The sequence below is a fragment of the Pseudomonas sp. 2FE genome (assembly GCF_005503735.1).
Taxonomy (GTDB): domain Bacteria; phylum Pseudomonadota; class Gammaproteobacteria; order Pseudomonadales; family Pseudomonadaceae; genus Aquipseudomonas.
Map to the genome: position 1 here is coordinate 285933 of NZ_SCMO01000003.1, position 55242 is coordinate 341174.

Below are 55242 nucleotides of genomic sequence, written 5' to 3' on the forward strand. Positions count from 1 at the left end.
CCAAGGACGTGGTGTCGCGCAACCCCGGCGCCGACATCATCTTCGACGTCAAATGCACCCGCCGCCTGGGCACGCTGATCAGCGGTTACGGCGGCCGCCCGGTGATGTGGAAAACCGGTCACTCGCTGATCAAGAAGAAGATGAAGGAAACCGGCGCCCTGCTGGCCGGCGAGATGAGCGGGCATATCTTCTTCAAGGAGCGCTGGTTCGGCTTCGACGACGGCATCTACAGCGCCGCCCGCCTGCTGGAAATCCTCAGCCAGGACAAGCGCGACGCCGAGCAGGTGTTCGCCGCCTTCCCCAGCGACCTCTCCACGCCGGAAATCAACATCACGGTCACCGAGGAGAGCAAGTTCAGCATCATCGACGCGCTGCAGCGTGATGGGCATTGGGGTGAAGGCAGCATCACCACCCTCGATGGCGTGCGCGTCGACTACCCCAAAGGCTGGGGCCTGGTCCGCGCCTCCAACACCACGCCGGTGCTGGTGCTGCGCTTCGAAGCCGATAGCACCGAGGAACTCCAGCGCATTCAGGAAGTGTTCCGCGCCCAGCTGTACTCCGTTGCCCCCGCCCTCAACCTACCCTTCTGATCGCCTGGCCGGTCTGCTGGACCGGCCATCCTGTTTTATTGGAGCCCCGCATGACCCTCGACCGTGATGCCGCCACCAACGTTGCCAAGGTGCTGTCCGAGGCACTGCCCTACATCCGTCGCTTTGTCGGCAAGACCCTGGTGATCAAGTACGGCGGCAACGCCATGGAAAGCGACGAGCTGAAAACCGGCTTCGCCCGCGACATCGTGCTGATGAAGGCGGTGGGCATCAACCCGGTGGTGGTGCATGGCGGCGGCCCGCAGATCGGCGACCTGCTCAAACGCTTGAGCATCGAGAGCCACTTTATCGACGGTATGCGGGTCACCGACAGCCAGACCATGGACGTGGTGGAGATGGTGCTCGGCGGCCAGGTCAACAAAGACATAGTCAACCTGATCAACCGCCACGGCGGCAGCGCCATCGGCCTGACCGGCAAGGACGCCGAGCTGATCCGTGCGAAGAAGCTCACCGTCAGCCGCCAGACCCCGGAGATGACCCAACCGGAAATCATCGATATCGGCCATGTCGGCGAAGTCGTCGGGGTGAATACCGACCTGCTGAACATGCTGGTCAAGGGCGACTTCATTCCGGTCATCGCGCCAATCGGCGTCGGCGCCAATGGCGAGTCCTACAACATCAACGCCGACCTGGTCGCCGGCAAAGTGGCGGAAGCGCTGAAGGCCGAGAAGCTGATGTTGCTGACCAATATCGCCGGGCTGCTGGACAAGCAGGGCCAGGTCCTCACCGGCCTGTCGACCACCCAGGTCGACGCACTGATCGCCGATGGCACCATCTACGGCGGTATGCTGCCGAAGATCCGCTGCGCCCTCGAGGCCGTGCAAGGCGGGGTGACCAGCGCGCATATCATCGACGGTCGCGTGCCGAATGCCGTGCTGCTGGAGATCTTCACCGACAGCGGCGTCGGCACCCTGATCTGCAATCGCAAGCACCACTGAGAGAACCCTGCTGCGCTCTGACCTCCGCCTCGAGCACCCACTGCGGGTGCGCTGGGCGGAGGTCGACCGGAGAGTGCCCGTTAGCGGCGAGTACCGATCAACTCGAGCAAGCGCGCCCGATCCGCCGCAAAGCTGGTCTCGGCCTGCTTGCGGCCCGCCTGATAACGCAGGATGTCCTTCTGCAGCCCTGCCTGTTCGGCTTTCAGGTTGTCGATCTGCGCGACCAAATGTTCGGGAGCTTGGCGCCCTGCCCGCTCCTGATCGGCCGCCTGGCTCTGCAAGTTCGCCTGCTGCGTACGCAGCGACTGCAAGTTGCCCTGCGCCGCGCTGATCACGCCATCCAACTCGGCAAGCTTGCGGGCCTGGGCTCGATCGACATCATCCACCGTGGAGTACAAGCGCAGTAACTGGGCATCGGAGCTAGCCCGCGCCTTATCCGCGAGCTGACGCTGCATTTCCTCGGCGCTCGGTGCCGGCGGAATCACCTTGACCACCCGGCCCTGATCGTTAAGCACCTCGTAGCCTTTACTGATGTACTCCGGCGGCACGCCCAGGCGATCCAGCACCGTGACGCCCTTGGCGTCTACGTAACGGTACAGCTCCGTCGCCCCAGCCAAAGCCGGCAACAGCAAGCCGAACAACAACGTAAAGCGAATTGCCCCCGACTTGACCATGCAGACAACACCCTATCGTGATTAGGACTTAGAACCTGTTCAAGCTCGTCGCGAGCGCAGGTCAGGGCCGCACCCGTTCCCTACGGGTAGCGACATTCCCCACATCCATGTGGGTCACAACGCGTAACGAGTCAAACAGGCGAGGAAGCAGAGTTTACAAGTGGTAAATGAGCATTCCGAGCCTGTTTTCAACGCAGCATGACCAAGCGCAGCAGATATTGAACAGGTTATTAGATTCCGTACTGCGCGCGGTAGGCCTGCACCGCCGGCAGATGCTGCTTCAGCTCGGCATCACCGGCCAGGTATTCCAGCACCTGCTCCAGTGAAACTATGCTCACCACCGGCATGCCGAAGTCACGCTCGACCTCCTGGATCGCCGACAGCTCGCCCTGACCGCGCTCCTGACGATTCAGCGCGATCAGCACACCGGCCGCTTGCGCGCCCTGCCCATGAATAATCTGCATCACTTCGCGGATCGCCGTACCGGCGGTGATCACATCGTCGATGATCAGCACCCGCCCGGCCAGCGGCGCGCCGACCAGCGTGCCGCCTTCGCCATGGTCTTTGGCTTCCTTGCGGTTGAAGCACCAGGGTAGGTCGCGCTGATGCTGCTCGGCCAAGGCCACCGCGGTGGTTGCGGCTAACGGAATGCCTTTGTAGGCGGGCCCAAACAGCACATCGAAGGCAATCCCGCTCTCCACCAGCGCCGCAGCATAGAAGCGCCCCAGCTGGGCCAAGGCCAAACCGCTGTTAAATAAGCCGGCATTGAAGAAGTACGGACTGGTACGCCCCGACTTGAGGGTGAACTCACCGAAGCGCAGCACGCCGCGCTCGATGGCAAAACGAATGAACTCGCGCTGGTACGCCTGCATAAAAAAGCCCCGAACGGCACGGATTTAGCTGTGGGTTTAGCTAATGAGGGTGAGCTCGGGTATCATACACGCACGTGTTTTTGGGGGCCATTTATGCGGATCATCAGTGTGAACGTGAATGGTATTCAGGCTGCAGTCGAGCGCGGTTTGCTCAGTTGGCTGCAGGCTCAGAATGCCGACGTCATCTGCCTGCAGGACACCCGTGCCTCCGCCTTTGAACTGGACGACCCAGCCCTCCAACTGGATGGCTATTTCCTCTATGCCTGCGATGCCGAAGTGCCCGACCAAGGTGGTGTGGCACTCTATTCGCGGTTACAACCCAAGGCGGTGATCAGCGGACTCGGTTTCGAGACAGCCGATCGCTACGGGCGCTACCTGCAGGCCGATTTCGACAAAGTGAGTATCGCCACCCTGCTGCTGCCTTCCGGGCAGAGCGGTGACGAGAACTTGAACCAAAAATTCAAGTTTATGGACGACTTCACCCACTATTTGGACAAGCAACGTCGCAAGCGCCGCGAGTACATCTACTGCGGCTCACTCTACGTTGCCCATCAGAAGCTGGATGTGAAGAACTGGCGCGACTGCCAGCAGGAGCCGGGCTTTCTCGCGCCGGAACGGGCGTGGATGGACGAAGTCGTCGGCACCATGGGCTACGTCGATGCGCTGCGCGAAGTGAGCCGCGAAGGCGAGCAATTCAGTTGGTGGCCGAACAGCGAGCAGGCCGAGATGCTCAACCTAGGCTACCGCTTCGACTACCAGTTGCTGACACCCGGCCTGCGCCGCTTTGTCCGCGGCGCCCGGCTACCACGCCAGCCGCGCTTCTCCCAGCATGCTGCGCTGATTGTCGACTATGACTGGACGCTGAGCGTCTAACCCGAAAGACGCCCAGGGTGTAGGGCGGCCTCGCCGCGAAGCGGCAGCCTGCCAGGGCAATGGCGTACTGCTGCGCGAGTACGCACTACGCCTGGTTCTTGCCTACAAAAAGCCGGCGCTGAGCCGGCTTTTTGTTGTCTGCGCGAACTTACTTCAGCAAGCGCCAGCAGAACGGGTAGCGGTAGGCCTGACCTTCGTTGGCCTTGATCCCGGCGATGATGGTCAGCACCAGCGCACCGATGCTGAGCAACCCCAGCAAGGCGAAACCGATCACCACCAACATCAGCAGAATGCACACCAACGCCGCCAGCGCCACGGTGATCTGGAAGTTCAGCGCCTCCTTGCCCTGGGCATCGACAAAAGGATCGAGATCCTTCTTGATCTGCCAGACGATCAGCGGCCCCAGTAGATTGCCGAAGGGAAACACCAAGCCGAGAAAAGCCGCGAAGTGGCAGAACATCGCCCACTGGCGCACCTCTTGGCTGGGTGTCGGCACCGGGGTCTGGATCTCGTTCATGCTGTTCCTCCTTGGATAGCTGGGCAATTAGTCGGCCAGCGCCGCACGCTGCAACTCGAACAACTCGCTCATGCCTTTCTGCGCCAGCGCCAGCATGGCATTCAGCTCGGCCGGCTGGAAAGGTGAGCCTTCCGCGGTGCCCTGCACCTCGATAAAACCACCATCACTGGTCATCACCACATTCAGATCGGTCTCGGCCGCGGAGTCTTCCAGGTAGTCCAGATCCAGCACCGGCTCACCCTGATACATACCGACGGAGACGGCCGCAATCATCTGCTTCAGCGGATCGCCAGCTTTCAAGCCACCGCGCTTCTTGATGACTTTCAGCGCATCGACCAACGCGACCATGGCGCCGGTGATCGACGCGGTACGCGTACCACCGTCTGCCTGGATCACGTCGCAGTCGACATACAGGGTGTTCTCACCCAGCTTGGACATATCCAGTGCGGCGCGCAGTGACCGGCCGATCAGGCGCTGGATCTCCAGGGTCCGCCCGCCTTGCTTACCACGGCTGGCTTCACGCTGATTACGCTCGCCGGTGGCGCGCGGCAACATGCCGTACTCGGCGGTCAACCAACCTTGGCCCTGCCCCTTGAGAAAGCGCGGGACTCCCGACTCGACGCTGACCGTGCAGATCACTTTGGTGTCACCGAACTCCACCAGCACCGAACCCTCGGCGTGCTTGGTGTAGTTACGGGTGATGCGGATCGAGCGCAACTGATCGGCGGCACGGCCACTGGGACGTTTCATTTGGAAATACCTATTCGGGACGGAAATCTGCTCGGCATTATAGGGCCGCACAGGCGGGGCGACACGCCAAATTGGGAGCTACCGACGCACTGCGCTACAATCCTGCGCCTTTCGTACCCTCTTATTCTCGCGAGGTCACCCCATGGTGCACAGCATGACCGCCTTCGCCCGTGTCGAACGGGCCAGTGCCAACGGCACGCTGAGCTGGGAACTGCGTTCGGTCAACCATCGCTACCTGGAACCGCAGCTGCGCCTGCCAGAGTCTTTCCGCGACCTCGAAGGCGCGGTGCGCGAAGCCCTGCGCCAGGGCCTGTCGCGCGGCAAAGTAGAATGCACCCTGCGCTTTGCCGAAGACACCGCCGGCAAAGCGCTGCAGGTGGATCGCGAGCGCGCGGCTCAGTTGGTCGCCGCCGCAGAAAGCGTGGCCAGCCTGATCAAACAACCGGCACCGCTCAATCCGCTGGAAGTCCTGGCCTGGCCCGGCGTGCTAGTCGCCGATGCCGCCGACCCGCAGGCCCTCAACAGTGCCGCCCTGGAGCTGTTCACCGAGGCCCTGAGCGAGCTGAAAAATGGCCGCGCGCGGGAAGGCGCCGAATTGGCCAAGCTGCTGAACGAGCGCCTGGACAACATCACCGAGGAAGTCAGCGCCCTGCGCGAGCTGATCCCGCAGATGCTCGTCGCACAACGGCAAAAAATCCTCGACCGCTGCGCCGAGATGCAGGCCGAGCTGGATCCGCAGCGCCTGGAGCAAGAGCTGGTGCTGCTGGCGCAAAAAAGTGATGTCGCCGAAGAGCTGGATCGCCTGAGCACCCACGTCACCGAGGTGCGGCGCGTGCTGAAAGCCGGCGGCGCGGCGGGCCGGCGCCTGGATTTCCTCATGCAGGAACTCAACCGCGAGGCCAACACCCTCGGCTCCAAGGCCTTCGATACACGCAGCACGCAGGCGGCGGTGAACCTCAAGGTGCTGATCGAGCAAATGCGCGAACAAGTACAGAACATCGAGTAAGGCGAACCCGACATGCACGCCACCCCCGGCACCCTCTATATCGTTTCCGCGCCCTCCGGCGCCGGCAAGACCAGCCTGGTCAAGGCCCTGATCGACGCCCAGACGCAGATTCGCGTCTCCGTGTCGCACACCACCCGCGACATGCGGCCGGGTGAAACGGATGGGCTCAACTATCACTTCGTCAGTCGCGACAGCTTTTTGCAAATGCTCGAGCGCAACGAGTTCCTCGAGCACGCGGAAGTCTTCGGCAACCTCTACGGCACCTCGCAGCGCTGGCTGGAGAAGACCCTCGCCGAAGGCTTCGACCTGATTCTGGAAATCGACTGGCAGGGCGCGCAGCAAGTCCGCAAGCTGATGCCGCAAGCCCGGTCGATCTTCATCCTGCCGCCCTCGCAAGAAGCGTTACGCCAGCGTCTGAACAACCGCGGCCAGGACAGCGATGCGATCATCGAGCAGCGCATGCGTGAAGCGGTCAGCGAAATGAGCCACTATGTCGAGTATGACTATCTGGTGATCAATGATGACTTCGCCACGGCGCTGGACGATCTGAAGGCGATTTTCCGCGCCAGTCGGTTGCAGCAACTGCAGCAACAGCAACGCTTCAGCGATCTGCTCAGCCAGTTGCTCGCCTAGCCGGAACGAGGCGCCGAAAAAATCTGCGCTTCCCTAAAGGCTGGTTATTTTTTAGACTATTCAGTCCGCTCGCCCATCTGGGCACAGTTTTTCGCTCTTATATACGTCGCTACGAGGAATACCATGGCTCGCGTTACCGTTGAAGATTGCCTGGACAACGTCGATAACCGCTTCGAGCTGGTCATGCTCGCCACCAAGCGCTCCCGCCAACTGGCTACCGGTGGCAAAGAGCCGAAGGTCGCCTGGGAAAACGACAAGCCGACCGTGGTCGCCCTGCGCGAAATCGCGGCCGGCCTGATCGATTACAACGTGATCGCCGAGGAAGAAATGGTCGAAGACGAACCGCTGTTCGGTTCTTTTGAGGACGAGGCCAACGAGGCCCTGTAAGCCTATGCCTGGTCGAAGTCACGCGGCGCGGGAACCCAGCCGGCAAGGAGCACAGCCTTGCCGAGCATAGACGCCCTCGCCGATCGGCTTTCGACCTACCTCGGCGCCGAGCAGGTCAATCTGGTCCGGCGCGCCTACTTCTACGCCGAACAAGCCCACGACGGCCAACGCCGCCGTAGCGGAGAAGCCTACGTCACCCATCCCCTGGCGGTGGCGAATATCCTCGCCGACATGCACATGGATCATCAGAGCCTGATGGCCGCGATGCTGCATGACGTGATCGAAGACACCGGCATCGCCAAGGAAGCGCTGACTGCGCAATTCGGCGAAACCGTCGCCGAACTGGTCGACGGGGTCAGCAAGCTGACCCAGATGAACTTCGAGACCAAGGCCGAGGCGCAAGCGGAAAATTTCCAGAAGATGGCCATGGCCATGGCCCGTGATATCCGCGTGATCCTGGTCAAGCTGGCCGACCGCCTGCACAACATGCGCACCCTGGAAGTGTTGGCCGGCGAAAAACGCCGACGCATCGCCAAGGAAACCCTGGAAATCTACGCGCCGATCGCCAACCGGCTGGGCATGCACAGCATGCGCGTGGAATTCGAGGAACTGGGTTTCAAGGCCATGCACCCGATGCGTTCCGAGCGCATTCGCCAGGCGGTCAAACGCGCCCGCGGCAACCGCAAGGAAATCGTCAACAAGATCGAAGAGTCGCTGACCCATTGCCTAGCCCGGGAAGGCATGGAAGGCGAGGTACTGGGCCGCGAGAAACATCTGTACGGCATCTACCAGAAGATGCGCGGCAAACGTCGGGCGTTCAACGAGATCATGGACGTTTACGCCTTCCGCATCATAGTCGACAAGGTCGATACCTGTTACCGCGTACTCGGCGCCGTGCACAATCTGTACAAGCCGCTGCCGGGGCGCTTCAAAGATTACATCGCGATTCCCAAGGCCAACGGCTACCAGTCGCTGCACACCACGCTGTTCGGCATGCACGGCGTGCCCATCGAGATCCAGATCCGCACCCGCGAGATGGAAGAGATGGCCAACAACGGCATCGCCGCCCATTGGCTGTATAAATCCAACGAAGAAGACCAGCCCAAGGGCACCCACGCCCGCGCTCGCCAGTGGGTCAAGGGCGTGCTGGAGATGCAGCAACGCGCCGGCAACTCCCTGGAGTTCATCGAGAGCGTGAAGATCGACCTGTTCCCCGACGAGGTCTATGTCTTCACGCCCAAGGGCCGGATCATGGAGATGCCGAAAGGCTCGACCGCGGTCGACTTCGCCTATGCCGTACATACCGACGTCGGTAATGCCTGCATCGCCTGCCGGATCAACCGGCGCCTGGCGCCCTTGTCCGAGCCGCTGCAAAGTGGCGCCACGGTGGAGATCGTCACCGCCCCGGGTGCGCGGCCGAACCCGGCCTGGCTGAACTTCGTGGTCAGCGGCAAGGCCCGTACGCACATCCGCCATGCGCTGAAACTGCAGCGCCGCTCGGAGTCGATCAGCCTCGGCGAGCGCCTGTTGAACAAGGTCCTGGCCGGTTTTAACAGCCATCTGGACAAACTTCCGGCCGAACGGGTGCAGGCGGTGCTCGGCGAATATCGCCTGGAGCTTATCGAAGACCTGCTGGAAGACATTGGCCTGGGCAACCGCATGGCCTATGTGGTCGCCCGCCGCTTACTGGCCAGCGAGGGCGAACAACTGCCGAGCGCCGAAGGCCCACTGGCGATTCGCGGCACCGAAGGCCTGGTGCTGAGCTACGCCAAATGCTGCACGCCGATCCCCGGCGACCCGATCGTCGGCCACCTGTCCGCGGGCAAAGGCATGGTGGTGCACCTGGACAACTGCAAGAACATCAGCGAAATTCGCCACAATCCGGAAAAGTGCATTCAACTGTCCTGGGCCAAGGATGTGGTCGGCGAGTTCAACGTCGAGCTGCGCATCGAACTGGAACACCAGCGCGGCCTGATCGCCCTGCTGGCCAGCAGCGTCAACGCCGCCGACGGCAATATCGAAAAAATCAGCATGGACGAGCGCGATGGCCGCATCAGCGTGGTTCAGTTGGTCGTTAGCGTGCACGACCGCATCCACTTGGCCCGCGTGATCAAGAAGCTGCGCGCCCTGAAAGGGGTGGTGCACATCTCCCGCGTGCGCGCCTAGGGCAGATTCAACGGCGCCTAACGCTTGGCGTTAGCCGCCCCCAGCTAGAACAAAACCCTCAAGGAGTTTTTCATGAGCAAGAGCGTCATCACTTCCGAGCAGGCACCTGCCGCTATCGGCACCTACTCCCAGGCGATCAAGGCCGGCAACACCGTCTACATGTCCGGGCAGATCCCGCTCGACCCGAAGACCATGGAGCTGGTGGACGGCTTCGAAGCGCAAACCGTGCAGGTGTTCGAGAACCTTAAAGCCGTGGCCGAAGCCGCGGGTGGCTCGTTCAAAGACATCGTCAAACTGAACATCTTCCTCACCGACCTGTCGCACTTCGCCAAGGTCAACGAGGTCATGGGCCGCTACTTCCAGCAGCCCTACCCGGCGCGTGCCGCCATCGGCGTAGCCGCGCTGCCGCGCGGCGCCCAGGTGGAAATGGACGCTATTCTCGTCATCGAGTAAGCCGCTGACGGGGCGCCCGCCGCCCCGTTCTCCCGCCCCAGGAAAGGAATCCATCATGCGCAACGCGCTCGCCCTGTTACTGCTGGCAACCTGGCTGAGCGGTTGCACCAGTCAAGCCAACCGCGACCCTAGCGGAATCTGGATCAACCAGGCCGCGATCGATGCCGCGGCGCAAGGGGGCAACCTGCGCGAAGCCCTGCTGGCCTACGGCCCCAATCTGGAATGGCGTATCGACGGCCCCCGCCAGTTGGCGACCTTCAGCAACGGCTTCGAGCTGGGTGAAGGCCAATTGGTCGCCGAGCCGGAGGCGCGCTGGCGGGTGGATTTCTACGGCGATTACCACGAGCAGTTGCGCCTGAAAGGCGATCAGCTGCTGCAGGAAGAAAGCGAGTCGGGCCCCGAACAACGCTTTGCCCGCCCGCCAGTCCAGGTGGCGGCGGATGCCCCGCCCGGCAGCAGCTTCGAACAAACCCTCTACGCGGCCTACCTCGGCGGCACCTGGACGATCGAACAAGGTCCCGGCACAGGCGGCTTGGTGCAGTTCCACCCGGACGGCAAAATCGAGGGCTTACCCGGTGCGCAACGTTACGCGCTATGTCTGGCCGGCGACTGCGCCGCCATGAGCGGCGAGCACGACAGCCTCTGGCTGCAACTCGGCGAACAGGGCAATAGCTGGATCTTCAAGCGCGACGGCGAGCAACTGGAAATCTTCGAAGCACTCAACCGCGCCCAGATTGACGAGATGCCGGACTATGCGCCGGGCAAATTACGCTGGTTGCTGGAGCGCGACTGAAGGGTCTCGCTATAGCCACTGAGTTTGGAACAGACCGCGCTCGCCTTGCCTGACCCTTAGCTCGCGAGAGCTTGAACAGGCTCTAAAGCTACTAGAAGCCTCCGCTAGGACAGCGATAGGGCGCCGAGCAGCAGGTAGCCGCCCAATATCAGCAACAACCCGCCGCAGAGCCGATCCAGCTGCCCCACCCGCCGCTGTAGCCAGCTCCGCCAGCGCGGTTGGCTGAGCAAGCGCACCAGGGCCAGATCCCAACCCAGCACCAGCGTGCCCATCCACAGCATGCACAGTGCCAGACCCCAACCCGGCATGGCCGCTTCACGCAGCACGCCGAACAACCCCGCATAAAAGATCGGCAGCTTGGGATTCAAGCTGCTGGCCAACAGGCCCTGAGCCAAGCCGACCCGCCAGCGACCGAGCAGCTCCAGCCCGGGCTCCGGCAACGCCAGCTGGCGATGCCCGCTGAACGCCTGCAGGCCAAGCCCGACGAAGTAGGCGCCACCGCAGCCCTGCAACAGCCGCCAAACCCAGCCCCCTTCGACCGGCAGCAGGCTCAGCGCCAACCACACCATCAGCATGCTGGACAGATTGGCCAGGGCGATGCCCGCCGCACAACCATCCGCTTGCCGCCGCCCCTGCAGCAAGGCCGTGCGCAGCAGCAGAAAGAAATCCGGCCCCGGTGACAACAAGGCCGCGAAATGAGTGCTGGCAACCAACAGAAATAGCGTAACCATGACCGCCTCCAATGAATCCGGCGGCCAGTCTGTCGCGCCATCGGCGCAGCGGTCTTGGAGAAAACTCAGGTGCGCGCGGCAGCGCGAAAACGTCCGGGCGTCACTCCGGTAAAGCGTTTGAAGGTCCCGCAGAAATGCGCCTGGTCGTAGAAACCCAACTGCAGCGCCAGCTCGGCCAGCTCGACCTCACCCAGCAGCAGGCGCTTAGCCTCGCGGACCCGGCGTTGCAGCAGATAGGTATGCGGCGGCACCCCATAGACGCGGCGGAAGGCCTCGATCAGATGCCGTGGGTGGCGCTCGCTCAGGGTCGCTAAGTGCTCCAGGCTGACCGCCTCGCGGTAATGCGCTTCCAGATAATCGCGCAGCCGCGCCGTGCTACCGCCATCGCGCGGCGCCGCAGGCAACGGGCGCAATCCTCCGTGGCGGACGAACACCAGCTCCAACAGCGCCAGCAACTGGCTCTCCAGAACCAATGCGTCCGACCGCTCGAACTCAACCGCCAGCCGCGCCAGGGCCGCTGCCACAGCACCGTCATCCGCCGGATTGAGTTGATGGAAGCCGCGCGGCAAACGCTTGCGGCCGAGCAACGTCGGCAGCCGCGCCTCTTCGACATAGAGCATGTGATAGATCAGCCGTGGCGACTCGGCGTGCCCAGTGTGCGGCTCTTGCGGATTCATCAGCGACAGCGTGCCGGCCGGCAATGCATGCCGGGCACCCTGGCACTGGTAACCGCCGACTCCCTGCAAAATCGCACCGATCGCAAACGCGTCATGGCTGTGACGGCCAAACGGCTGCCCGGAGAAGTCCGCCTGGAACAGCTCCACGCCCGATAACCACGGCTGCACCAGCAGGCGATTGGCATTCATGCTCAGGCTCTGTTGGCATATATGAGCGCGCCGCTTTGCATCAACGGAGTCTCGGCCCGTCCAGCACCGCGGCATAACCTTCGCGATAGCTCGGGTACTGCGGTGCCCAGCCCAATGCGCGGGCACGGGCATTGCTGCAACGCTTGCTGCCGGCACGCCGCACGGTCGCCTCGGCAGACCACTGGGTGACGCCCAGATACTCACGCAGCCAGGCCACCACTTCCGCCAACGCGGCCGGCGTATCGTCGACCCCCAGGTAACAGTCCTGCAATGCCACACCGCGGGTATCCGCCTGCAGCAGGAAGGCCAACAGCCCGGCGGCATCGTCGACATGGATGCGGTTGGCATACAGCGGCGGCTCGACCGCCACCCGGTAGCCTTGCCGCACCTGCGTCAACAGCCACTCGCGGCCCGGCCCGTAGAGGCCGGTCAGGCGCACCAGGCTCGCCGCAATCCCGCTGTGCAGCGCCAGCTGTTCGGCCTCGCGCATCACCCGCCCGGAAAAACTCATGGCTTGCGCCGGGGAGTTCTCATCGATCCATTCGCCCTGCTGCTGGCCATACACGCCGCTGCTGGAGACAAACAGCAAGCGCTTCGGCGTTTGCCCGTGCTGCGCCAGCCAGCCCAGCACATGCCGCAGGCCCTCGACATACGCCGCGCGATAACCCGCCTCATCGGCCTGGGTCGCCGCGGCGCTATAGACCAGGTAATCCAGAGCGCCGGTCGGCCAGGCCGCAGGCGCCTCGCGGCTCTGCAAATCACCCGCCACCGGCAGGACACCCGCCGGCAGCGCAGCAACGGTACGGCGCAGGCCATAGACGGTCCAGGCGCTCGCCAGCAGCCGCTCGGCGAGGCGGCCACCCACGTCGCCACAACCGGCAATCAACACAGAGGGCGTATCAGACATCACGGAACTCCACAGAAAAGCTCATAGCCTAGCGCTGCAAGAACCAAGGGCAAAGCCTTTGCCCGAGAAAGAAGAATGCGAAAGAGACAGTATTGCTTTTGTTAACAAGAATTACTTGCAATAATGCACAGCCGTTTTGTCCTCCACGCAAACACCTTCGTGGACAAGCCGTTTTCTTTCTCTCAGGTCCGGCCAGCATGAATCCTATCCCATCCAGCACGCAGCCAACCCGCCTTCCCAACCTGCCACGCGCCTGGCGTAGCCTCGCCGCACTGCTGTTCGGCCTGCTGCTGGCGCCCAGCCTGGCCTTGGCCGAAGAGCCCGGCGTCAACCCGGCAGCCCAGGTCAGCACGCCCGCTAGCGCGGCAACGGCAGCTGCCAACCTGGCGCCGCCGGAGCGCGGCCCGGAAGCCGCCGCCGCGCTGGAACAGCGCGAAGGGGCAGTCGCTCCACTGGCGGCCGAACAGGCCGTCGAGGCGGCGGAACAGAGCCGGGCGAGCGACCTGTCGCCCTGGGGCATGTACCAGAACGCCGATATCATCGTGAAGATCGTGATGATCGGCCTGGCCCTGGCTTCGGTGATCACCTGGACCATCTGGATTGCCAAGGGCTTCGAGCTGCTCGGCGCCAAACGTCGCCTGCGCACCGAACTGGCCGCGCTGAAACAGACCCGCTCGCTGAGAGAGGCCGGCGCACAGGCCGGCAAGGCCGGCAGCCTGTCGCACCTGCTGGTGCAGGATGCGCTCGAGGAGATGCGCCTGTCGGCCAACACTCGCGAGAAGGAAGGCATCAAGGAGCGCGTCAGCTTCCGTCTGGAGCGTTTGGTCGCCGCCTGCGGCCGGCAGATGAGCCAAGGCACCGGGGTACTCGCCACCATAGGTTCGACCGCACCCTTCGTCGGCCTGTTCGGCACCGTCTGGGGCATCATGAACAGCTTTATCGGCATCGCCAAATCGCAAACTACCAACCTCGCGGTGGTCGCTCCCGGCATCGCCGAAGCCCTGTTGGCCACCGCGCTGGGCCTGGTCGCGGCGATTCCGGCGGTGGTCATCTACAACGTCTTCGCCCGCTCCATCGCCGGCTATAAGGCCCAGGTCGCCGACGCCTCGGCGCAAGTCCTGCTGCTGGTCAGCCGCGATCTCGACCAGCTGCCGGCTGAGCGCAGCCAGCCACACATGGTGAAAGTGGGGTAAGGCTCTGTTGAAGTTTAATGACGGCCGCGCCGGAGCCTGCTGTTGCGCAGGGCAAGGCGCGAGGAGTGTGGTTTGGTTATTCCAAATGAACGACGAGTAACACCGCCCTGCGCAACAGCAGGCCCGGCCCCTCGGGTTGTGCCTGAAAGCGTGCCATGCTGCGTTGCAGGCCTTGGCAAGGGAATGCCATTCCCTGCGGCCTGCGCCTTGCCTGGCGCGCTTTCAGGCGACAACGCGGTTCGTCATTAAACTTCAACAGAGCCTTGTATATGGGACTTCATTTGAACGACGGCGGCGATGATCTCGTCGAAGCGCATGAGATCAACGTAACGCCCTTTATCGACGTCATGCTGGTGCTGTTGATCATCTTCATGGTCGCGGCGCCCCTGGCCACCGTCGACATCAAGGTCGACTTGCCCGCTGCCAGCGCCGAACCGCAGCCACGGCCGGACAAGCCGGTGTACCTGACGGTCAAGGAAGACCAGAGTCTGTTCCTCGGCGATCGGCCAATCGACCGTGAACAGCTCGGACCAGCGCTGGACCAGCAGACCGCGGCGAAGAAAGACACCACCATCTTCTTCCGCGCCGACAAGGGCGTGGCTTACGCCGATCTGATGGAGGTGATGAACGCCTTGCGCGCGGCCGGCTACCTGAAAGTCGGCCTGGTCGGGCTTGAGGCGGTCGGGCAGCAATGACCCAGACCCATCACAAACTGTCGAGTTGGACCATCAGCCTGCTGCTGGTCCTGGGCCTGCATCTTGGCCTGGGGGTCTGGGCGCTGTATTGGCATGCCGAAGCCGTGGCGGTCGAATTGCCGCCACCGGCGCTGCTGCTCGAGCTGGCGCCGCTGCCGGAAGTCGCCCCGCCGCCAGCGCCTGCACAAATCGTGCAGCCAGAGCCGGAACCGCAGCCGGAGGTGATCGAAGCGCCCAAACCCAAGCTGGTGGTTGAAAAACCCAAGCCAAAACCCAGGCCCAAGCCACCGAAGAAACCTATAGAACCACCCAAACCGCAGGAAAAGCCGGTTGCACAGGCCAAGCCGCAGGAACGTCCCGCGCCGCCCGCTGCCCCCGCTGCCCCCGCTGCGCCAGCAGCCGCGCAGCCGAGCAGCACGAGTGCGTCCTCTGCAGCCAAGGTGACCTGGCAGAGCAAACTGCTCAGCCACCTAGCCCGCTACAAGCGTTATCCCGATGACGCCCGCCGGCGTGGCTTCGAAGGCACCAGCAAGGTACGCTTCAGCGTCGATCGCGACGGCCAGGTGCTCGGTGTTGCGCTGGCGGGTAGTTCTGGCAGCGCCTCGCTGGATCGCGCCACCCTGGCGATGATCAAGCGGGCCCAGCCACTGCCAAAACCACCGGCGGAACTGCTGAGCGGCGGCAGCGTGGAAGTCGTGGCGCCCTTCGTCTACTCCCTGGATCGCCGCTAACAGGCCGGTGCCCGGCATTAGAGTGCCGGCCCGGTTGGTTCCATTGAGTGCAGCCGCTATGCTTGGGCGCACTTCAATGGAAAAACCCTATGACCCTCACCGAACTGCGCTACATCGTCACCCTGGCTCAAGAGCAGCATTTCGGGCGTGCGGCCGAGCGTTGCCATGTCAGCCAGCCGACCCTCTCGGTCGGGGTGAAAAAGCTCGAAGACGAGCTCGGCGTGCTGATCTTCGAGCGCAGCAAGAGCGCAGTCCGCCTGACCCCGGTCGGTGAAGGCATAGTCACCCAGGCGCAAAAGGTCCTGGAACAGGCGCAAGGCATCCGCGAACTGGCACAGGCCGGCAAGAACCAACTGGCCGCACCACTCAAGGTCGGCGCCATCTACACCGTCGGCCCTTACCTGTTTCCCCATCTGATCCCGCAGCTGCACCGCGTTGCGCCACAGATGCCGCTGTATATCGAAGAAAATTTCACCCACGTGCTGCGCGACAAACTGCGCAACGGCGAACTGGATGCGGTCATCATCGCGCTGCCCTTCCAGGAAGCCGACGTGCTGACCAAGGTGCTGTATGACGAGCCGTTCTACGTGCTGCTACCCAGCGGCCACGCCTGGGCGGCGAAGCCAAGCATCGACGCCGAACAGCTCAACGACAAGAGCCTGCTGCTGCTGGGCGAAGGTCATTGCTTCCGCGATCAGGTGCTGGAGGCCTGCCCGACCCTGCGCAAGGGCGGCGAAGACCACGGCAAGCACACCACGGTGGAATCCAGCTCGCTGGAGACCATTCGGCACATGGTCGCCTCCGGCATGGGCATCTCGATCCTGCCGTTCTCCGCAGTCGACAGCCATCACTACGCCCCCGGCGTATTCGAAGTGCGCCCGCTGACCCCGCCGGTGCCGTTCCGCACCGTAGCCATCGCCTGGCGCGCGAGCTTCCCCCGGCCGCGCGCGATCGAAGTGCTGGCCGACTCGATCCGCCTGTGCTCGGTCTCCCGGCCGCTGGCCCAAGACGCTTGAGGCGCCGCCGCTATGACTGAACTGGCCGCAGTTGCCGTCACCGCCCTGAAAGGCGTGGGCGTCGGCCTGGCGGAAAAGCTCGCCCGCGTCGGCCTGGAAAGCCTGCAGGACGTGCTGTTTCACCTGCCGCTGCGCTATCAGGATCGCACCCGCATCATCCCGATCGGTGCCCTGCGCCCCGGTCAGGATGCGGTGATCGAAGGCGTGGTGGCCGGCGCCGATGTGCTGATGGGCAAACGCCGCAGCCTGTTGGTGCGCCTGCAAGATGGCAGCGGCACCTTGAGCCTGCGCTTCTACCATTTCAGCCAGGCGCAGAAAGACGGCCTCAAGCGCGGCACCCAGCTGCGTTGCTACGGCGAGGCGCGACCGGGGGCCTCGGGACTGGAGATCTATCACCCGGAATACCGCGCGCTGAATGGCCATGAGCCGATCCCGGTGGAGCAGACGCTGACGCCGATCTACCCGACCACCGAGGGCCTGACCCAACAGCGCCTGCGTCAGCTCAGCGAGCAGGCCCTGGCGCGACTCGGCCCCCACAGCCTGCCGGACTGGCTACCCGCCGAACTGGCGCGCGACTACCGGCTCGGCCCGCTGGACGAGGCGCTGCGCTACCTGCACCGGCCACCGGCCGACGCCAATCTGCAGGAGCTGGCCGAGGGCCGGCACTGGGCCCAGCACCGCCTGGCCTTCGAAGAGTTATTGACCCACCAACTGTCGCTGCAGCGCCTGCGCGAAAGCCTGCGCGCCCAAGAGGCGCCGCAACTGCCGCTGGCCAAGCGCCTGCCACAGCAGTTCCTGCTCAATCTGGGCTTTCAGCCGACCGGCGCGCAACAGCGGGTCGGCGCCGAAATCGCCTACGACCTGAGGCAACCCGAACCCATGCTGCGCCTGGTACAGGGCGACGTCGGCGCCGGCAAGACGGTGGTCGCCGCCCTCGCCGCGCTGCAAGCGCTGGAGGCCGGCTATCAGGTCGCGCTGATGGCGCCGACCGAAATCCTCGCCGAGCAGCACTTCATCAACTTCCAGCGCTGGCTGACGCCGCTCGGTCTCGACGTGGCCTGGCTGGCTGGCAAGCTCAAGGGCAAGGCCCGCGCTAGCGCGCTGGAGCAGATCGCCAACGGCACGCCGATGGTGGTCGGCACCCACGCGCTGTTTCAGGATGAAGTGCAGTTCAAGCGCCTGGCCCTGGTGGTGATCGACGAGCAGCACCGCTTCGGCGTGCAGCAGCGCCTGGCCCTGCGCAAGAAGGGCGTCGAGGGGCGCCTGTGCCCGCACCAATTGATCATGACCGCCACGCCGATTCCGCGCACCCTGGCGATGAGCGCCTATGCCGACCTGGATACCTCGATCCTCGACGAGCTGCCGCCCGGTCGCACCCCGGTCAACACCGTGCTGGTGGCCGACAGCCGGCGCCTCGAAGTGATAGCGCGGGTGCGTTCGGCCTGCCACGCGGGGCGCCAGGCCTATTGGGTCTGCACCCTGATCGAGGAATCCGAGGAGCTGACCTGCCAGGCCGCCGAGACCAGCTTCGAGGATCTCTCCGCGGCCCTCGGCGGTCTGCATGTCGGGCTGATTCACGGACGCATGAAGCCGGCGGAAAAGGCCGCGGTGATGGCCCAGTTCAAACAGGGCCAGCTGCAACTGTTGGTGGCGACCACGGTGATCGAAGTCGGCGTCGACGTGCCGAATGCCAGCCTGATGATCATCGAGAACCCCGAGCGCCTCGGTCTGGCCCAGCTGCATCAGCTGCGCGGGCGGGTTGGCCGTGGCAGCGCCGCCAGCCACTGCGTGCTGCTCTACCATCCACCGTTGTCGCAGCTCGGCCGTGAACGCCTGGGCATCATGCGCGAGACCTGCGATGGCTTCTTGATCGCCGAGAAAGACCTGGAGCTGCGCGGCCCCGGCGAAATGCTCGGTACCCGGCAGACCGGCTTGCTGCAGTTCAAGGTCGCCGACCTGATGCGCGATGCGGATCTGCTGCCGGCCGTCCGTGATGCCGCACAAGCCTTACTGGCGCGCTGGCCGCAGCATGTCAGCCCGCTGCTGGAACGCTGGTTACGGCACGGCCAACAATACGGTCAAGTGTGACGGCGCACAGGCGCCGCTCGGCGGCCCCATCGGTCAGCACGCCCACTGGTTAGATACGGGCGAAAGTCCTTGCTCCGGACCCCGCTTATGACCGCAGCCGCCTTCGCCACCGACACCTCGCCGCAAAAGCCTTTTCCACCTCGGCCTGCTGCGCTTTCGGCTAGCCGCGCTGGATCAGCGGGGCGCTCTGCTCGCGGAGCAGGCGGATGCCGACCAGCGGCAACGCGGCAGAGCGGGAATCAGGCGGCTTTTTTCTCTGCGGACTTTTTCTTCGGCACCAGGTATTTGGTCAGCCCCTGGAACCAGATCACCAGCGCCGGGTTGCCCTGGATCTGGATGTCTTTGTTCTGAATGCCCTGCATAAAGGCCAGCTGCTTGTTCTTTGCGCTCATGGTCGCGAAGCCATAGGCCGCATCTTTAAAGCCCAGGGCGAAATCCGGCTGGGCCACGCTGCCACGCTGGCTGACCACCCGCTGATTCTTGACGACGAAATGCCGGGCGATCTTGCCGTCCAGGGTATGCAACTGGAACACCAGATCGCGGCCCTGCAGTTGCTGCTGAAACGCGGGATTGTCACGACTGGCCTTGGCCATCAGGCGGCCCAGCATCCAGAGGAGAAAACGGAATTTCATGCGCACGGCCTCGGGGGAAATGAAACGGCGGCGCATTGTAGCGGTTTGTCGCAAGGACTACAGCCAGCCTTTCGCTGGGGGAGCCGGGGCTGCCGAGCGCGCCCGGAGCCATTAGCTCCGGGCGTCCAAGGCTCAGTTCACGGCGTCTTTCAGGGACTTGCCCGGTTTGAAGGCGACGGTGTTGCTGGCTTTGATCTTCACCGGCTCGCCGGTTTGTGGGTTTTTCCCCGTGCGCGCGCCACGGTGGCGCTGCACAAAAGTGCCGAAGCCGACCAGGGTCACGCTGTCCTTACGGTTCAGCGCGCCGGTGATTTCTTCGAGCACGGCATTGAGTACACGATTGGCCTGATCTTTAGTGAGATCGGCATGTTCCGCGATGGCGGCGGCAAGTTCCGGTTTACGCATAGAAAGCCCCTTTGACGGTTTGTTGTTGTTGTGTCCGTGCCGCCCTTCCAGAGCAGCGCCCAAGGCGTCGCAACAGCTCTGCGCTGCGGCAGACTCGAGGGAGGATGGCACGCCGTTGGGGCCTGCGCCAGTCGTGTCCGACAATTTTCCGGAGCAACCTCACGGCTGACCCGACAGAACGGAGGGCATTCACGCCAAGAGAGCCGGAAGTTCCTTATTCAACGCCAGCTTTTCCTGCACCGCAGTGCCGGTCAGCGCATAACCCAGCAAACGTCCCGTCGCATCGCGGCACAGCGCTTTGATATCGGCACCGCTGCCCTCGACCGTCCATTCCCCACTCGAACCCCGCGGCGGCGAGACCACCAGCGGGCAGGCCGGCGTTTTCACCAGCACCGGCATGGGTCCATAGCTGACCGCGGTCGGCTTGCCCGCCAGGGTCTGGGCCAGGGCCCGCGCACAGCTCATCAACGGCAGCACATAGAGCAGGTTGAGGCCATCGACCTCGGCACAATCGCCGAGCGCGAAAATATTCGCGTGGGAAGTCTGCAGCTGGCGATTCACCACCACGCCGCGATTGACCGCCAGCCCGGCCGCCGCCGCCAGGTCGATACGCGGGCGCAGGCCGACGGCCGAGACCACCACATCGCACTGCAGCCGCGTGCCATCGGACAGGTGGGCATCGAGCCCCGCCGCCGTACGCTGCAGACTGGCCAGCACCGGGCCGAGGTGAAAGCGCGCACCGAGCCCTTCCAGGCCGGCCTGCACCGCGGCTGCCGCAGCCGGGTGCAGCAACCCCGGCATCACCTGCTCACAGGGCGCCACCAGCTCAACCGCATAGCCTCCGAGGCTGAGGTCGTTGGCAAACTCGCAACCGATCAGACCGGCACCGAGCAGCAACACCCGGCGTTTACCCGCCGCCGCCGCCCGGAAACGCGCATAGTCCTCCAAATCGTTGATCGGGAAAATCGCGTCCTGGGCATCGCCGGCCACCGGCACGCGGATGGTTTCCGCGCCCCAGGCCAGCACCAGATCGCGGTAAGCCACGGCCTCTTCGCCAATCCACAGGCGTTTATGCCCGGGGTCGATGCCGGTGATCCGGGTATGGGTGCGGATCTCGGCCTTGAGCTGATCGGCCATGGCGCCCGGCTCGGCCAGGGTCAGACCGTCGGCGTCCTTGTGCCTGCCGAAGCCGGTGGACAGCATCGGCTTGGAATAGGAGCGGCCGTCATCGGCGGTAAGCAGCAGCAGCGGCGTTGCACCATCGAGCTTGCGAAATTCCTTGGCCAGGTTGTAACCGGCCAGGCCGGTGCCGACGATCACCACGGGTGCACTCATCACTCACTCCTAAGACTGCGACGACGCGACGGCGCAGAGGCCGGCGCGGAAAATTAAAACTGACAACCGGCCTGTTAACGCGGCGAAAGCGCTGAGGACGCGGGGTTCAGAAGGGGCATGGACCATACGCGGCGCGGTACCACGCACCCCGTCCCAGCACCGCCGTGCTGAACTGTCGGTTAGCTGATTTCGATCATCTCGAAATCTATCTTGCCGACGCCGCAGTCCGGGCACAGCCAATCCGGCGGAATGTCTTCCCAGCGCGTCCCCGCGGCTATGCCCTCTTCCGGCAGCCCTTCGGCTTCGTCGTAGATAAAGCCGCACACCACACATTGCCACTTGCGCATCGCTCGCCTCCGCCTTGCGGAACGTCGTTTTTGACCCTAGCGCAATTGCCCGCTGCCGCCAATGCTCAGGAACCGCGGCGCGACCGAGGATAGGCAGCGCCATCCGCCCGACCGGCGAAAGCTTTCGCTCAATTGGCGAAGGCCAAAAATGCCAACGGCGACCAAAGGCCGCCGTTGCACCGAGTATTTCCCGCCCCGACGGCGTGGAAGGCTCGCTTAAGCGATTTCGATCATCTCGAAGTCCAGCTTGCCGACGCCGCAATCCGGGCACAGCCAGTCTTGCGGCACATCCTGCCACGGGGTTCCGGCGACTATGCCCTCATCCGGCCAGCCCAGGCTTTCATCGTAAATCAGGCCACAGACCACACACTGCCACTTCTTCATCGGCTACCACCTCAACTCTTCAGACGTTCTTGGCGCGGCGGGAGAGGGTGAGAAAAATGCCGGCCGGCTCTGGGCGCTTTGTACTGATCGACACGCCAGTACGCAAGTGCCATCGGGCAGTTCCGACCTTTGGCTGGGGCGCGGTCGGGCGCGGCAAACATGCTAAGCTCGCCGCCCCGACTGCCGCAGATACCTGTTCCAGTGCCGCACGCCGCCCTCGCTCATCCGCCCCGCTGGCTGACCGCCACGCAGCTGCACCCCGCGCCTGCGGCCGGGCTGCGCGCTTGGTTGTTCGATCAAGGCTCGCTGACCCGGCGGCTGATGGCCCTCTCCGCCGACGCGTTCAGCGTCACCCCGCTGGCGGAAGGCTGGCAGACCCTGCGCAACGACGAATGTGCCGCACTGCAGGTGCCGGCTGGCAGCCAAGGCTGGGTGCGCGAAGTGTATTTGCGCGGCCACGGCCACCCCTGGGTCTTCGCCCGTAGCGTGGCGGCGCGCAGCAGCTTGGAAGGCTCCGGGCTGGCGTTGCGTGAGCTGGGTAGCCGCTCCCTCGGCGAATTGCTGTTCAGCGACCGCGCCTTCGCCCGTGGCGCCATCGAGGTCAGCCGTTATCCCGCCGCCTGGTTGCCCGCGGCAGTCCGCACCGAGCGCCTGTGGGCTCGCCGCTCCAGCTTCAGCCGGGGCGGCTTGGCGGTGCTGGTGGCGGAAGTCTTTCTACCGACCTTGTGGCAACAGGCACAAATCCACACCGTATAATCCGCGCAACTCGCCCGGAGACGCGCTCGATGTACACCCGCCTGCTGCAATCGCTCAATCGCCTGCATCCCCGCGCCTGGGATTTCGTCCAACTGATGCGCCTGGAAAAACCCATCGGCATCTACCTGCTGCTGTGGCCAACCCTCTGGGCGCTCTGGGTGGCGGCCAAAGGCGTGCCGTCACTGAGCAATCTGCTGATCTTCGTGCTGGGTGTGATCCTGATGCGCGCCGCCGGTTGTGTGATCAACGACTACGCCGACCGCAACTTCGACGGTCACGTCAAACGGACCCGCGAACGCCCGCTGGCCAGCGGCAAGATCGCGCCCCGCGAAGCGCTGGTGCTATTCGCCGTGCTGCTGGTGCTGAGCTTCGCGCTGGTGCTCTGCACCAATGCCACGACGGTCTGGCTGTCCTTCGGCGGGCTGGCGCTGGCCGCCTGTTACCCCTTTATGAAACGCTACACCTTCTACCCGCAGGTGGTGCTCGGCGCGGCATTTTCCTGGGGGATGCCCATGGCCTTTACCGCCGAGACCGGCACGCTGCCGGCCGCCGCCTGGCTGCTGTATCTCGCCAACCTGCTGTGGACGGTGGCCTACGACACCTACTACGCAATGGCCGACCGCGACGACGATTTGAAGATCGGGGTGAAGTCCACCGCCATTCTGTTCGGTGACGCCGACCGCCCGATCATCGCCACATTGCAGGGGCTGGCCCTGCTCTGCCTGCTGCTGGCCGGGGCGCGTTTCGAGCTGGGCGGGTATTTCCACCTCGGGCTAGGCGTGGCGGCGCTGTGCTTCGCCTGGCAATTTTACCGCACCCGCACGCGTGAACCGCAGGTCTGCCTGGCGGCTTTTCTGCACAACCACTGGGCCGGGCTGGCGATTTTCCTCGGCATAGTCGCCGACTACGCCTGGCGCTAGGTATCACGCAACCTGCCGTGCTTGGGCGCGGCAGGCTGCGTGATCGATGTCATTCCGGCTTGGCCACGTGCCAGACACCCCCCTTGCCGTCACCGACCATCTCACCGGACTTCTTGTCCTGAACAAAGGTGTACAGCGGTTTGCCGTAATAGGCCCATTGCAGCGTGCCATCGTCGCGCTTGACCACGCTCCAATCGTCATCGTCCTTCGCCCCAGCGGCCGCCATCAGCGGTGGCCAGTTCGTCGCGCATTGGTCGTAGCAGTTGGACTTGTTCGCGGTGTCTTTGTCATAGGTGTAAAGCGTCATGCCTTGGCTGTCGACCAACATGCCGTCCTTCTCCATCGCCGGCTCTGCCGCGTAGGCGAGTCCCGACAACGCCAATGCGGCGCCCGCGAGCAGCGCCATCAAGGTGGGGAAAGTTCTCATCAGGTATCTCCTCTAAGTGGGCTGAGGCGGCCATGCAGTCAGTTGCGGCCGCGGCCGGACACCTCCTTGAGCATAGCCGAGCCAGGCGCAGGCAAAGCCGCTAACATCGACCTGTCACACCGCTGCAATAATTCCGTTATCTAATGCGGCGCAAGACAGCTGAACAACCCGAGGCCTGACCCATGGTTGGCAAGAACATCCTGATCGTTGATGACGAAGCGCCGATCCGCGAAATGATCGCGGTCGCTCTGGAAATGGCCGGCTACGAGTGCCTGGAGGCGGAAAACACCCAGCAGGCGCATGCCATCATCGTCGACCGCAAACCCGATCTGATCCTGCTCGACTGGATGCTGCCCGGCACCTCCGGCATCGAACTGGCGCGGCGGCTGAAGCGCGACGAGCTGACCGGTGGCATCCCGATCATCATGCTCACCGCCAAGGGCGAAGAGGACAACAAGATCCAGGGCCTGGAAGTCGGCGCCGACGACTACATCACCAAGCCGTTCTCGCCGCGCGAACTGGTCGCCCGCCTCAAGGCGGTGCTGCGCCGTGCCGGGCCCAGCGATGGCGAGGCGCCGATCGAAGTCGGCGGCCTGCTGCTCGACCCGATCAGCCACCGGGTGACCATCGACGGCAAACCGGCCGAGATGGGGCCCACCGAATATCGCCTGCTGCAGTTCTTTATGACCCATCAAGAAAGGGCGTATACCCGCGGCCAATTGCTCGACCAGGTCTGGGGCGGCAACGTGTATGTCGAGGAGCGCACCGTCGACGTGCATATCCGCCGCCTGCGCAAGGCGCTCGGTGAGGTGTATGAGAATTTGGTACAAACCGTACGCGGCACCGGCTATCGTTTCTCCACCAAAAGTTAGCGCCAGGACGGCTGCAACGTGAATCAAGACTGGCGTGGCGCCGTTATCCGCCGCCTATTACTGCTACTGGCCGGCTGCCTGCTGGTCGGCCTGCTCAGCGGCGAATATGCCTGGAGCCTGGTGGTCGGCCTCGCCGCCTATCTCGGCTGGACCCTGGCCCAGCTGCTGCGCCTGCACAGCTGGCTGAAGCACCACCACGCGGATGAGCCGCCGCCGGATGGCTACGGCCTGTGGGGCGAAGTCTTCGACAGCATCTACCACCTGCAACGTCGCGACCAACGGGTGCGCGGGCGCCTGCAAGCGGTGATCGATCGGGTGCAGGAATCCACCGCGGCGCTGACCGACGCGGTGATCATGCTCGATAGCGACGGCAACCTGGAGTGGTGGAACCGCGCCGCGGAGACCTTGCTCGGCCTGAAGACCCCACAGGACAGCGGCCAGCCGGTGACCAACCTGGTGCGCCACCCGGCGTTCAAGGACTACTTCGAGCAGAACAACTACCGCGAACCGCTGGAGCTGCCCTCGCCGATCAACGACCGCCTGCGCCTGCAATTCCACATCACCCAGTACGGCAACCACGAGCACCTGGTGCTGGTGCGCGATATCACCCGCCTGCACCAGTTGGAGCAGATGCGCAAAGACTTCGTCGCCAACGTCTCCCATGAGCTGCGCACCCCGCTGACGGTGATCTCCGGCTATCTGGAAACCCTGCTGGATAACGTCGACGACATCAACCCACGCTGGCTGCGCGCCCTGCAGCAGATGCAGCAGCAAGGCGGGCGGATGCAGAACCTGCTGAATGACCTGCTGCTGCTGGCCAAGCTGGAAGCCACCGATTACCCCGCGGACAACCAACCGGTGGCGGTCGACTTGCTGCTGCTGTCGATCAAAGGCGACGCGCAGGCCCTGTCGAACGAACGCCATCACCGCATCAGCCTGGAAGCCGACGCCAGCCTCAAGCTCAAAGGCAGCGAGGCGGAACTGCGCAGTGCCTTCTCCAACCTGATCTTCAATGCGGTGAAATACACCCCGGACGAGGGCGAAATCCGCATCCGCTGGTGGGGCGACGAGCTAGGCGCGCATCTGAGCGTGCAGGACAGCGGCCTGGGTATCGAAGCCAAACACCTGCCACGGCTGACCGAGCGGTTCTACCGGGTCGACTCCAGCCGCGCCTCGAATACCGGCGGCACCGGACTCGGGCTGGCCATCGCCAAACACGTGCTGCTGCGCCACCGCGCATGCCTGGATATCAGCAGCGTGCTGGGCAAAGGCAGCACCTTCACCTGCCACTTCGCCCCGCCCCAAGTGGTCAAACGCTGATGCCGCCGAGCGCGCGGGGACTGGGCAAATCGTGCGCTAGCCGCTAGTCTGCTCAACTGGCGCCCATGCTCGCGGTGCCCTCACCTGATTATCCGGAGCCCTTGAAACACCCTTATGGACCCTTCCCCCAGTTACAACGCCGCCACCTATTTCGCCGATTTTGGCCTCATCCTCTTCGCCCTACTGCTGGTGCTGCTCAACGGCTTCTTCGTTGCCGCCGAGTTCGCCATCGTCAAGCTGCGCGCCACCCGGGTCGAGGCCATCGCCAGAAAGAGCGGCTGGCGCGGGCAAATCCTGCGCACCGTACACAATCAGCTGGACGCCTACCTGTCGGCCTGCCAGTTGGGCATCACCCTGGCCTCGCTTGGCCTGGGCTGGGTCGGTGAACCGGCCTTCGCCCACCTGCTCCAGCCGCTGTTCGAAAGCCTCGGCGTGGACTCGCCGAAGCTGGTGCATGGCTTCGCCTTCTTCACTGCCTTCTTCATCATTTCCTACCTGCACATCGTAGTCGGCGAGCTGGCCCCCAAGTCCTGGGCAATTCGCCAGCCCGAGCTGCTCTCGCTGTGGACGGCCGCACCGCTGTACCTGTTCTACTGGGCCATGTACCCGGCGATCTGGATCCTCAACGCCAGCGCCAACACCGTTCTGCGCATCGCCGGCCAGGGCGAACCGGGGCCGCACCATGAGCACCACTACAGCCGCGAAGAACTCAAGCTGATCCTGCATTCCAGCCGTGGCCAGGACCCCAGCGACCAGGGCATGCGCGTACTCGCTTCGGCAGTGGAGATGGGCGAGTTGGAGGTGGTCGACTGGGCCAACTCCCGCGAAGACCTGATCAGCCTGGACCACGACGCGCCGCTGAACGACATCCTCGCGGTGATCCGCCGGCACAAGTACAGCCGCTATCCGGTGTATGACGCGGAGCACGCCGAGTTCGTCGGCCTGCTGCACATCAAGGACCTGCTGCTGGCCTTGTCGGCGCTGGACAGCCTGCCGGAAACCTTCGACCTGGCCGAACTGATCCGCCCGTTGGAGCGCGTCTCCAGGCACATGCCGCTGTCGCGCCTGCTCGAGCAGTTCCGCCAGGGCGGCGCGCACTTCGCCCTGGTCGAGGAGGCCGATGGCAAGGTCATCGGTTACCTGACCATGGAAGACGTGCTGGAAGTGCTGGTCGGCGACATTCAGGACGAACACCGCAAAACCGAACGCGGCATCCTCGCCTACCAGCCGGGCAAGCTGCTGGTGCGTGGCGACACGCCGCTGTTCAAGGTCGAGCGCCTGCTCGGCCTCGACCTCGACCATATCGAGGCGGAAACCCTCGCCGGGCTGATCTACGAAACGCTGAAACGCGTGCCGCAAGAGGAAGAAGTGCTGGAGGTCGAAGGCCTGCGGATCATCGTCAAGAAGATGAAAGGCCCGAAGATCATCCTGGCCAAGGTGCTCAAGCTGGATTGAGGTTGCGCCCGGAGCGGCGCGCCGCCCTGCTGGAGAAACAGCGCGAACAGCTCGGCGTGACTGCCGACCCCAAGCTTGGGGTCGAGGTTGCGCCGCTGCACCTTCACGGTCTCCGGCGAAATGCTCAATAGCTCGAGGCCAGGACAGGTGGACAAGAACAGCGTTGTCCGCCCTACGAACCCTACCCCTCGCGGAGGGTGGAAAATCCACCAAGCGGTTTTCCACCTTGAGCTATCCAGGCTACCTCGCTCAGCAACAGCGCCGACTGATCAAAAATAGATCGCTTCGACCCTCTTGGCGGGTTAGGCCGTCTGGCCGTAACCCGCCATCTCCCGCGCAAGGCGGGCTACGCTGCGAAGAGACAATCCCCGTCGCACTTCCAACGCGAGGAGACAAGCATGGCAAGGAAGAGAGAACTCGACACCTATCGGCGCTTCAAGCAGCAGTACCCGGATTACTTTGGCGCCGTGGAGGCGTTGGGCGCTGCGGTGCGGCATGCCGGCCCGCTGGACGAGCAGGTCATCCAACTGGTCCAGCTCGGTGCCGCGGCGGCCATCCGCTCTGAGGGCGCAGTGCACAGCCATGTCAGGCGGGCACTGGACGCGGGCGTTACCACGGAGCAGATCCATCACGCTCTGATCTCACTCACCAGCACGATCGGTTTCCCGACCGTCGTTGCGGCCATGAGCTGGGCGGATGATGTGATTGGGAGAGAAAATAAATCTGTCCCTGAATGATCCGATCATCTCACTCATAGCATCCCGGCGCGCAACGTTCGTGCAGGTCAAACGCCGCGGCGATCACGGCGCACAGTTCGGTGTGCTCCCAGGGCTTGGGCAGGAACCGCTGCACGGCGCCCTGGTTGATGGCGACGGTGCGGAGACTGAAGGCCTGGTAGCCGCTCATCATCAGCCGCACGGTCTGTGGATGGAGCCGCCGCACCCGGCCCAGAAACTCGGCGCCGGGGAGCAGGGGCATGCACTGCTCGCCCAGCACCACGCCGACCGGATGCGTCGCCAGCAGCTCGAACGCGTCGTCCGGATCATGCGCCAGCAACAGCTCGTACTGCTCAGGCCGCAGTTCACGCGCCACCGCGGCGGTCACACTCGGTTCGTCGTCCAGGACCAGCAAGATCCGCCGGGCTCCGGGCGGACCAGCGTCGGCGGCAAGGCCAGCGGGCCGGCGCGCAGCAGCGCCGCGCACTGGTCGGCGGGCAGCGGCGGGCTGAAGTAGTAGCCTTGCACCTGGTCGCAGTCGCGGGTTGCCAGCAACTGTAGCTGGCCTCCGGTTTCCACCCCTTCGGCTACCACCTGCAGGCTCAGCCGGTGGGACATTGCGATGATCGCGTCGGCGATGGCGAGGCTTCTCGGGCAGCCGGTGAGCTCGCGCACAAAGCTGCCGTCGAGCTTGAGCCGGTCCAACGGAAAGCGCTTCAGGTACTGCAGGTTCGAGTAGCCGGTACCGAAATCGTCGATGGCCAGCGACACGCCCATGGCCTTGAGCCGGGTCATCAGCGGGATGACCCGGTCCGGGTCGCCCATGGAAGCGGATTCGGTCAGCTCCAACTCTAGCCAGCTCGGGTCTAACCCGGTTGCCGACAGCGTCCGGGCGACCAGGGCGGCTACGTCGTCGCGTGTCACCTGGCGTGCCGACAAGTTGACGGCCACTCGCACGCAGGGCACACCGGCCTGCTGCCAAGCCCGGTTCTGGGCGCAAGCCTGGTTCAGCACCCATTCGCCGATCGGCTCAATTAGCCCGGTCTCCTCCGCCAGTGGGATAAAACGGCTCGGCGCCACCTCGCCCAGTTCAGGGTGCTGCCAACGCAGCAGGGCCTCCACGCCGACGACCACGCCGCACTTGAGGTCAACCTGCGGCTGGTAATGCAAGATGAGCTGCTGGCGCTCGATGGCGTGCCGTAGTTCGCCCTCGAGCCTAACCCGCTCCTCGAGGTTGCGGCGCAGTTCGGCGTTGTAGAGCTGCAGGTTGTTGCGCCCGGTTTCCTTGGCGCAGTACATGGCGCAGTCGGCGAACTTGAGCAGGTCGTCGGCCTCCACGCCATCCGCCGGGTAAGCGCTGCAGCCGACGCTGCAGGTGACGGTGACTTCGCGCTCACCAAGTTGGATGGGTTGGGACACCGCGGCGATCACGCGCCGGACGGTCAGCAGCGCCTGCTCCACGTCGTCCAGGTCCCGCAGCAGCAGCACGAACTCGTCGCCGCCCAAGCGGGAGACGGTATCCGATTCGCGCAGGCAGGCCACCATACGGCAGGCGACGGTTTTGAGCAGCGTGTCGCCCGCTTCGTGACCGAAGCTGTCGTTGATCCACTTGAAGCGGTCGAGGTCGATGAAGCAGACGATAAACCGCTGGTCTACGCGACGGGCGCAGATGATCGCCTGCTGCAAGCGGTCCAGCAGCAGCAGCCGATTGGGCAGACCGGTCAGGACGTCATGGGTGGCCTGAAAGTGCAACTCGGACTCGGCCGCCCGCAGCGCCAAGTGCGTGCATACCCGCGCCATCACCACGGCGATCTGGAACGGTTTGGTTATGTAGTCGACGCAGCCGGCAGCAAACCCGGCCAGCTTGTCGTTCTCGTTGTCCAGCGCCGTCATGAAGATCACCGGGATGTCCCGGGTTTTCGGGTTGGCTTTCAGTCGACGGCAGGCTTCGAAGCCGTCGATGCCCGGCAGCTTCACGTCGAGCAGGATCAGGTTGGGGCTGGCGAACTCGGCCCGCTGCACGCCTTCCTCGCCGTCTTCGGCAATCAAGATCAGGAAACCGTGCTCCTGCAACTGGTCGACCAACACGCGCAGGTTGGCGGGCGTGTCATCGACGATCAGGATGCTCTGCCTAGGCGAGTCGGCAGCTTGGTTCATGGCTGTGCTTCCCCGCCCAGATTGGCCTCGATCAGCCGTAGCACGGCTTTGGACTTGAAGTCCGCCGCCAGTTGCGCGAGCTTGTCGGCAAACGGCCGGTAGCCGGGAGCTTCTGCCGCCAGTTGTCCGGCGCGTAGGCGCAGCTCATGCAGGTTTCCCGCCAGCGCCAGCTGGTGCAGCGCCGCCAGCTCTTCGGCCGGTGGCGGCAGCAGCGGAGCCGCCGGCTCGGTGGCCGGCTCGCCCACCGACTCTGTCTGCGTTGCGTCATAGCGCCAGCTGAGGTGCAGCAGCGAGCCGATCTCCTGCAACAGCTTCTGTTGGTCGATCGGTTTGGCGACGAACGCGTTGGCGCCCGCCGCCAGCGCGTCTGCCTGGTCGTCCGCGGTCGCGCTGGCCGAGACGATGAGGATCGGCACCGCCTGCAACGCGGGCAGGACGCGCGCCCGCCGGGTCGTCTCCAGGCCGTCCAGCACCGGCATCACCATGTCCATCAGGATCAGGTCCGGCACGCTCGCCTCGGCCAGGCGCAGCGCCACCTCGCCGTTTTCGGCCTCCAGCACAGCGAAACCCAGCATACCCAGCAAGTCCATCGCCAGGGCGCGGTTCGCCACCACGTCGTCCACCACCAATACCGTCCGGCGCGGGCCGTCGTAGCCGGTCACCGCGTGTTGCGCCTGGCTCGGCCGCAGCGCCTCGGCCACCGGCAGGCGCAGCTCGAAGCAGAACTTGCTACCCTGGCCGGGGCCACTCTCGACCTGGATGTCCGAGTCCATCATGCGCACCAGCTGGCGGCTGATTGCCAGCCCCAGCCCGGTACCGCCGGCGCGGCGCGACAGCTCGCCCACCTGTTCAAACGGCTGGAAGATTGCCCCCAGCTGGTCCGGCGCGATGCCCACGCCGCTGTCTACCACCTCGAAACGCAGGCTGACCTCGCCGTTGCTGCGGCCTTGCTGGGTGACCCGCAGCGTCACCTGGCCGCGGTCGGTGAACTTGACCGCGTTGCTCAGCAGGTTCAGCAGCACCTGGCGCAGCCGCTTCTCGTCCGCCGTGAGCACCGCCGGCAGCTCCGCTGCGGCCTCTAACTGGAACCGCAGGCTCTTCTGCTCGGCCCGGACGCGGATGATGTCGGCGATCACCTCGAGGAAGTCGGACAGCTGGACCGGGCCGGGGGACAGCTCCAGCTTGCCCGCCTCGACCTTCGAGAGGTCGAGGATGTCGTTGATCAGCATGAGCAGATGCTGGCCGCTGCTCTGAATGGTGGACAGGCCGAGCGCCTGCCGCTCGGACAACCTCCTGTCCCGCAGCAGGATCTGCGCATAACCGAGCACCGCGTTGAGCGGCGTCCTCAGTTCGTGGCTCATGGCGGCGAGGAAGGCACTCTTGGCGCGGTTCGCGGCTTCCGCGGTGTTCTTCGCTCGTTCGAGTTCGTGGGAGAAGGCCTTGAGCTCGCGGGCCAGACGGGCGTTTTCAGCGAAGGTCACGATCTGGCGGGCGATCACCAGCAACGTGACCAGGGCGGTCCCCCATTGCACGCCGCTGGTCGCAAGCGTGTGGCCGGAGAACGCGCGGGCCATCATCAGCCCGTAGCTCGCCGTCACTGCAACGTAGGGAAGGTATAGCTGGGGCCACTCCCAACCCGGTCGCCAGCGGGTGGAGACGGGCCGAGCAAAGAGACTGGCGTAAGCCGCCAGGGCGAGCAGAACGTGGGCCCCGACCCAACCGTCGTTGTACCAGCTGGCGTTGGTGAACGTCCCGGCCGCGCTTGCGAAGAAGAAGAACGTGTCCGCCGTAATCATGAACCCCAGGCCGCCGCCGAGCAGCAAGGTTTCCAGCTTCAGTGCTTCGTCCCGGCGCTGCCGCAGCGTGATCAGCAACAGCAGGCTCAACAGCACCAGATCACCGATGGGGTAGGCCAGGCCAACCACCATGGCGAACGGTTGGCCGGGGAAAGCCAGGATGGTCGGGGCGAGCATGAAATACCAGGCGTAGACGCCCACCGCGGCAGTGATGACGGCGATGTCCAGCCCCAGGCGCAGCGCCTCCATCGGCCGGAAGGCCGGCCGGGGAAAACTGAGGAAGGCCAGCACCAGGCAGGGCGTGAAAGCGAGGTAAAAGGCGTCGGCCAGCGAGGGGAAAGGGGGCTTGTCGATGGCCTGCTGGAGGTAGCTCCAGATCAGGCTGCCGGCCAAGAAAGCGGTCAGCGCGAGCGCCACGCAGGCCCAGCTTCGGCGGGCGGCAGCATGGTGCCGCGCGGCAGCGTACCAGCACAGCGCCACCACGGGGATGAGCGAGAGCGGGAACAAGAGATTACTGATCCACAACTGCTGGTCCGCCGGCCCCCATTGAAACACCAGCCAATGGGTATACACACCGGCTGGCAGCAGCAGGATCGGCAACAGCCAGCGCGGGAGCACGCCAGGGTGGGCCTGGGTGATGCCGGGCCGTGGGGCCGTGTGCTTCATGACGCCTCCTTGTCCTACTTGAACGGAGCGGCCGGGTTCAGGAAAGCATTCGCCTCCAGGTAGTCGATCACCACGTGCAGCTTGGCCGGTGTTTCGTCGAGCAACCGGGATGCTCCGGCTGGCCGAGTCGATCGCCGCGATCATGACTGCGCCCCCCCTCCGAGGTGCGCCTCAATCAGGCCCACCTCGGCGTTGGGCTTGAAGTCCGCCGCCAGCGCAGCGACCGGGGGCGGTAACCGCGGAGCCGTCGGTTCGGCGTACGGCTCACCGACCGATTCGGGCGGCGCCGCGTCATCGCGCCAGTTGCGGTGCAGCAGCGACCTGGTCTCCTCAATGTAGCAGAGCCGACCAAGAGCAAAACCGCTACAAATGACAGCTGGCGGGGTTGCCGTAGTTTCAGCGCCGATGGCTTTCCCCTGCGCATCAGCGCTGGGCCGCTCCCCGCGTCTACGCCGCAGGCATGGTCTTGGCACAAACCTGCCATCAACCCGTGGCTGCGGATCTTTGCCGCGCCGGCGGCGGCGCCACTGGCTTGCCCGGCATTGCGTTGGCCCACCGAGGTCATCGATGGCTCAGGGCTGGGCGCGCTGTTTTGGCGCGGGCATTTCCTCGCCGGCATGCTGCCAGCGGGCCTTGGGCAGGTCTTCGGTGTCGGCCGAGCCGCCGCTGTTGCTGGTCTGCGTCAACCGCAACAACCTGGCATCAAAGGCGATCGACCAGAACGGCTGCTTCTGCGTGGATGTGATCGAAGCCGAACAGCAACAGGTCGCATAGGTCTTCGCCGGGCAGATCAAACTGGAAGACGGTGACCGCTTCGCTTGCGCCGACTGGGGTCAATTGGCTACTGGCGCGCCATTGCTGCAGGGTGCGCTGGCCAGTTTCGATTGCCACATCGAGCAGCAGATCAACCTCGGCACCCATACGGCGTTTGTCGGCCGGGTGGCGGCGGTACAAAGTCGTGAGGGCGCGCCACTGGCCTATGCGCAGCGGCGCTTTTGCGGCTTGCAGGCGCGCGAGGGCGTTTAGTCGCCGCCGACAGCGAAGTTCGGCAGGCTGTTGACCGGCTGAGCGAAGTCGAAGGGAATCGACTCCAGCGCCAGGCCGACGTTGCGCTGCACCACGAAGTGCAGGTGCGGGCCGCTGCTGTTGCCGGTATTGCCGGAGCGCGCCAGCGGTGTGCCGAGGTCGACGCGCTGGCCTTCGCCGACCAGCACCGAGCCGCGCATCAGGTGCAGGTAAACGCCCATGGTGCCGTCGTCATGCAGGATGCGCACATAGTTGCCGGAAGGGTTGTTGCCACGGCCGTGTTGAGCGTTCTCGGTTTTCACCACCACCCCCGCTCGCGCCGAGACTATGGGCGTGCCTTCCGGCATGGCGATGTCGATGGCGTAACGACCCTTCGGGGTGAAGTGGCTGTACTTGCCATTCGCCCCTTGGGTCATGCGAAACGGCCCGCCCCGCCAGGGCAGCGGATAATCGTAGAGCAGCGGTTGCAGCCGCGGATCACCGAGGGCGCTGCGCAGTTTCGGCGTGTAGCGCAGCGGCCGGGTCGGGTCGCGTGGGGCCAGGGTCGCCAGGCGAATCTGGCTGCGCGCCGGCAGCACCCAGCGAATCGGCTCGTCCGGCGCGCCCGAGGCGTTTTCCACCCCGGTCAAGCGCAGCTCTACTTCCACCGGCGCATACAGGTCATTGCGCACCAGTAAAGTTTCGCCGGCCGCGTGCTTCTTGGTTTCCAGCTTCACCTGCAGATCCAGACGCTCGACCATCCGCTCGCGAAAGACGAACACTTGCGCGCCGGCCGCCGCCTTGTCGGTGTAGGTGACCACACCATTGGCGTCGGTGTATTTGTAGATGGTCAAGGCCGCGGCCGGACTGGCCGCGGCGAGCAGACCACAGAGAAGGAATAGGCGCCCGAGCATAACTGCAGAGTTCTTATGATTATGGGTGCCAGCAAGACTAGCAGCGCGCCTGGCCGCAGGCGAGATACCGACGGTCGGGCTGTGACGAAGCGCGCAGAGGCTGGGTGCAACCCGTCAAGTGCTCAGGACCGCGCCGCCCGGCCAGTGCCGGACGGCGTAACCGCGCGCAAGGCTGGAACGCGAGGACTCAGTGGCCTTCGGTTTTATCGGCGCTGCCCTGCACTTCTTCCTTCATCCGCGCCAGGCCCAGGTGGCGCACGTCGGTGCCGCGCACCAGGTAGATCACCAGTTCGGCGATATTGCGGGCGTGGTCGCCGATACGCTCCAGCGAACGCAGGGCCCAGATGATGTTGAGCACGCGGGAAATCGCCCGCGGGTCTTCCATCATATAGGTCACCAGCTCGCGCAGGGCGGTCTTATACTCGCGGTCGACGGTCTTGTCGTACTGCGCCACCGACAGCGCCAGGTCGGCATCGAAGCGGGCGAAGGCATCCAGCGCCTCCTGGACCATCTTGCGCACCTGCTCGCCGATATGCCGCACCTCGACGTAGCCACGCGGCGATTCGCCTTCCTCGCACAGGAGGATGGCGCGCTTGGCGATCTTGGTCGCTTCGTCGCCGATGCGCTCGAGGTCGATCACCGACTTGGAGATGCTGATGATCAGGCGCAGGTCGGACGCCGCCGGCTGACGGCGGGCGAGGATGCGGATGCACTCCTCGTCGATGTTGCGCTCCATCTGGTTGATCTGGTCGTCGACCTCGCGCACCTGCTGGGCCAGCCCGGAGTCGGCGTCGATCAGCGCGGTCACCGCGTCGTTGACCTGCTTCTCGACCAGGCCGCCCATGGCCAGAAGGTGACTGCGCACCTCTTCCAGCTCGGCGTTGAACTGCTGGGAGATGTGATGAGTAAGGCTGTCTTTGCTGATCATCTCGGGGAATCCTGTAGTGGCCGCTGTTACTCCCTCTCCCTTCAGGGAGAGGGCCGGGGAGAGGGTGTTAGCCCCACTATCCCCTCTCCCTAACCCTCTCCCCTAAGGGAGAGGGGACTGCCTGATCTAGCCATAGCGACCGGTGATGTAATCTTCAGTCTGCTTCTTGGCCGGGTTGGTGAACAGCGTATCGGTATCACCGAACTCGATCAGTTTGCCCATGTACATAAACGCCGTGTAATCGGAAACCCGCGCCGCCTGCTGCATGTTGTGGGTGACGATGACGATGGTGTACTTGGATTTCAGCTCGTAGATCAGCTCTTCGACTTTCAGCGTCGAAATCGGGTCGAGCGCCGAGCAGGGTTCGTCCAGCAGCAGCACTTCCGGCGAGACGGCGATGGTGCGGGCGATCACCAGACGTTGCTGCTGACCACCGGAGAGGCCGAGCGCCGACTCGTGCAGGCGGTCTTTGACCTCGTCCCACAGCGCCCCGCCTTTGAGGGCCCACTCGACCGCTTCATCGAGCACGCGCTTCTGGTTGATGCCCTGGATGCGCAGGCCGTAGGCGACGTTCTCGTAGATGCTCTTGGGGAACGGGTTGGGCTTCTGGAACACCATGCCGACGCGCCGACGCAGTTCGGCCACATCCTCGCCTTTGCGATAGATGTTGCTGCCATCCAGATTGATCGCGCCGTCCACCCGGCAGCCGTCGACCAGATCGTTCATGCGGTTGAAGCAGCGCAGCAGGGTCGACTTGCCGCAACCGGACGGGCCGATAAAGGCGGTGACGCGCTGCTTGGGGATATTCATCTTGACGTCGTAGAGCGCCTGCTTGTCGCCGTAGAACAGGCTCAAGCCAGGCACTTCCAGGGTCACGGCTTCTTCGGCCAGAAGCAGATTCTGTTTGTCACGGCCGAGGGCGGCGATGTTGATGCCGTGGGGCTGGGCTTCATGCTGCATGGGAAACTCCATACGCTAACAATTCGTTCGTTGAGCCATCCCCTCTCGCCAGTGGCGAGAGGGGGCTTTAAGCAATCAGTGATCCAGCGCCTTGTACTTCTCGCGCAGGTGGTTACGGATGGCCACGGCCGACAGGTTCAGCCCGGCGATCACCAGCACCAGCAACAGCGCGGTGGCGTACACCAGCGGCCGCGCGGCCTCGACGTTGGGGCTCTGGAAGCCGACGTCGTAGATATGGAAACCCAGGTGCATGATCTTCTGGTCCAGGTGCAGGTACGGGTAGTTGCCATCCACCGGCAGCGACGGCGCCAGCTTGACCACCCCGACCAGCATCAACGGCGCCACTTCACCGGCGGCACGCGCCACGGCCAGGATCATGCCGGTCATCATCGCCGGGCTGGCCATCGGCAGCACCACCTTCCACAGGGTCTCGGCCTTGGTTGCACCGAGCGCCAGGGAGCCTTCGCGCACCGCCCGCGGAATCCGCGCCAGACCTTCTTCGGTGGCGACTATCACCACCGGTACGGCGAGAATCGCCAGGGTCAGCGAGGCCCACAGCAGCCCCGGAGTACCGAAGGTCGGCGCCGGCAAGGCTTCCGGGAAGAACAGCTGATCGATCGAGCCGCCCAGCACATAGACGAAGAAGCCCAGGCCGAACACGCCGTAGACGATCGCCGGCACCCCGGCGAGGTTGTTTACCGCGATGCGGATCACCCGGGTCAGCGGGCCCTGGCGCGCATATTCACGCAGGTAGACCGCCGCCAGCACGCCGAACGGGGTGACCATCACCGCCATGATCAGGGTCATCATCACGGTGCCGAAAATCGCCGGGAAGATGCCGCCTTCGGTGTTGGCTTCACGCGGGTCGTCGCTGACGAACTCCCACAGTTTGCCGAAGTACATGCCGAGCTTGGTGAACACGCCCATGGCGTTCGGCTGGTAGGCGTGGACGATCTTGCCCAGGCTGATTTCCAGCTCTTTGCCATCGGCCTCGCGGACCACGATGCTGTCGCGATCGACCTCTTGGTGCAGGCCCAGCAACTGGCCTTCCAAGGCCTGGTATTTCGCCTCGAGCTCGGCGCGCTCGGCGGCGATATCGGCCTGAGCAGCGGCGTCCAACTGGCCCTCTAGCTCCAGCTGGCGCGTCTTCAGGCGCAGGCGTTCGAGCTCATGGTTGATCGCGCCAATGTCTTTCTTCTCGAGCCGACTGAGTTGCTTGGCCAAACCCTCGACGCGGGCAATGCGCTCCTGCAGCATCGGCCAGCCGGCCTCGCCTTGCGCAATGACCTTGCCCTGCTCCTTGACGCTGACCAGGTAGCCGTAGAAGTTGCCCCACTCGCGGCGCTCCAGGGTCATCAGCTCGGCCGGCGTGGTTTGCCCCACCAGCCATTCACCGACCACCCAGGTAAAGTCGCTGCCGTACAGATCGCGGTTGCCGACCTTGATCAGCTCGCGGGTCATGAACTCCGGGCCCTGCTCCGGCACCGGCAGGCCGGCCCCTTGCAGGCGCGCGCGCGGTACTTCTTCGGCCTGCACCAGCTCGCCGATCAGGGTCTGCACCGCTTGCCCCGGCATTTCATAACGCGCTTGCAGCAGGTCCGCCGGCCAGAAATGGCCGAGGCCGCGCACGGCGATCACCAGCAGCAACCCCAGGGTCATGATCACCGCGATCGACACCGCGCCACCGCTCAGCCAGACACCCGGTGAACCGCTCTTGAACCAGCTTTTTAGAGAATTCTGCTTCACGGAGTTCTACCTTCTTAGAGCGCTGCGTATTTCTTGCGCAGGCGCTGACGGATCAGTTCGGCCAGGGTGTTCATCACGAAGGTGAACATCAGCAACACCAGCGCGGAGAGGAACAGCACGCGGTAATGGCTGCCCCCTACTTCGGACTCGGGCATTTCCACCGCCACGTTCGCGGCCAGGGTGCGCATGCCTTCGAACAGGTTCATCTCCATGACCGGGGTGTTGCCGGTGGCCATCAGCACGATCATGGTCTCGCCGACGGCGCGGCCCATGCCGATCATCAAGGCCGAGAAGATCCCCGGGCTGGCGGTCAGGATCACCACTCGGGTCATGGTCTGCCACGGCGTCGCACCGAGCGCCAGGGAGCCCAGAGTCAGGCTGCGCGGCACGCTGAACACGGCGTCTTCGGCGATCGAATAGATGTTCGGGATCACCGCAAAACCCATCGCCAGGCCGACGATCAGGGCGTTGCGCTGGTCATAGGTGATGCCCAGGTCATTGGAAATCCACAGGCGCATGTCGCCGGCGAAGAACCAGTTTTCCATGTGCGGGCTCATGCCCAGCGCCAGCGCGCCGACCAGCACCACCACCGGAATCAGGGTCAAGGCTTCCCAACCTTCCGGTACCCGCAGGCGGATCGACTCCGGCAGCCGGCTCCACAGCCAACCGGCCAGCAGAATGCCGATGGGGGTCAGCAACAGCAGGCTGAAAATCCCCGGCAGATGCCCTTCGACATAGGGCGCCAGGAACAGGCCGGCGAAGAAACCGAGGATCACCGTCGGCATCGCTTCCATCAGCTCGATCACCGGCTTGACCTTACGGCGCATGCGCGGCGCCATGAAGTAGGCGGTGTAGATCGCCGCGGCAATCGCCAGCGGTGCGGCCAGGAGCATGGCGTAGAAGGCCGCTTTCAGCGTGCCGTAGGTCAGCGGCGCCAAGCTCAGCTTGGGCTCGAACTCGGAGTTGGCGGCCGTCGATTGCCAGATGTGCTTGGGTTCGTCGTAACTCTCGTACCAGACCTTACCCCACAGTGCACTGAAGGAGACTTCCGGGTGCGGGTTGGTCAAGGTCAGCGGTTGCAAGGTGTTAGCGGCCTCGACCAGCACCCGGTTGGCCCGTGGCGAGAGGGCCAGCACGCCGGCGCCATCGACGACCGGCTCGATCAACAAGGTGCGCTGGGCGGTGCTATGGAACACCCCCAGCGTGCCGCTGGCGTCCAGCGCGACGAAGCCTTTGCGGCGCTCTTCCGGAGTGATTTGGACGATCGGCGCAGTGCCCTGCTGGAAGTCGCGAATGTGCTTCAGGCGCGGCTCGCCATCCGGATCACGAGCCATAAACCACTGGGCGATGCCGCCTTTGGAGTTACCGATGATCAACGAAATGCCACCGAGCAACTGGGCACTGGCGGTGACTTCGGTGTCGGCATCTTCCAACAGTTTGTAACGGCCGTTCAGCGAACGCTCATGCAGGTTGTAGACATCCGCCTGGGCCCGGCCGTTGAGGACATACAGCCACTGCTGACGGGGGTCGATATACAGTGCCTTGATCGGCTCGGCGATCTGCGGCAGCTCGATGCGGCTCTGCTCCAGCGTGGTCTCGCCGGTCAGCATGTTCTCTTCCTGCGCCAGCGACAGCAGGTGCAGTTCATTGCCAGTGGAAGCGGCCAGCAACAGGGTGTCGTCATTCACGCCGAGGCTGACATGCTCCAGCGCACGGCCCTGCGGGTCCAGGCTCAGCGGCGCCTGGCCGTAGGGGTAATCGATCTGCGGACTGATGGTTTTCTGGTTGTCCGGGTAGGTCACTTTGTAAACGTGCTTGAACGCCAATGCCTGGCCATTCGACAAGCCCAGCACGACCAAGTTAGTGCCGGGCTGGTCCTGGCCCAGCGAGACCACTTGGGCGCCGGCCGGTAGCGGCAAGCTGACGCGTTTGAGTTCTGCACCGGTTTTCGCGGCAAAGAACAGCACCTCGCCCTTGGCGGACACCCGCATGGCGACCTGGTTTTGCTCTTCGATGGTGAGCAGCAGTGGCTTGCCGGCGTCCTGTAACCAGGCTGGGCTCTGCACTTTCTTGGCCGTCAGCTCGGCGCCCTGGAACAGTGGCAACACCACCAAAGCGAGGTAGAAGAAGATCAGCGTGATCGCGCCGAGCACGGCGAGGCCGCCGATCAGCACGTACCAACGGGTCAGGCGATCTTTAAGCGCACGCAGGCGGCGCTTGCGCTTGAGTTCGGGCGTATTGAAATCAATCCGCACCGGAGGGGGATTAGCAGTCATGGTGGAGTTGGCCAAATCGTTCATGCGCACACCCTAGCGGCTCTGTATGACAGAAACATGACAACGCAGTGACGCAAAAAACCCGCCGACCAGTAACACTAGTAGCGGGCTTGCGAAATGCGAGGCCAGGGATCACCCAACCTCGCTTGAGATTCATGCCGAGGCCGCCAGTGGCCGCCTCGGTAGCCGAGCCTGTTACAGGCCCAGTTCTTTCAGCGCTTTCTCGGCCACTTTGGCCGGAACCGGGATGTAGCCGTCTTTGACCACGACTTGCTGACCGGCTTGCGACAGCACCAGCTTCACGAACTCGGCTTCCAACGGAGCCAGCGGCTTGTTCGGCGCCTTGTTGACGTAAACGAACAGGAAGCGCGACAGCGGGTACTTGCCGTTCAGGGCGTTCTCTTCGTTGGCATCATAGGCTTCGCCGCCTTTCTTCGACAGCGCGACGGCCTTGACACTGGCGGTCTTGTAGCCGATGCCGGAGTAACCGATGCCGTTCAGCGACTGGCTGATCGACTGCACCACCGAGGCGGAACCCGGTTGCTCGTTGACATTGCCCTTGAAGTCGCCTTTGCACAGGGCTTCTTCTTTGAAGTAGCCATAGGTGCCGGATACCGAGTTACGCCCAAACAGCTGAACCGGCTTCTTCGCCAGGTCGCCGGTCAGGCCCAGGTCGCCCCAGGTCTTGACGTTCGTACCACCGCACAGGCGGGTGGCGGAGAAGATGCCGTCCACCTGGGCCATGTCCAGGCTCTTGATCGGGTTGTCCTTGTGCACGAACACGGCCAGGGCGTCGACCGCAACTGGGATGGCAGTTGGCTTGTAGCCGTGCTTCTCTTCGAAGGCTTGCAGCTCTACGTCCTTCATCTTGCGGCTCATCGGGCCGAGGTTGGCGGTGCCCTCGGTCAGCGCCGGCGGCGCGGTGGAGGAGCCTGCAGCCTGGATCTGGATGTTGACGTTCGGGTACAGACGCTTGTACTCCTCGGCCCACAGAGTCATCAGGTTAGCCAAGGTGTCGGAGCCGACGCTGGACAGGTTGCCCGACACGCCGGTGGTCTTGGTGTAAGTCGGCAGAGCCGGGTCAACAGCGGCAACCGCGCTTGCGGTGGCGACGCCAGCGGCGACAAAAGTCAGGGCCGCCATCAAACGCTTCAGTTTCATGCCTTACTCCTAGCAGGATAGGGGTGTGATGGAACGGGCCCAAGTATCTGTAGGCCGTATGAACACTCTATGAACCGAATGTGACAATTAGATTAAAGGCCGGCATAAAAATAAGGCGCGCAATTAGCGGGCCTTATTGCTTTTGTAGGGTGGGTGCAACCCACCAGAGACGCCGAAAGCTGACGCGATTGCCGGCGCGTTGCGCCGGTTGCTGGGTTACGGCCTACGCTCGATGGTCTTTACGCAACAGATACAGACCAATCAGCAACCCCAGCCCGCACAGCGCGGCAACGTAATAGGCCGGGCCCAGGGGGTCGGCCTTGAGCAGCAGGGTCACCAGCACCGGCGTCAACCCGCCGAAGAGGGCGTAAGCCAGGTTGTAGGAGAACGACAAGCCGGAAAAGCGCACCACCGCCGGGAAGGCGTTGACCATCACATAGGGCACCGCGCCGATCACGCCGACACACAAACCGGTCAGCCCATAGAGCGGGAACAGCCAGTCCGGATGCGCGCCGAGGCGGGTATAGAAGGTCCACGAACTCGCCAGCAGCAACAGGCTGCCGAGCATAAAGACCCGCCCGGCGCCGAAACGGTCGGCCAGGACGCCCGCCGCAACGCAACCCAAGCTGAGGCAGACGATGGCCAGGCTATTGGCCTGCAGCGCGGTGGCGGCGTCGAAGCCATACAGTGTCTGCAACAGGGTCGGGGTCATCAGGATCACCACGATGATCCCGGCCGACAGCACCCAGGTCAGCAACATCGACAACAGGATCGCGCCGCGGTGCTCGCGCACCACCGTCTTCAGCGGCACTTCCGCGGCCAGCGCCTTGCGCCGTTGCAACTCGGCGAACACCGGCGTCTCGTGCAGCCAGCGGCGCAGATAGACGGAGAACAGCCCGAACACGCCGCCGAGCAAGAATGGAATCCGCCAGCCATAGGCCAGCACCTCCTCTGCGCTATAAATGCTGTTGATCAGCGTCGCCACCAGCGAGCCTAGCAAGATCCCGGCGGTCAGCCCTGAAGTCAGGGTGCCGCAGGCGTAACCGACATGCCGCGCCGGCACGTGCTCGGCGACGAACACCCAGGCGCCGGGCACTTCACCCCCAATCGCCGCGCCCTGAATCACCCGCAACAGCAGCAGCATGAGCGGCGCCCAGATGCCGATCTGCGCATAGGTCGGCAGCAGGCCCATCAGCAGCGTCGGCACCGCCATCATAAAGATGCTCAAGGTGAACATCTTCTTGCGCCCCAGCAGATCGCCGAAATGCGCCATGACGATGCCGCCGAGCGGGCGCGCCAGGTAACCGGCGGCGAAAATCCCGAAGGTCTGCAGCTGCCGCAGCCACTCGGGCATTTCGGCGGGGAAGAACAGCTTGCCGACGACGGCGGCGAAGAACACGAAGATGATGAAGTCGTAGAACTCCAGCGCACCGCCCAAGGCAGACAACGACAGAGTCTTATAGTCGCTGCGGGTCAGCGAAGATGACGGCAGCACGGCACTAGTGGACACAGATGACATAGCGGTAGGCTTCTCAAAGGCAGACAGCAGCCGGCGATGCGGCAGGCCCGCCCGGCAGGTGGCGAACGATAACAAATTGCCGCGAACCGACACAGCCTCTGACGTCTAGGAGCCTGTCGAACTTAGCGCTGTCCTACTGCGAAAGCCTGGATATTGGCCCGTTTTTCCACTCAGCCTCGTTAAAGAGAGTGAGACTATTCGCCTCGCCTGAGTGAAAAAACGGTCTCAATCCCTGTCTTTCTCGCTACGGACGTCTAAGCCCGACAGGCTCCTAGCCAGTCAATTCTAGAACCGGGCAGTCGTCGCCCGACGCAACCCCCGATATACTGCCCCTTATCAGCCGCGCGCCAGGCCACCAGCCCAGCTAGAGCGGCCGGGTTGCGGAGTCGCCCGACCACTACGCCCCACTAAATACGCCCCACTAACTAAGAGTTATGGGTCAGAGGCACCCTAGGCATGATCGAACTCGAACAGGAAGATCCAACCCCCCAGGGCGACCTGGCCCTGCAAATCACCGCGTTACCGCGCGAAACCAACGGCTTCGGCGACATTTATGGCGGCTGGCTGGTCTCGCAGATGGATCTCGCCGGGACGGCCATGGCCAGCAAGGTCGCCGGGGGGCGGGTCTCCACCGTCGCCATCGACCGCATGGCCTTTCTGGTGCCGGTGGCCGTAGGCGCGCAATTGTCCTTCTATAGCCAGACCCTGGAGATCGGCCGCAGCTCGATCCAGATGCTGGTCGAGGTGTGGAGCGACGATCCGCTGTCCAGCGAATGGCGCAAGGTCACCGAAGCGGTGTTCGTCTTCGTCGCCATCGACGGCAGCGGCCGCACCCGCCCGGTGCCACCGCGCCGCTGAAGCCCCGCCCGGCGCGGCTCACCGCACAATAAAAGCACCGGCCGCAGCGCCGGCGTTTTCGTTATTCCCAAGCAGCCGCGCAGGCTGCAGCTAGCCCCTCGGGCCCCTTGGCCTGGCCGCTATTCACTGCGCAGCGCCGCCACCGGATGCAGGCGAGCCGCCCGCCGTGCCGGAGCCAGGCCGGCGAGAATGCCGATCACCGCAGCCAGTAGCAGCGCCAGCAGCAGGAACAGCGGCTGCAGCGCCAAGGGCAGGCTCGGCATGGCCAGGTGCAGCAGCCCGAGCAGCAGCCCCATCAACAGCAAGCCCAGCAGACCACCGGCTAGGGATAGCAGCGTCGCCTCGGCGAGAAACAGCCCGAGCACCTGCCGCGGGCTGGCGCCAATCGCCCGCAACAGACCGATTTCCGCCGTGCGCTCGCCCACCGTGGTGGTCATGATGGTGAGAATGCCGACGGCGCCGACCAGCAGGGAAATGCCGCCCAAGGCAGCGATGGCCAGGGTCAGGGTGCCGAGGACGCGGTTGAAACTGCGGAGCATGTCGTCCTGGGTGCTCAGGCTGAAATCCTCCTCGCCGTGCCGTTCGCCGAGCACCTGGCGAATCTGCCGGCTCAACGCCCGCGACGTGGTGCCGGCGCCGAACACCAGATGGATTTTGACCACCCCGGTTCGGTTGAACAGGCTTTCGGCCCAATCCACCGGGATGTAGGCGATATCGTCGAGGTTGAAGCCGAGCAACTGGCCCTTCTCCTCCATCACGCCGATCACCCGGAACCGCACGCCGCCGACGCGGATCAGCTCGCCCAGCGGATTGCCTGCACCGAACAGCTCGGCACGCAGTTTATAGCCGAGCACCACATAGGGCGGCGAACGACCGTCGCGGGCCGCGGGCAGGAACTCGCCCAGGCTCAGCTGCATGCGCCAGGCCTGCGGCAGCTGATGGCCGCCACCGAGAATGTCGCTGCGCCGGCTCAGTTGACCGAACTGGACATCCCCGCTGCCCTGAATGATGGGCACCGCTGCCTCGACATGCGGCAAGCGCCGCAGGGCGTCGGCATCACCGATGGTCAGTGGCCTTACGCTGCCGAGCAGGCCACCGAGGCCGCTGGTCTGGGTCTTGCCCGGACGCACGGTGATGATCCGCGTGCCGAACTGCGAGAAATTCTCCAGCACATAGCCGCGCACGCCCTCGCCGATGGCCGTGAGCAGCGCCACGGCAGCAATCCCGATCGCCACCCCGAGCAGGGTCAGCAGGCTGCGCAAAGGCCGGCTGGTCAGCGCCGTGCTGGTCAGCCGGAAGCCATCTTGCCAGTGCATCAGTGCGCTCCCGGCGGGCGTAGCGCCGCCACCGGTTCCAGCGCCGCGGCCCGAGCGGCCGGCAGCCAGGCGAACAGCAGCGCCGTGCCGAGCGCCAGCAGCACCGCGCTAGCCCGCGCCCACCAGGGTGCATAGAGCGGCAGATCGAATGCGAGGCGCCCCAGCCAAAGCAGCGTTTCGGCTAGCAGCAGCCCCGCCAGCGCCCCCGTCAGGGCCAGCAGCGCCGCCTCGCCGAGAAACAGCAGGCGCAGCTGCGCCGCCGTCGCGCCGATGGCTTTGAGCAGGCCGATCTCGGCGCTGCGCTGGCTCACCGCAATCCAGGTCACGTTCATGATCAGGATGCCCGCCACCAGCAGGCTGATCGCGGCAATCCCGGCCACCGCCAGGGTCAGCACCGCGAGGATCTCGTCGAAGGCGGCGAGCAGGCTGTCCTGGCTGATCAGGGTGATGTCCTCCTTACCCTCGTGGCGCTCCTTGAGCGCGGCGAGGATCAGCCGCTTGCTGCTGTCGAGAAAGCTCGGCCCGCGCACCTCGACAAACACCCGCAACAACCCCTCGCGGTTGAACAAGGCCTGGGCACTGGCCACCGGGATGATCAACATTTCGGCGAAATCCATCCCCAGGGATTCGCCACGCTCACCGAGGATGCCGACCACCCGGAAGCGCCGGTCGCCGGCGCGCAACCATTCCCCCAGGGCCGGGCGCGCACCGAATAGCTCACGCCGGAGCTTGCCGCCGATCACGCAGACGGCCTCAGCCTGCTCCGGGTCCAGCACCGGCAGGGGCTGGCCCTGGACGACCGTCAGTTGGCGAATGGCGAAGAACTCCCGGGTGGTGCCCAGGGTCAGCACCTCACGATTGCGGTTGCCGACTATCACCTCCACCTGCCCGGCCTGCAGCGGCGCGACCCGGCGGATGCCCGGCAGCTGGGCGATGGCCTGCACATCCTGCAGGGTCAGCTCGTGCGGCGTCAGGCCGGTGAGCGGCGGCAGGCGCCCCGTGGTTTCCTTGCGGCCCGGGAACACGATCAGGATGTCGCGCCCGAGCAGCGAGAACTCATTGAGGACGAAGGCCCGCGCACCCGCGCCAAGGCCGGTGAGCAGATTGACCGCAACCACCCCGATAGCGATGGCCAGCAGCAGCATCAGGCTGCGCGAGCGGTGCCCCCGCAAGGCGCCGAGCCAGAAGCCCAGGGTATCGGCGGCGCGCATCAGGCCGGCGCCCGCTGCGGCGAGGCGCTGACGCTCCGCCCGTCGCGCAGATGCAACTGCCGCTGCGCGCGGGCGCCCAGGCTGTCGTCGTGGGTCACCACGATCAGGGTCAGGCCTTCGGCATTGAGCTCTTCGAGCAGGCTGAAGACCTCGGCACCGGCATGGCTGTCGAGATTGCCGGTGGGCTCGTCGGCCAGCAGCAGCGCCGGTTGCATGACCATCGCCCGGGCGATGGCGACTCGCTGGCGCTGCCCCCCGGACAGCTCGGCCGGGCGATGGGCAATGCGCTCGCCCAGCCCCAGCCGCGCCACCAATTCGCTGCTGCGCTTGCGCCGTTGCGCCGCATCGATGCCGGCGAGAACCATCGGCAGCTCGATGTTTTCCAGCACCGTCAGCCGCGCGATCAAATGATAGGACTGGAACACGAAACCGATCAGTCGGCTGCGCAACTGGGCGCGCCGCGCTTCGCTCAGCGTCGCCGTGGCCTCGTCCTGCAGCCAGTACTCGCCGGCGCTCGGCGCATCGAGCAAGCCGAGGATATTCAGCAGGGTCGACTTGCCCGAGCCCGACGGCCCCATCACCGCCATGTAGTCACCGGCGGCGACGTCCAGATCCAAGCCGTCCAGCCCCATCACCTGCTGCTCGCCCAATTGGAAGCTGCGGCTCCCGCCGCGCAGGCGGATCATTGCTCAGGCTCCGCAGCGTCCTCCGGGATCACCGCCACGGCATCCTTGAGCCCTTCCTGATCGAGGCTGGCGACGATCCGCGCGTCCTCGTCCAGCCCTGCGAGCACCTCGGTCCAGCGCCAGTTGCTCAGCCCGGTTTGCACCGCCACCTCGCGCAACACCCGCGCGTTCGGGTCATAGCGCAGCACGTGCTGCCCCTCTAGCAGCGTCTCGGTGGGGATGCGCAAAGCATTTGCGCGCTGCTCCAGGAGGATCTCGACATCGGCGCTATAACCGGTGAGCAGGGCCAGGTCAGCCGGCGGTTGGTCGAAGCGCACCTCGACATCGACGGTGCGCGCCTGCTTCTCCAGGTCACGCACATAGGGCGCGATGCGGCTGACGTGGCCGGCGAAATGCTGGCCACGGAAGGCATCCAGGCTGATCCGGACGGCGGTTCCGGGGCGGACCCGGGCAGCGTCCACCTCATCGATCGGCGCCTCGACATACAGGCAGCTGTCATCGATCAGGTCGACCGCCGGCGGCGTGGGAATACCCGGCGGCGAAGGGGTGACGAACTCGCCGAGTTCGCCGTTGATCTCTGCGACTATGCCGGCGAAGGGCGCACGCAGGGTCGCCTGATCCAGCAGCGAGCGCTGCAACTGCAAGCTGGCGTCGGCCTCGCGGATCAGCACAGCGCTGGCACTGCAGATCAACTTTGCCAGCTGGGCCCTGGTTTCGGCCTGATCGAGGCGATCGGCGGCAACCAGCTTGCGGTCAGCCAGGTGGCGCAGGCGATCGAGGTCGCGCTGATCCAGGCGCGCCTGCTGGCAGCGCTGTTCGCGGGCGTTGCCTTGGGCCTCCAGGCGCGCCTCGGCCTCCTGCAGCCGGGCCTGCTGTTCGTCCTGGCGCAGGCGCATCAGCACCTGACCCGGCTGAACCCGCTGGCCCTCGCCGATCAGCAACTCGGCAACCTGGCCGCCGACATTGAAGGACAGATGCGAACGTCGACAGGACTTCAGCGTACCCGCGCGAGTGTTGGCCACCAGGGTTTCCACCGGCCCACGCTCTACCTCCAGCAGCCTGACCGGCAAGGGTTGGGGACGAGTCAACCAGCCGCCCAACACCACCAGACAGGCCAGTATCGACGAGCCAATCAGCCATTTGCGCATGCGCTGAACCTCCTCCCCACACGGCTCAGCCTAGGTCAGGGGGGCAAAAGCACAACGCAAAACGCCATTTATCTGACTGCTTTCAGACGAGCGTCAGATTAATGACGAATGAGATTTGTTTTCTCTCGCAACTGCTATCGCCAGCGTTACCCGCACAACAAAATTCCTTGCCGCGACGGCGCTACGGCGTCGGAATATCTCCGGAAACTGTGTCACGCTTTCCCCATAGCCATCCTGCGGAGCCCTGCCATGAACAGTGAAACAACCACCCCACAAGTCGAGCGCGTGGAGCTGGACGAACTGGTCTGCTGGCGGGTCCGCACCGAGCAGGCGGAGCTACTGGTGGCGCAGCAAGGCGCGCAGGTGTTGAGCTACCAACGGCATGGCGAGCCGCCACTGATCTGGCTCAGCGAACAAGCGGCCTATAAGAAGGGCCAATCGGTGCGCGGCGGGGTGCCGGTGTGCTGGCCCTGGTTTGGCGACCTGTCACGCAACCCGCACAGCGTCCAGGCCATGCACCAAGGCGGCAGAGTCGGCGTGCCGGCCCACGGCCTGGTGCGCGGGCTGGACTGGGAATTGCTCGGCATCGACACCGAAGACTCCACCGTGCGCCTGGACTTCGGCTTTAGCCCTGCGCATCACAGCCTGCCGGGCTGGCCGCACGCGGTCGAACTGCAACTGAGCATCCGCCTCGACGACCGCCTGAGCCTGAGTCTGACCAGCCACAACCTGGGTGACACCCCGGTCGCCCTGAGCCAGGCGCTGCACACCTACTTCGCCGTCAGCGACATCCGCCAAGCCAGCGTCGAAGGCTTAACCGGCAGCCACTACATCGAAACGCTCGAAAGCTGGCTGCCCTGCCAGCAGAGCGGCGCCCTGCACTTTCGCGGCGAGACGGATCGCATCTACCTGAATACCCCGACCCAACTCAGCATCCTCGACCCCGGCTGGCAGCGACGGATTCAACTGCACACCAGCGGCTCGCGCTCAGCCGTGCTGTGGAACCCGTGGAGCGACAAAGCCCAGCGCCTCAGCCAATTCGCCGCTGACGCCTGGCAAGGCATGCTCTGCATCGAGACCGCGAACGTGCTGGACGATGTCCTGCTACTCGCTCCCGGCGAACAACAGAGCATGGCGGTGACGTTGTGGGCGGAGCCGTTGAGCCACTGATAATTACGGCCTTTACCCACTGCGCATAGACATACTCGATACGAATGGAATAGTTTCTGGGTCGAGTCTGCTGGCGCAATTGATCCAGCAATCTGGGCTTGCCGTCATCCATGTCGCGTTTCTCCCTGAGTGATGTCGCGCTTGCCGCGACCACCGCTAAGCTAGACAAGGACTTACAGGACGACAAGGAACGTTATACGACATGCCGTCGCGACAAAAAACGCGACATGGCATGTCGCCTAATAGTAGTTAGGCGGCAAAGCGGGTAGAACATGGAAGTCATGCGTTCAAATAACACATTACATATTCAGGCTGACGTTTCGCGGCGTCAGCGCGAATCCAACCCGCACCATTTGCTTAGCTCTCGCCACAATACCGCGTGCGCCCGTTTCAGTCTGACATATCGCACTCGTCAGCCTCGGACGCGTTATTTTTTCGGTTTATGTGCAAATCTCCGCGTGCCCTTCCTTCAATCTGAAAGTCAGCACGCGTATGCTCCAAGCCACAAGCCCAGCGGCTTTGAGTCATCCCGTTTTACACTTGGCTTTAATCCGTGGCGTGGCCTAACAAACGGTTCAAGGCCGTTCGCTTCGCTCACTCGGGACCGGCTAAAGCCGGCCCCTTAACCTAAACGTTAGAGGCGCAAGGATATCTCATGTCAACACAACCCATTAAGATTTACATTGATTCTTGTGCAGTCAATGTCTTGCATGAGCACTCGGTAAACCTTGCAGCTGAGTTCCCAAAAGCCAACTACGAGCTAATAATTACCAAAGGTGTTCAGCAAGAATTACAAGACATCCCTGAACATAAACCTGTTAAGGAATTTGCCTTATCATTAGTTGCGGACCAAAGAATTAGCGAAGCCTCTTTCTTCGGTTTCCGCGATGCAAAGAACCCAGAAAACAATCTTCGATATACGAGCGGCTTTGGTAGCGGCATTTTGGCAACAAGTGAACAAATGAAATTCCTAGAAGAAACCCAAGAAAATCTTGGCACTCCAAGAAAATCAAAGTTAAGAAACAATGAGACAGACAGAGACCTCCTTGCTTTGGGTCTTGGCTCGGTAATTCTAACAAAAGAAAATAAGGTTGGTGGCGCTTTGAAAGCCGAAGCAGAAAAGAGTGGCACAATAATAATCAATATCGCCAAGTGGCCATCTAGCGAAATCTCACTTAACGAATACGTTGAGCTTGCAATAGAAAAAAGTGTTGGCGCGCAGATTTAAGCAGACGCCTCTAACTAGCGGTTCAAATCGTTCGCTTCGCTCTCTGGGACCGCGTACCGCGGCCCCTTAACCTAAACGTTAGCTGTCTAGGAGGTAGTCGTGAAAAGTAAATTTTTCTATCTTGTTTTCATGCTTTTCTCGCGCTCTGTATTTTCGGCTGACGATGACGCAGTCCAATATCGGCTTGCTTTAGATAACGCGTCATATAAGTTTGTAGAATGCTCTGTTTATTACAATATAGCCTCGATCGGTGTAGCAGGGAGAGGTGAAAAAGAGTTAGCCAATAAACTCGATGAGGCTTCTAGCTTGGCGTTAAAGATTGCCGTTGATATCTCCGCAATAAATCAAGACAGAGCCATGGCGGAAAAAGTTACTCAGTCCAGAATGGAATTAATGGCTAAGGAAATGACGAAGGAAATTAATTCAGATTTATCAAACTCCTCAATACTAATAAATAAATACTCGGAAAAGTGTACAAAATACATGAAAGACCCCATGAGCGTCATGAGCACTGAGTAGCCAGCTAACAAACGGTTCAAATCGTTCGCTTCGCTCTCTGGGACCGCGTACCGCGGCCCCTTAACCTAATCGTTAGGCATCTGTAGCCATGTCCAGAGTTCAGTCTAAATCACCACCTTTCACGCTTTATTTTTTTGTATTTATTGCTACAGTTCCACTTATCTATTTTGGTTATAAACTCACACTTTCTACACCAGCCGGTTACTGCAATAGTCAGGAGAGATATATCTCTGACGATGAGTTCATAAAAGCTTCAGCTGCAGCATTGGAGTGGAAAAGCAATAGACAAGTAACGAGTTATCCAGAGGGAACAACAGGGAAACTTAAAGAAATCTCAAGCTGGTATAAAAACCTAGACTTTAACCTTGAGAACCCAAATTGCTGTCTAGTCATCCGAAATGATCCCTTGTTAGGCTCACAAGAGATTGAGGTGTGGCTTAACTCAAAGACAAGTATCGCCCCGGTCACCCCTAGTGACTATCAGATACGTTTCTTCTTTGACACCTGCGGAAAGCTTATAGACTCAGATATAGGTCTTCCTGATACTGAACTACGGATAATTACTACTACAAGCATCATGGAGAAACACAATTAATAACTTGGCATCGCCTAACCACACAAACCGATGATGTGAGTTAACCAGTCTGAGCTGTCGATGCCTAACATGCGGTTCAAGCCGTTCGCTTCGCTCACTCGGGACCGCGTTCCGCGGCCCCTTAACCTGAACGTTAGGAGCCATATGAACACTCTCTGCCTCCACATAACCCTAGTGACCGTGCTTTTATGGGGGGGCGGTACCGCGTCGGCAGCGCCTCTGTTAACCGCAAGTTGCGGGAAACTCGACGGAACACTACTGGTTGCGAGTGGTGACAAGCCCACTGTTTCTCCGCAGTCTCATTCGGGCAATCCGATCCTATTTATTGATTCAGAGAATCCGAAAAAGCTCGTATCCCATTGGAAGATAAAACTTTTCGAAAAAAAGTCCACCACCACCTACGAAGCGTTTATCGTTGAGCACTCTCCCACGCAGCTACATGCGGTGGAGCAAGATGGCAATGGCCTCTATGCGTACACTCTATTTCTAGATACTGGCGTGTTGTTCTACTCACACCATCGCTTGCAAAACATCTTTGGTGAAGGCCCTTCGCTCTTGTCCCTCGTGGGTCACTGCACGGTCAAGGTCTCGCAGTGAGCGTGGCTCCTAACAAACGGTTCAAGATCGTTCGCTTCGCTCACTCGGGACCGGCTAAAGCCGGCCCCTTAACCTAAACGTTATGCACTAAGAGCGCGCGGCAGGATCTGGCTCAATATTCTAAGCTGATATTATTCAAGAATATACAAGCTGAGTAGAAAAACATGAATCGGCGTAAAAAAATAAATCAGTTATTAAAGGCTCACGCCAAAAAAGCTAGTGCCAAATTGGCACCAAAAAGTAAGTCTAAATACATTAGTAAAGCTGACCGATTGAAGCTAGCTGCTGAATCCAGTCAAGACTCAACCATTTCTTCCGAGAGCTGATATATGTATCTTAAGCGCCAAGGTAGCTCTATATAATGGCTGTTACGGTATTCTGTGCGGTCGCGCATAACAAGTCGCTGAAATCGCTCATTTCATTCGCTGGGACGGCGTTCCGCCGCCCCTTAGCTTAATCGTTAGCCAACGATATGGAACATCGGCGTAAGGACACGTAAATGTCGCGGAATCAAGGTGACCAAAAAGCGAAAAATATGCTAGTTAGCGAAGCACAACTTCGTTGTCGCTTAACTGCGTTAAGGCGAACATCGCTGTTGCGCTTCGCCAGGGATAGCCATTTCTCGGTTTTTCTCCGCCTTGAGCGCTTTGAACATTTACCTGCCCGCTGCGCGGGCATGTGCAAATCGTCGGCTAACTACTCACTAGAGCGAACACTGCTGCTGCGCAGCACTGTCGCTCACCTCGAAGCTTGTTAGGCCATATCATATAGCACTGCAATGGACGCAACCAACTGCCTTATTTCTACGAACATGTTGATTAAGAGATAAAAATGAAGAAAGCCAGCGCAATAATATTTTCCCTCATGTGTGCAGTTAACACTGCAGCAACTCAAGCCAGTCCTCAGTTTAAATACCCCAGCCTTATTGAGTGCACTCCTGTCAGGGCGGTTGGGGTACGTTTGTTTAATGGAATAACTGAAAAAAATGACTTGCTTAGCCAGGTTGAACATGTATTTAAATACATCCAGAATGGCAGGTACGAACTTAAGTCCGGTGCAGTATTCGTTTCAAAGCTAACAAACCAAGAAGATGTTTTGAATTTATACTCAGGCTCAACGACTTACTCCATTGATATGTACGGAGGGGAATATGTCGGCTCCACTAGCCATGAAGCCATAATCCTCCCCGATCAACAGATTGTAGGAGGATCAGCTTCCGGCACCCTATTTGAAGGAGCTTGTAAAGTTAACTGGAATTAAACGCCGCCACCTACGATTCCGCTTGCGAAAAAACCATTTAAAATGTAGTCGCCCAACAAAAAAGTCTAATGGCGTACTTTATTTATGCAATCACAAAGAAATACGAGGCCGTATGAAATACAAGGCATTATACGAAATCAGGACAGGCGGAAGCACACTCAAGTCTGAATTTGAATTTGAGAGCCAGTTGATACCAACAGTTTTTGATAGCTATGTCATTGAACTTGCTATAAAAGACTCTGCGCGGCTTGGCAAGTTTCCCATAGGTGGGATAGCTATAATTTCAATAGCTCAATTATTTGAATAAAGCAGTTAAAATTCACAAGCCTAACAAACGGTTCAAATCGTTCGCTTCGCTCTCTGGGACCGCGTACCGCGGCCCCTTAACCTAAACGTTATGTTCTACTTTTTAACCACGGAAGGCCCCATGAAAAAAGCCGAATTGCCACTACTGGTGTTGATCTTATTTACCGCGTACACAATTTTCTCAATGTTGCAGGCTGAGCAATCGCTTCTTCAATTTGGCATCCAACTCATGTCGAGCTTGGACACCGCGCAAGTCGTAATCGACCTTTATATTCTGGCTGCATTGGCCTGTATCTGGATGTATCACGACAACAAATCTCGCGGTAAGTCATTGGCATCTGTAGCACCATACCTTCTAATTACTGCCATTTTCGTTTCCATTGGCCCGTTGCTTTATCTTGTGGTCAAAGGTTTTTCAAAGCAGTCCTCCGCAGGTAAAACATAACAATCGGTTCAAATCGTTCGCTTCGCTCTCTGGGACCGCGTACCGCGGCCCCTTAACCTAAACGTTATGTGGCAGAGCATGGACACTGAAGAATTCATCAAAGCTGTAAGCCCTCTGTTGAAAGAGCGCGGTTTCAAAAAAGCAAACGCTACTTGGCGAAAAGACCAAGGTGAAAGTGTGGCTGTATTTAATGTTCAGAAATCACAATGGGGTGGTGGTAATTACTACATAAATATAGGCACGTATTTTCATGCCTTTGGAAACGAATCCACACCGACAGAAAACAAGTGCCATGTTAGGGTACGCCTC

58 protein-coding genes and 1 pseudogene (2 of these 59 running past the window's edge) are annotated in these 55242 nt (G+C 62.7%); 32 read left to right on the top strand and 27 right to left on the bottom strand.

The features are described from left to right. Both algC and argB read left to right on the top strand, forming a co-directional pair. Positions 1 to 590 carry the 3' end of a phosphomannomutase/phosphoglucomutase gene (algC, locus tag FFS12_RS20025; protein ID WP_218568968.1) on the top strand. 808 nt of this gene lie to the left of the window's left edge, so 590 of the gene's 1398 nt are visible here — the last part of the coding sequence; the start codon falls outside the window, past its left edge; it ends in the stop codon at positions 588 to 590. Positions 591 to 640: 50 nt separating this feature from the next. Beyond that, positions 641 to 1546, top strand: coding sequence for an acetylglutamate kinase (gene argB / locus FFS12_RS08695; protein WP_137886481.1), 906 nt, complete (start codon positions 641 to 643; stop codon positions 1544 to 1546). An 80-nt stretch (positions 1547 to 1626) separates the two neighbouring features. Here argB and FFS12_RS08700 read toward each other — a convergent pair whose 3' ends face one another. Further along, on the bottom strand, positions 1627 to 2220 hold the full coding sequence (locus FFS12_RS08700; RefSeq protein ID WP_137886482.1) for a DUF4124 domain-containing protein: 594 nt from the start codon (positions 2218 to 2220) through the stop codon (positions 1627 to 1629). Between the two features lie 230 nt (positions 2221 to 2450). Next, positions 2451 to 3092 (bottom strand): orotate phosphoribosyltransferase, encoded by a 642-nt coding sequence (pyrE, locus tag FFS12_RS08705; protein ID WP_137886483.1) that lies wholly within the window; start codon positions 3090 to 3092, stop codon positions 2451 to 2453. Positions 3093 to 3185: 93 nt separating this feature from the next. On the opposite strand from pyrE, the gene FFS12_RS08710 reads away from it, so the two are divergent. Then, complete coding sequence (locus FFS12_RS08710; RefSeq protein WP_137886484.1) at positions 3186 to 3965, top strand: exodeoxyribonuclease III; 780 nt, start codon at positions 3186 to 3188, stop codon at positions 3963 to 3965. Between the two features lie 148 nt (positions 3966 to 4113). On the opposite strand, the gene FFS12_RS08715 is transcribed toward FFS12_RS08710, so the two are convergent. Beyond that, a complete protein-coding gene (locus FFS12_RS08715) occupies positions 4114 to 4482 on the bottom strand; it encodes a DUF4870 domain-containing protein (RefSeq protein ID WP_137886485.1) in 369 nt (122 codons plus the stop codon). A gap of 27 nt (positions 4483 to 4509) precedes the next feature. Further along, positions 4510 to 5232: a ribonuclease PH gene (rph, locus tag FFS12_RS08720; protein ID WP_137819056.1), complete on the bottom strand. Its 723-nt coding sequence runs from the start codon at positions 5230 to 5232 to the stop codon at positions 4510 to 4512. 142 nt (positions 5233 to 5374) lie between these two features. Here rph and FFS12_RS08725 point away from each other — a divergent pair, with 142 nt between their 5' ends. The 6 genes from FFS12_RS08725 to FFS12_RS08750 all read left to right on the top strand — a co-directional run bounded on the left by FFS12_RS08725 (position 5375) and on the right by FFS12_RS08750 (position 10670). Then, on the top strand, positions 5375 to 6238 hold the full coding sequence (locus tag FFS12_RS08725; protein ID WP_137886486.1) for a YicC/YloC family endoribonuclease: 864 nt from the start codon (positions 5375 to 5377) through the stop codon (positions 6236 to 6238). A gap of 12 nt (positions 6239 to 6250) precedes the next feature. Next, positions 6251 to 6871 carry a guanylate kinase gene (gmk, locus tag FFS12_RS08730; protein ID WP_137886487.1) on the top strand — a complete coding sequence of 207 codons (621 nt, stop codon included), beginning with the start codon at positions 6251 to 6253 and terminating at the stop codon, positions 6869 to 6871. Between the two features lie 123 nt (positions 6872 to 6994). Then, complete coding sequence (gene rpoZ, locus FFS12_RS08735; RefSeq protein ID WP_137819059.1) at positions 6995 to 7258, top strand: DNA-directed RNA polymerase subunit omega; 264 nt, start codon at positions 6995 to 6997, stop codon at positions 7256 to 7258. Between the two features lie 57 nt (positions 7259 to 7315). Then, a complete protein-coding gene (spoT, locus tag FFS12_RS08740) occupies positions 7316 to 9424 on the top strand; it encodes a bifunctional GTP diphosphokinase/guanosine-3',5'-bis pyrophosphate 3'-pyrophosphohydrolase (RefSeq protein ID WP_137886488.1) in 2109 nt (702 codons plus the stop codon). Between the two features lie 72 nt (positions 9425 to 9496). Continuing rightward, positions 9497 to 9877, top strand: a complete 381-nt coding sequence (locus FFS12_RS08745) for a RidA family protein (RefSeq protein WP_137886489.1) — start codon at positions 9497 to 9499, stop codon at positions 9875 to 9877. Positions 9878 to 9932: 55 nt separating this feature from the next. Then, complete coding sequence (locus FFS12_RS08750; RefSeq protein ID WP_137886490.1) at positions 9933 to 10670, top strand: hypothetical protein; 738 nt, start codon at positions 9933 to 9935, stop codon at positions 10668 to 10670. A gap of 104 nt (positions 10671 to 10774) precedes the next feature. On the opposite strand, the gene FFS12_RS08755 is transcribed toward FFS12_RS08750, so the two are convergent. The 3 genes from FFS12_RS08755 to FFS12_RS08765 all read right to left on the bottom strand — a co-directional run bounded on the left by FFS12_RS08755 (position 10775) and on the right by FFS12_RS08765 (position 13174). After that, entirely contained in the window at positions 10775 to 11401 is a 627-nt protein-coding gene (locus FFS12_RS08755; RefSeq protein WP_137886491.1) for a LysE family translocator, read from the bottom strand. A gap of 65 nt (positions 11402 to 11466) precedes the next feature. Further along, the gene (locus FFS12_RS08760) at positions 11467 to 12267 is read right to left on the bottom strand and encodes an AraC family transcriptional regulator (RefSeq protein ID WP_137886492.1); all 801 of its coding nucleotides are present in this window, start codon (positions 12265 to 12267) and stop codon (positions 11467 to 11469) included. 40 nt (positions 12268 to 12307) lie between these two features. Then, positions 12308 to 13174: an NAD-dependent epimerase/dehydratase family protein gene (locus FFS12_RS08765; RefSeq protein ID WP_137886493.1), complete on the bottom strand. Its 867-nt coding sequence runs from the start codon at positions 13172 to 13174 to the stop codon at positions 12308 to 12310. A gap of 197 nt (positions 13175 to 13371) precedes the next feature. Between FFS12_RS08765 and exbB the strand changes: the two genes are divergently transcribed. From exbB to recG, 5 genes are all read left to right on the top strand, one after another. Continuing rightward, a complete protein-coding gene (gene exbB / locus FFS12_RS08770; protein WP_137886494.1) occupies positions 13372 to 14367 on the top strand; it encodes a tonB-system energizer ExbB in 996 nt (331 codons plus the stop codon). Positions 14368 to 14636: 269 nt separating this feature from the next. Next, the gene (gene exbD, locus FFS12_RS08775; RefSeq protein WP_137886495.1) at positions 14637 to 15062 is read left to right on the top strand and encodes a TonB system transport protein ExbD; all 426 of its coding nucleotides are present in this window, start codon (positions 14637 to 14639) and stop codon (positions 15060 to 15062) included. Further along, positions 15059 to 15793, top strand: a complete 735-nt coding sequence (locus FFS12_RS08780) for an energy transducer TonB (protein WP_137886496.1) — start codon at positions 15059 to 15061, stop codon at positions 15791 to 15793. The genes exbD and FFS12_RS08780 overlap by 4 nt, the downstream gene beginning before the upstream one ends. An 89-nt stretch (positions 15794 to 15882) precedes the next feature. Further along, a complete protein-coding gene (locus FFS12_RS08785; RefSeq protein ID WP_137886497.1) occupies positions 15883 to 16809 on the top strand; it encodes a hydrogen peroxide-inducible genes activator in 927 nt (308 codons plus the stop codon). A gap of 12 nt (positions 16810 to 16821) precedes the next feature. Next, positions 16822 to 18897 carry an ATP-dependent DNA helicase RecG gene (gene recG, locus FFS12_RS08790; RefSeq protein WP_137886498.1) on the top strand — a complete coding sequence of 692 codons (2076 nt, stop codon included), beginning with the start codon at positions 16822 to 16824 and terminating at the stop codon, positions 18895 to 18897. A 239-nt stretch (positions 18898 to 19136) separates the two neighbouring features. Here recG and FFS12_RS08795 read toward each other — a convergent pair whose 3' ends face one another. From FFS12_RS08795 to FFS12_RS08815, 5 genes are all read right to left on the bottom strand, one after another. Then, entirely contained in the window at positions 19137 to 19529 is a 393-nt protein-coding gene (locus tag FFS12_RS08795; protein ID WP_137886499.1) for an SCP2 sterol-binding domain-containing protein, read from the bottom strand. 132 nt (positions 19530 to 19661) lie between these two features. Next, on the bottom strand, positions 19662 to 19934 hold the full coding sequence (locus tag FFS12_RS08800) for an HU family DNA-binding protein (RefSeq protein ID WP_137819069.1): 273 nt from the start codon (positions 19932 to 19934) through the stop codon (positions 19662 to 19664). A gap of 189 nt (positions 19935 to 20123) precedes the next feature. Next, entirely contained in the window at positions 20124 to 21269 is a 1146-nt protein-coding gene (locus FFS12_RS08805; protein ID WP_137886500.1) for an NAD(P)/FAD-dependent oxidoreductase, read from the bottom strand. Between the two features lie 179 nt (positions 21270 to 21448). Further along, positions 21449 to 21616, bottom strand: coding sequence for a rubredoxin (locus FFS12_RS08810; RefSeq protein ID WP_137886501.1), 168 nt, complete (start codon positions 21614 to 21616; stop codon positions 21449 to 21451). A 216-nt stretch (positions 21617 to 21832) separates the two neighbouring features. Further along, positions 21833 to 22000, bottom strand: a complete 168-nt coding sequence (locus tag FFS12_RS08815) for a rubredoxin (protein WP_137886502.1) — start codon at positions 21998 to 22000, stop codon at positions 21833 to 21835. A 201-nt stretch (positions 22001 to 22201) separates the two neighbouring features. Here FFS12_RS08815 and FFS12_RS08820 point away from each other — a divergent pair, with 201 nt between their 5' ends. Both FFS12_RS08820 and ubiA read left to right on the top strand, forming a co-directional pair. Then, on the top strand, positions 22202 to 22756 hold the full coding sequence (locus FFS12_RS08820; RefSeq protein ID WP_137886547.1) for a chorismate lyase: 555 nt from the start codon (positions 22202 to 22204) through the stop codon (positions 22754 to 22756). A gap of 29 nt (positions 22757 to 22785) precedes the next feature. After that, positions 22786 to 23676: a 4-hydroxybenzoate octaprenyltransferase gene (gene ubiA / locus FFS12_RS08825; RefSeq protein ID WP_137886503.1), complete on the top strand. Its 891-nt coding sequence runs from the start codon at positions 22786 to 22788 to the stop codon at positions 23674 to 23676. A 49-nt stretch (positions 23677 to 23725) separates the two neighbouring features. Here ubiA and FFS12_RS08830 read toward each other — a convergent pair whose 3' ends face one another. Then, complete coding sequence (locus tag FFS12_RS08830) at positions 23726 to 24103, bottom strand: hypothetical protein (protein WP_137886504.1); 378 nt, start codon at positions 24101 to 24103, stop codon at positions 23726 to 23728. Positions 24104 to 24285: 182 nt separating this feature from the next. Here FFS12_RS08830 and phoB point away from each other — a divergent pair, with 182 nt between their 5' ends. The 4 genes from phoB to FFS12_RS08855 all read left to right on the top strand — a co-directional run bounded on the left by phoB (position 24286) and on the right by FFS12_RS08855 (position 28487). After that, entirely contained in the window at positions 24286 to 24975 is a 690-nt protein-coding gene (gene phoB, locus FFS12_RS08835; protein WP_119953176.1) for a phosphate regulon transcriptional regulator PhoB, read from the top strand. An 18-nt stretch (positions 24976 to 24993) separates the two neighbouring features. Continuing rightward, complete coding sequence (gene phoR / locus FFS12_RS08840; RefSeq protein ID WP_137886505.1) at positions 24994 to 26295, top strand: phosphate regulon sensor histidine kinase PhoR; 1302 nt, start codon at positions 24994 to 24996, stop codon at positions 26293 to 26295. Positions 26296 to 26409: 114 nt separating this feature from the next. Continuing rightward, a complete protein-coding gene (locus FFS12_RS08845) occupies positions 26410 to 27750 on the top strand; it encodes a hemolysin family protein (protein WP_137886506.1) in 1341 nt (446 codons plus the stop codon). Between the two features lie 398 nt (positions 27751 to 28148). Further along, positions 28149 to 28487: a carboxymuconolactone decarboxylase family protein gene (locus FFS12_RS08855; protein ID WP_137886507.1), complete on the top strand. Its 339-nt coding sequence runs from the start codon at positions 28149 to 28151 to the stop codon at positions 28485 to 28487. 10 nt (positions 28488 to 28497) lie between these two features. On the opposite strand, the gene FFS12_RS08860 is transcribed toward FFS12_RS08855, so the two are convergent. The 3 genes from FFS12_RS08860 to FFS12_RS08870 are packed head-to-tail and all read right to left on the bottom strand — an operon-like array spanning position 28498 to position 33085. After that, complete coding sequence (locus FFS12_RS08860) at positions 28498 to 28881, bottom strand: response regulator (protein WP_171011841.1); 384 nt, start codon at positions 28879 to 28881, stop codon at positions 28498 to 28500. Further along, a complete protein-coding gene (locus tag FFS12_RS08865; RefSeq protein WP_137886508.1) occupies positions 28851 to 30623 on the bottom strand; it encodes an EAL domain-containing response regulator in 1773 nt (590 codons plus the stop codon). The genes FFS12_RS08860 and FFS12_RS08865 overlap by 31 nt, the downstream gene beginning before the upstream one ends. After that, a complete protein-coding gene (locus FFS12_RS08870) occupies positions 30620 to 33085 on the bottom strand; it encodes an ATP-binding protein (protein ID WP_218568967.1) in 2466 nt (821 codons plus the stop codon). Before FFS12_RS08870 ends, FFS12_RS08865 begins: the two co-directional genes overlap by 4 nt. 648 nt (positions 33086 to 33733) lie before the next feature. Here FFS12_RS08870 and FFS12_RS20450 point away from each other — a divergent pair. Continuing rightward, positions 33734 to 34111, top strand: a pseudogene (locus FFS12_RS20450) (flavin reductase family protein). On the opposite strand, the gene FFS12_RS08885 reads toward FFS12_RS20450, so the two are convergent. The 7 genes from FFS12_RS08885 to FFS12_RS08915 all read right to left on the bottom strand — a co-directional run bounded on the left by FFS12_RS08885 (position 34108) and on the right by FFS12_RS08915 (position 43594). Further along, on the bottom strand, positions 34108 to 35004 hold the full coding sequence (locus tag FFS12_RS08885; protein WP_137886511.1) for a peptidoglycan DD-metalloendopeptidase family protein: 897 nt from the start codon (positions 35002 to 35004) through the stop codon (positions 34108 to 34110). The pseudogene FFS12_RS20450 and the gene FFS12_RS08885 overlap by 4 nt on opposite strands. A 187-nt stretch (positions 35005 to 35191) precedes the next feature. After that, positions 35192 to 35932, bottom strand: a complete 741-nt coding sequence (gene phoU, locus FFS12_RS08890; protein WP_137886512.1) for a phosphate signaling complex protein PhoU — start codon at positions 35930 to 35932, stop codon at positions 35192 to 35194. A gap of 126 nt (positions 35933 to 36058) precedes the next feature. Further along, complete coding sequence (gene pstB, locus FFS12_RS08895) at positions 36059 to 36892, bottom strand: phosphate ABC transporter ATP-binding protein PstB (protein WP_137886513.1); 834 nt, start codon at positions 36890 to 36892, stop codon at positions 36059 to 36061. A 75-nt stretch (positions 36893 to 36967) separates the two neighbouring features. Then, a complete protein-coding gene (gene pstA / locus FFS12_RS08900) occupies positions 36968 to 38638 on the bottom strand; it encodes a phosphate ABC transporter permease PstA (RefSeq protein WP_137886514.1) in 1671 nt (556 codons plus the stop codon). Between the two features lie 14 nt (positions 38639 to 38652). Further along, a complete protein-coding gene (locus FFS12_RS08905) occupies positions 38653 to 40629 on the bottom strand; it encodes an ABC transporter permease subunit (RefSeq protein WP_171011846.1) in 1977 nt (658 codons plus the stop codon). 480 nt (positions 40630 to 41109) lie between these two features. After that, positions 41110 to 42075: a phosphate ABC transporter substrate-binding protein PstS family protein gene (locus FFS12_RS08910; RefSeq protein WP_137886516.1), complete on the bottom strand. Its 966-nt coding sequence runs from the start codon at positions 42073 to 42075 to the stop codon at positions 41110 to 41112. Between the two features lie 223 nt (positions 42076 to 42298). Beyond that, the gene (locus tag FFS12_RS08915) at positions 42299 to 43594 is read right to left on the bottom strand and encodes an MFS transporter (protein WP_137886517.1); all 1296 of its coding nucleotides are present in this window, start codon (positions 43592 to 43594) and stop codon (positions 42299 to 42301) included. Between the two features lie 456 nt (positions 43595 to 44050). Here FFS12_RS08915 and FFS12_RS08920 point away from each other — a divergent pair, with 456 nt between their 5' ends. Next, entirely contained in the window at positions 44051 to 44452 is a 402-nt protein-coding gene (locus FFS12_RS08920; RefSeq protein WP_119953150.1) for an acyl-CoA thioesterase, read from the top strand. Positions 44453 to 44571: 119 nt separating this feature from the next. On the opposite strand, the gene FFS12_RS08925 is transcribed toward FFS12_RS08920, so the two are convergent. From FFS12_RS08925 to FFS12_RS08940, 4 genes are read right to left on the bottom strand one after another with little or no spacing between them, the layout of a single operon-like run. After that, positions 44572 to 45768: an ABC transporter permease gene (locus FFS12_RS08925; RefSeq protein ID WP_137886518.1), complete on the bottom strand. Its 1197-nt coding sequence runs from the start codon at positions 45766 to 45768 to the stop codon at positions 44572 to 44574. Beyond that, positions 45768 to 46979, bottom strand: coding sequence for an ABC transporter permease (locus FFS12_RS08930; protein WP_137886519.1), 1212 nt, complete (start codon positions 46977 to 46979; stop codon positions 45768 to 45770). The genes FFS12_RS08925 and FFS12_RS08930 overlap by 1 nt, the downstream gene beginning before the upstream one ends. Beyond that, positions 46979 to 47665, bottom strand: coding sequence for an ABC transporter ATP-binding protein (locus FFS12_RS08935; RefSeq protein WP_137886520.1), 687 nt, complete (start codon positions 47663 to 47665; stop codon positions 46979 to 46981). The genes FFS12_RS08930 and FFS12_RS08935 overlap by 1 nt, the downstream gene beginning before the upstream one ends. Next, on the bottom strand, positions 47662 to 48813 hold the full coding sequence (locus tag FFS12_RS08940) for an efflux RND transporter periplasmic adaptor subunit (protein WP_137886521.1): 1152 nt from the start codon (positions 48811 to 48813) through the stop codon (positions 47662 to 47664). The genes FFS12_RS08935 and FFS12_RS08940 overlap by 4 nt, the downstream gene beginning before the upstream one ends. A 249-nt stretch (positions 48814 to 49062) precedes the next feature. On the opposite strand from FFS12_RS08940, the gene FFS12_RS08945 reads away from it, so the two are divergent. From FFS12_RS08945 to FFS12_RS09000, 10 genes are all read left to right on the top strand, one after another. Next, positions 49063 to 49983, top strand: coding sequence for a D-hexose-6-phosphate mutarotase (locus FFS12_RS08945; RefSeq protein ID WP_137886522.1), 921 nt, complete (start codon positions 49063 to 49065; stop codon positions 49981 to 49983). 655 nt (positions 49984 to 50638) lie between these two features. Continuing rightward, complete coding sequence (locus tag FFS12_RS08960) at positions 50639 to 51211, top strand: hypothetical protein (RefSeq protein WP_137886523.1); 573 nt, start codon at positions 50639 to 50641, stop codon at positions 51209 to 51211. A 99-nt stretch (positions 51212 to 51310) separates the two neighbouring features. Further along, positions 51311 to 51730, top strand: a complete 420-nt coding sequence (locus FFS12_RS08965) for a hypothetical protein (RefSeq protein ID WP_137886524.1) — start codon at positions 51311 to 51313, stop codon at positions 51728 to 51730. An 88-nt stretch (positions 51731 to 51818) separates the two neighbouring features. Continuing rightward, positions 51819 to 52325: a hypothetical protein gene (locus tag FFS12_RS08970; RefSeq protein ID WP_137886525.1), complete on the top strand. Its 507-nt coding sequence runs from the start codon at positions 51819 to 51821 to the stop codon at positions 52323 to 52325. A 144-nt stretch (positions 52326 to 52469) separates the two neighbouring features. Next, positions 52470 to 52922: a hypothetical protein gene (locus FFS12_RS08975; protein ID WP_137886526.1), complete on the top strand. Its 453-nt coding sequence runs from the start codon at positions 52470 to 52472 to the stop codon at positions 52920 to 52922. A gap of 164 nt (positions 52923 to 53086) precedes the next feature. Continuing rightward, positions 53087 to 53248 carry a DUF2986 domain-containing protein gene (locus tag FFS12_RS08980; RefSeq protein ID WP_137886527.1) on the top strand — a complete coding sequence of 54 codons (162 nt, stop codon included), beginning with the start codon at positions 53087 to 53089 and terminating at the stop codon, positions 53246 to 53248. Between the two features lie 505 nt (positions 53249 to 53753). Continuing rightward, complete coding sequence (locus FFS12_RS08985) at positions 53754 to 54182, top strand: hypothetical protein (RefSeq protein WP_137886528.1); 429 nt, start codon at positions 53754 to 53756, stop codon at positions 54180 to 54182. 112 nt (positions 54183 to 54294) lie between these two features. Then, on the top strand, positions 54295 to 54489 hold the full coding sequence (locus FFS12_RS08990; RefSeq protein ID WP_137886529.1) for a hypothetical protein: 195 nt from the start codon (positions 54295 to 54297) through the stop codon (positions 54487 to 54489). 120 nt (positions 54490 to 54609) lie between these two features. Beyond that, a complete protein-coding gene (locus FFS12_RS08995; RefSeq protein WP_137886530.1) occupies positions 54610 to 54933 on the top strand; it encodes a DUF2834 domain-containing protein in 324 nt (107 codons plus the stop codon). 78 nt (positions 54934 to 55011) lie between these two features. After that, positions 55012 to 55242, top strand: partial view of a DUF4304 domain-containing protein gene (locus tag FFS12_RS09000; RefSeq protein ID WP_171011843.1) — the 5' portion only. Its footprint extends 147 nt past the window's final position; only the first 231 of its 378 coding nucleotides appear in the window; its start codon is at positions 55012 to 55014; its stop codon lies off the right edge, out of view.

Bases quoted from the DNA above. Each gene is read 5' to 3' on its own strand.
- argB (WP_137886481.1), top strand. From the start codon at position 641: ATGACCCTCGACCGTGATGCCGCCACCAACGTTGCCAAGGTGCTGTCC.
- FFS12_RS08700 (WP_137886482.1), bottom strand. From the start codon at position 2,220: ATGGTCAAGTCGGGGGCAATTCGCTTTACGTTGTTGTTCGGCTTGCTG.
- pyrE (WP_137886483.1), bottom strand. From the start codon at position 3,092: ATGCAGGCGTACCAGCGCGAGTTCATTCGTTTTGCCATCGAGCGCGGC.
- FFS12_RS08710 (WP_137886484.1), top strand. From the start codon at position 3,186: ATGCGGATCATCAGTGTGAACGTGAATGGTATTCAGGCTGCAGTCGAG.
- FFS12_RS08715 (WP_137886485.1), bottom strand. From the start codon at position 4,482: ATGAACGAGATCCAGACCCCGGTGCCGACACCCAGCCAAGAGGTGCGC.
- rph (WP_137819056.1), bottom strand. From the start codon at position 5,232: ATGAAACGTCCCAGTGGCCGTGCCGCCGATCAGTTGCGCTCGATCCGC.
- FFS12_RS08725 (WP_137886486.1), top strand. From the start codon at position 5,375: ATGGTGCACAGCATGACCGCCTTCGCCCGTGTCGAACGGGCCAGTGCC.
- gmk (WP_137886487.1), top strand. From the start codon at position 6,251: ATGCACGCCACCCCCGGCACCCTCTATATCGTTTCCGCGCCCTCCGGC.
- rpoZ (WP_137819059.1), top strand. From the start codon at position 6,995: ATGGCTCGCGTTACCGTTGAAGATTGCCTGGACAACGTCGATAACCGC.
- FFS12_RS08745 (WP_137886489.1), top strand. From the start codon at position 9,497: ATGAGCAAGAGCGTCATCACTTCCGAGCAGGCACCTGCCGCTATCGGC.
- FFS12_RS08750 (WP_137886490.1), top strand. From the start codon at position 9,933: ATGCGCAACGCGCTCGCCCTGTTACTGCTGGCAACCTGGCTGAGCGGT.
- FFS12_RS08755 (WP_137886491.1), bottom strand. From the start codon at position 11,401: ATGGTTACGCTATTTCTGTTGGTTGCCAGCACTCATTTCGCGGCCTTG.
- FFS12_RS08760 (WP_137886492.1), bottom strand. From the start codon at position 12,267: ATGAATGCCAATCGCCTGCTGGTGCAGCCGTGGTTATCGGGCGTGGAG.
- FFS12_RS08765 (WP_137886493.1), bottom strand. From the start codon at position 13,174: ATGTCTGATACGCCCTCTGTGTTGATTGCCGGTTGTGGCGACGTGGGT.
- exbB (WP_137886494.1), top strand. From the start codon at position 13,372: ATGAATCCTATCCCATCCAGCACGCAGCCAACCCGCCTTCCCAACCTG.
- exbD (WP_137886495.1), top strand. From the start codon at position 14,637: ATGGGACTTCATTTGAACGACGGCGGCGATGATCTCGTCGAAGCGCAT.
- FFS12_RS08780 (WP_137886496.1), top strand. From the start codon at position 15,059: ATGACCCAGACCCATCACAAACTGTCGAGTTGGACCATCAGCCTGCTG.
- FFS12_RS08785 (WP_137886497.1), top strand. From the start codon at position 15,883: ATGACCCTCACCGAACTGCGCTACATCGTCACCCTGGCTCAAGAGCAG.
- recG (WP_137886498.1), top strand. From the start codon at position 16,822: ATGACTGAACTGGCCGCAGTTGCCGTCACCGCCCTGAAAGGCGTGGGC.
- FFS12_RS08795 (WP_137886499.1), bottom strand. From the start codon at position 19,529: ATGAAATTCCGTTTTCTCCTCTGGATGCTGGGCCGCCTGATGGCCAAG.
- FFS12_RS08800 (WP_137819069.1), bottom strand. From the start codon at position 19,934: ATGCGTAAACCGGAACTTGCCGCCGCCATCGCGGAACATGCCGATCTC.
- FFS12_RS08805 (WP_137886500.1), bottom strand. From the start codon at position 21,269: ATGAGTGCACCCGTGGTGATCGTCGGCACCGGCCTGGCCGGTTACAAC.
- FFS12_RS08810 (WP_137886501.1), bottom strand. From the start codon at position 21,616: ATGCGCAAGTGGCAATGTGTGGTGTGCGGCTTTATCTACGACGAAGCC.
- FFS12_RS08815 (WP_137886502.1), bottom strand. From the start codon at position 22,000: ATGAAGAAGTGGCAGTGTGTGGTCTGTGGCCTGATTTACGATGAAAGC.
- ubiA (WP_137886503.1), top strand. From the start codon at position 22,786: ATGTACACCCGCCTGCTGCAATCGCTCAATCGCCTGCATCCCCGCGCC.
- FFS12_RS08830 (WP_137886504.1), bottom strand. From the start codon at position 24,103: ATGAGAACTTTCCCCACCTTGATGGCGCTGCTCGCGGGCGCCGCATTG.
- phoB (WP_119953176.1), top strand. From the start codon at position 24,286: ATGGTTGGCAAGAACATCCTGATCGTTGATGACGAAGCGCCGATCCGC.
- FFS12_RS08845 (WP_137886506.1), top strand. From the start codon at position 26,410: ATGGACCCTTCCCCCAGTTACAACGCCGCCACCTATTTCGCCGATTTT.
- FFS12_RS08855 (WP_137886507.1), top strand. From the start codon at position 28,149: ATGGCAAGGAAGAGAGAACTCGACACCTATCGGCGCTTCAAGCAGCAG.
- FFS12_RS08865 (WP_137886508.1), bottom strand. From the start codon at position 30,623: ATGAACCAAGCTGCCGACTCGCCTAGGCAGAGCATCCTGATCGTCGAT.
- FFS12_RS08870 (WP_218568967.1), bottom strand. From the start codon at position 33,085: ATGAAGCACACGGCCCCACGGCCCGGCATCACCCAGGCCCACCCTGGC.
- FFS12_RS08885 (WP_137886511.1), bottom strand. From the start codon at position 35,004: ATGCTCGGGCGCCTATTCCTTCTCTGTGGTCTGCTCGCCGCGGCCAGT.
- phoU (WP_137886512.1), bottom strand. From the start codon at position 35,932: ATGATCAGCAAAGACAGCCTTACTCATCACATCTCCCAGCAGTTCAAC.
- pstB (WP_137886513.1), bottom strand. From the start codon at position 36,892: ATGCAGCATGAAGCCCAGCCCCACGGCATCAACATCGCCGCCCTCGGC.
- FFS12_RS08905 (WP_171011846.1), bottom strand. From the start codon at position 40,629: ATGCGGGTGTCCGCCAAGGGCGAGGTGCTGTTCTTTGCCGCGAAAACC.
- FFS12_RS08910 (WP_137886516.1), bottom strand. From the start codon at position 42,075: ATGAAACTGAAGCGTTTGATGGCGGCCCTGACTTTTGTCGCCGCTGGC.
- FFS12_RS08915 (WP_137886517.1), bottom strand. From the start codon at position 43,594: ATGTCATCTGTGTCCACTAGTGCCGTGCTGCCGTCATCTTCGCTGACC.
- FFS12_RS08920 (WP_119953150.1), top strand. From the start codon at position 44,051: ATGATCGAACTCGAACAGGAAGATCCAACCCCCCAGGGCGACCTGGCC.
- FFS12_RS08925 (WP_137886518.1), bottom strand. From the start codon at position 45,768: ATGCACTGGCAAGATGGCTTCCGGCTGACCAGCACGGCGCTGACCAGC.
- FFS12_RS08930 (WP_137886519.1), bottom strand. From the start codon at position 46,979: ATGCGCGCCGCCGATACCCTGGGCTTCTGGCTCGGCGCCTTGCGGGGG.
- FFS12_RS08935 (WP_137886520.1), bottom strand. From the start codon at position 47,665: ATGATCCGCCTGCGCGGCGGGAGCCGCAGCTTCCAATTGGGCGAGCAG.
- FFS12_RS08940 (WP_137886521.1), bottom strand. From the start codon at position 48,813: ATGCGCAAATGGCTGATTGGCTCGTCGATACTGGCCTGTCTGGTGGTG.
- FFS12_RS08945 (WP_137886522.1), top strand. From the start codon at position 49,063: ATGAACAGTGAAACAACCACCCCACAAGTCGAGCGCGTGGAGCTGGAC.
- FFS12_RS08960 (WP_137886523.1), top strand. From the start codon at position 50,639: ATGTCAACACAACCCATTAAGATTTACATTGATTCTTGTGCAGTCAAT.
- FFS12_RS08970 (WP_137886525.1), top strand. From the start codon at position 51,819: ATGTCCAGAGTTCAGTCTAAATCACCACCTTTCACGCTTTATTTTTTT.
- FFS12_RS08975 (WP_137886526.1), top strand. From the start codon at position 52,470: ATGAACACTCTCTGCCTCCACATAACCCTAGTGACCGTGCTTTTATGG.
- FFS12_RS08980 (WP_137886527.1), top strand. From the start codon at position 53,087: ATGAATCGGCGTAAAAAAATAAATCAGTTATTAAAGGCTCACGCCAAA.
- FFS12_RS08985 (WP_137886528.1), top strand. From the start codon at position 53,754: ATGAAGAAAGCCAGCGCAATAATATTTTCCCTCATGTGTGCAGTTAAC.
- FFS12_RS08990 (WP_137886529.1), top strand. From the start codon at position 54,295: ATGAAATACAAGGCATTATACGAAATCAGGACAGGCGGAAGCACACTC.
- FFS12_RS08995 (WP_137886530.1), top strand. From the start codon at position 54,610: ATGAAAAAAGCCGAATTGCCACTACTGGTGTTGATCTTATTTACCGCG.